Source organism: Paenibacillus melissococcoides, assembly GCA_944800085.1.
Taxonomy (GTDB): domain Bacteria; phylum Bacillota; class Bacilli; order Paenibacillales; family Paenibacillaceae; genus Paenibacillus_B; species Paenibacillus_B melissococcoides.
Map to the genome: position 1 here is coordinate 335,686 of CALYLO010000009.1, position 57,446 is coordinate 393,131.

Consider the following 57,446-nt stretch of genomic DNA (forward strand, 5'->3'; position numbering starts at 1 on the left):
GGAAAATCAAGGGCAGGTGTACCTCTACCAGACTCTGGTCCGCAGCATTCTCTCGGATGAGGGCCGCCAATTCACCGAGGATGGCGACAGCTACGTATTCGATGTGGCAGCCGATTATCAGACCGACTCGCTCGTCCGCCAGAAGATCTGGCTGCACAAGAGCGACTACACGCCGAAGCAGGTACAGGTCACTGATTCGGAGGCACAGGTTGTGGTCGAGATGAAGTTCAATCAATTCGAATTCGGCAAGAAATTCGATAAAGATTCCTTCGACATGCAGCGCAATATGACGGGCATGAATCATGCGATGATTCCGAACGGCGAGCTGGATGAGAACGGGCAGCCGTCATCCCGGGAGACGCTTGCCCCGGCGGACGGAGCCGAAGGTACGGATGCGGCAGGGCAGCAGTCTGATAACGCGCAGGTGGAAGAGGATATGGGGCCGTTCGGCTTTATTGAGCCGTCCTATCTGCCGGAGGGCGTGGCCAAGCTCGATGAGCAAGAGCTTCCGAACAACGGTGATCATCCGGTTATGATGCGGTATACGGGCACGTATTCGTTCACGCTGATCGAATCCCGGCCGAAGGATATGGAAGTCGGGCTTCAGGTCGAAGGCTCGAAGGCGGTAGATCTCGGCTTCACCTATGGGCAAATGACCGGTGAGGAGCAGAAGACGCTCACCTGGACCTATGAAGGAGTGAAGTACCGGATGCTGAGCGGCGATCTGCCGGAGCAAGAAATGGTGAAAATTGCACAATCACTCGTGGATCAGCCTGGAAAATAACGGCTGCAGCACACTTTACCGGTCCGTATTCCGTGGCGCTCCACGGGATACGGGCCTTCTCGCTATCGGCGAACAGCGCGAATCCTTGCACCTCCGGCAATCAACCGACCGCGAGCAGCGGAAATTTCCTTAGTAATGGTTGGTTATTTCCATCTCTCCTTGGTTGACAGTCTCCGCTATGGGCATTAACATAGGTTTGTTACATGGAACGGGATGAACAGACATGAAGAAGGTGACTGACCATGGAGGCGTATTATCGTCCCACGCGAGCGGAGATTTCGCTGGATGCGCTGCATCACAATATGGAAGCTTTTCGCGCCGCGCTTCCGTCTGCCACGAAGCTGAGCGTCAGCGTGAAGGCGAATGCTTACGGACATGGCGCTGTGGAGATCGCGCGCGCCGCGGAACGGTTCGGGGCGGATTATGTGAACGTGGCGTTCCTCGATGAAGCCGTACAATTGCGCCGGGCCGGCGTACAGGTGCCGATATTGGTATTGGGCTATACGCCGCCTGCCGGGATTGAAGCCGCCTTCGAGCATGATATTTCCTTGACGGTATTTACCGAGGAGTGTATCCGCAATTTGGAGGAAAAAGCGCCTGAACTGTCGGCCCGGTTCGGCGGGCGCCTGCTCAAATTGCATGTCAAGACGGATACCGGCATGGGACGGTTGGGTCTCCGCACGCCGGAGGATACGGCCTGCTGCGTCCGCCGCCTGCAATCGATTGCCGGCGTGCTGGTCGAAGGGATGTTTACCCATTTCGCGGGTGCGGATGAGAAGGATCGATCCTACAGCCGCCTCCAGCAGGAACGGTTCCGGGCCGTCATCGATGAGCTGAAAAGACAGGAGCTTACCGTTCCATTGATCCATGCGAGCAACAGCGCCGCGGCAATCGAGCTGCCGGAGTCCGCATTTGATATGGTGCGGGTAGGCATCAGCGCTTACGGGCTGTATCCGTCCGCCGATGTGAACCGCCAGCGAATCCAATTGCGGCCGGTGCTGAGCCTGAAGACGGCCATCGTCCATGTGAAGACGGTTCCCGCCGGCGAGGCGATTAGCTACGGCATGCATTACTATACGAGCGCGGAGGAGCGCATTGCGACCATTCCCGTCGGATATGGGGACGGCTACTCCCGCATGCTGAGCGGGACAGCGCATATGCTGATCCGCGGCCGGCGCGTACCGGTGCTGGGGCGCATCTGCATGGATCAATGCATGGTCTCCCTGGAGCCGCTCGGCGAAGAAGGGCCGCTGCCGGAACCGGGAGAAGAAGCGGTGCTCCTTGGCGAGCAGGGCGAAGAGCGCATTACGGCCGAGGAGATCGCCGAGCATCTGGGCACGAGTCATTATGAAGTCGTCTGCATGGTTGCCCATCGAATGCCGCGCCTCTATATCGAGGGCGGGAAGCCCGTCAAAGTGGTTAATCCGCTGCTGCAAGCGGGGCATACGCCGAAGCTGCAATAAATTGACGGAATTTAGGGGAATGGCACCTTTTACCGAAATCATTTTTACATTTTCGGCAGGATTTTCACGTTGAAGAGAGAATAAGTATCAGGGATTGTCTGTAGGCAGAAGGTCTGCAACATACTCGATATGGATGAAGCATATATATGCTGTTGTATAATTTTTCTACAGAATCGACATAATGGGTACTAGGCAGCAAAGGCTTTGGGGGTGCGAGGACAGGTGGCTAATATTCAGAACACCAAACGAATTATGATCAGCTTGCCCGACCAACTATTGCAAGAAGTGGACGGTATCGTTGCTATGGAAAAATCGAATCGAAGCGAATTCATTCGCCAAGCGATGAAGTTGTATTTACAAGAGCGCAAGAAGCGTCATATCCGTGAATCGATGCAGCGCGGCTATATGGAAATGGCCAAGATTAACTTGACGATGGCATCCGAGGCTTTTTACGCAGAAGTGGAAGCGGATGGCACACTCGACCGCCTGGTAAGCGGGGTGTAGACATTGATTGTAAAGCGCGGCGACGTTTTTTTTTGCGGATTTATCGCCCGTCGTAGGTTCAGAGCAGGGAGGGGTGCGTCCCGTTCTCGTCATTCAGAATGATATCGGGAACCGGTTCAGCCCAACCGTCATCGTGGCGGCAATTACGGCACAGATTCAGAAGGCCAAATTGCCGACCCATGTTGAGATTGACGCGAAGACGCATGGCTTCGACCGCGACTCCGTCATTTTGCTGGAACAGATCCGCACCATCGACAAACAACGGCTCACCGACAAAATCACGCACTTAGATGAAGAGACGATGCGCAAGGTCGATGACGGGCTGCTTATCAGCCTCGGATTGATTGATTTTTAAAAACCGATTACGACCGACTGAACGAGGCCTGCCTCGTTTTTTTGTTGCCACGTAAGAAAAATCCGAACCTTCGGGCGGGGGCTCTCCCCGCCTTTTTTGTTGCCTGTACAAGCGGTGGGCGTCATATGCGCCTCTTACGTTCGATATCCCAGTGAGTCAGAGCAGTCAACGCCAGCTATATGAGCCATTTGTGCCTCTTACGTTCAATATTCCCGTAACTCAGGGCAGCCGACGACAGGGAGAGCGATCAAAAGGATTCAAAACGAGCCGAAAATGACAAGACGCGTCCACACATCGGCTTGCTTGTCGTCGTTGAAGTTTTTATCCGCATTTGTTGCCTGGAGATAATTGAAGGCCGTGTCATAGATGGTCGTGCCGTCGGACCGCTTTTGCAGCAGGCGCGATGGGTTGCCGAAGTGATTCTTGGGGGGCTTGAACCCCGCCGTTCAGGGTGACCGTGACGGCTGTCCCCGGCTTTGGCTTTGTCGGAATCAGATAGACCAGGCCGCCATAAGGGCTTGTGATCGTATTTCTTCCCGGAGATAATGTTTCCCGCTTCGTAATGACGGGGGCGCGCTTCCAGTTGTCCAGCGACAGGCTGTTCAGGTTGTCGGTATGAGCGCCGATCTGGACATCGAGATTCGCGGTCCCTTTCGGGACATCGATCGTGATAGGCTTGCCCGCTTCGGCGTACACGCCGGTGCTGATCCAGTTCTGAGGCACGTAGAATTGTCGCTTGTAAGAGTAGGTGGAATAGTCGAAATCAACCCAGATGCCCTTGCCGGTTGCCGCCGGAGCTCCGTCTTCGGCATTACCCGGGAATGCATCCGCGAAGGGCGATTTGGCGCCGGTCGGATCGCGGAGAAGGCGATCCATCAGCGCTGGCAGCAGAGACGCGCTGTAGGGCTTGGCCGCAGGCTCGACAGGCAGCGGAATGCCGCCCAGCTTGGCCGCATCCTCCTGCAGCTGGGTATACACCGGGCTTGCCGGAGACAGGGAACCGAGCGTCGAGCCCAATGTCGAGGTGATGAACTTCATTTTGGCCTTGTCGTCGGAATCGGGGAACCCGATAGCGGCTTCGCCGATCGTTTTCGTTCCGGCTTCAATCGCTTTGGCTTCGGCCATAATATGGTCCGCGTCGTAGTGAGCGGCTTGGGTCAGATTCAGGAACGGCGCCGAACCATCCCATGTCGTCGCCTGGTTGTTCATGAGCGATAAGCCCGCCGTATTCAGGAGACGCTGCAGCGGGTAATCGGATGCGAGAGATGCGGTGGCATGGTCTGTCTCTTTCGAGACGGATGGGTACTGCTCGAATACCCAGCCCTTGGCGGCGAAGACGAGGCGGCCGCCTTCCCGTATGTAGTCCAGGAGCGGCTGCACTTCCTCTTCCTCCACATAGGTGTAGTCAATAAAGGCGACCGGATGCGCGGCCAGATCAAGCAGAGCCTTGCCTTGTTCATCGGTGGCCGTCCATCGGTCGACATGGGTAATATCGATAGGCAGATCCGGGCTGGCGGCGAAATCCGAAGTTTTCGTGATGATGGCAATACGGCCTTGCCCCGCGCGCGCTTGCTCATAGCTGAGCGGTAAATCTTCCGTAAGCCAGTTCAAAATATTGCGGGCGACGATCGCATTGCCGCTCGTATCGGGCTCGGTCAGCTTGAAGTATGCCTCTCCGCCAATTGCGGCGATGCGGCCCCGGCCGTAGCGGGCTGCGGCCATAATCGAGGTTGAGCGCGGATCGGCAGCGACGGCGAAGGCATGCTCCCCGAATGCGGCCACGCCGCCGTTATAGGAACTGCCGTCCAGAGGAATGCCGGCAAGATCGCGGCTGAGCCATCGAGATCATGTTGGGAGCAGGACGGGGCGGACGCAACTGCGGAAGAAGAGGACTGCTGCGCAGACGAGGCAGGCTCGGCATGGATATGGAGGACAGGCTGAAGCAGGGATACAGCAAGTCACCTTGTTTTTGCTAAGCCGGTTTCTTTACAGGGTTCGATGTTGCGTTTATGCTTTAATGCACGGGAGCGGCGAGACAAGTCGAGATTGTCCGCGAAACATTACGGGCCTCCTTTCATATAGGGCATATTACGCAGGCTGTTCATTATAGTGCACTAGTTGTGTACCATATTGTACATAACCGCAACAATCTTGACAATCATGCGGAACATGATTTGTCTAAAATGCTCCTAACGTCTTAGCCCTAGTTCCAAAAGCCTTGACTCTGCCCCCGGAAGGCTTCACGCTCCCGTCGAATTCGACGCGAGCCGCCGAGGGCTGCCAGGAAGGGAGACGCGAAATGTCGAATCCAGTCCGGCGCGGAGGGCTGCAACGCATCTGGGCCATCGTCCTGTATACGGGAATGCACATCGCAATGAAGAAGAGTGTGGATTTTGCGGCTTGTTTTTGCGACAATAATGAGTAGGCTGTAAAGGGTTGCAGAAACAGGTATGGAAAGGAAGTCATACATGACCGTACGTGAAGAAACGATGGAAGTCCAAGCATTAGACGCTGCAATTGAACAGATGAAAACGAGCGAGCCGGAACGTCTTCTCCATCAGCTAGCCTCGGAGTTGTCTCTTGGACGCGGACAAGTCCAACGGACGATCGAGCTGTTGGATGAAGGGAACACGATCCCGTTCATCGCCCGGTACCGCAAGGAGATGACGGGGGAACTGGATGAGACGCAGCTCCGGACGCTGGACGAGCGGCTCGGTTATTTGCGGGGCCTGGAGGAACGCAAGCGCGAGGTGCTCCGGCTCATCAACGAGCAGGGGAAGCTGACGAAGCCGCTGCTCGAGTCGATTGTCCAGGCCGCGAAGCTGCAGGAAGTGGAGGATCTGTACCGCCCTTACCGGCAGAAGCGCAAGACGCGCGCCAGCGTGGCGAAGGAACGCGGGCTCGAGCCGTTGGCGCAGTGGATTCTCTCCTTGCCGAAGCAGGGCGATCCGCTGCGGGAGGCGTCCGCTTATGTAAATGAAGAGAAAGGCGTTCCTGCCGCCGAGGATGCGCTGCAGGGCGCTCAGGATATTATCGCGGAGATGCTGGGCGACGATCCGGATATACGCGCCTGGGTACGCCGGTATACGATGGATCAGGGCGTTATTCGCACCGAAGCGAAGGATAAAGAGCAGGAATCGGTCTATGAGATGTACTATGAGTATTCGGAGCCGGTCAAGCGGCTGCCGTCCCACCGCATTCTGGCCATGAACCGGGGGGAGAGAGAGGACGTCCTGAAGGTCGCGCTCGATGTTCCCGTGGACAAGATCGTAGCGTATATGAGCAAGCGCACGATTCGGGGCGCTTCGGTCGTGAACGACTTGCTTCAAGCGACGATCGAGGATGCTTATAAGCGCCTGATCGCGCCTTCGATTGAGCGGGAAGTGCGTGGGGAACTGACGGAGAAGGCGGAGGAGCAGGCCATTCAAGTATTCGCGCAAAATCTGCGCAGTCTGCTGCTGCAGCCGCCGGTGCGGGGGCAAACCGTGCTTGGCGTCGACCCGGCCTTCCGGACCGGGTGCAAGCTGGCGGTGGTCGACGAGACAGGCAAGCTGCTGGAGGTAGCGGTCACCTATCCGACCGCCCCGCATCATAAGACGGAGGAAGCCGTCAAGACGTTCAACCGGCTTGCGGGTACTTACCGGGTCGGCCTGGTCGTCATCGGCAACGGCACGGCCTCGCGCGAGACCGAGCAATTCGTCGCCGACTGGATTCAATCCCGTCCGGACTTGAAGCTTCATTACGCGATTGTCAGCGAAGCGGGGGCGAGCGTCTACTCGGCTTCGAAGCTGGCGGCCGAGGAGTTCCCGAGCCTCGATGTCGCGGAGCGGAGCGCCGTGTCGATCGCCCGGCGGCTGCAGGATCCGCTCGCCGAGCTGGTGAAGATCGACCCGAAGGCGATCGGCGTCGGGCAATATCAGCACGATGTCGCGCAGAAGCGCCTGGAGGAGAGTCTGGGCGCCGTCGTGGAGTCTGCGGTCAACCACGTCGGGGTCGACGTCAATACGGCCTCCCCGTCGCTGTTGTCCTATGTATCTGGCATCAATGCGACGCTGGCCAAAAATATCGTCAAGCACCGCGAGGAGAACGGCAAATTCACCGAGCGCAAGCAGCTGTCCAAGGTCGCCCGCCTCGGGCCGAAGGCGTTCCAGCAATGCGTCGGATTTCTTCGCATTCCGGACGGCGCGCATCCGCTGGACAATACGCCGATTCACCCGGAATCGTATCCGGTGGTCGACCGGCTGTTCGCCGAGCTCGGGGTCAGTCCCGACAAGATCGGCACGCCTGAGCTGGCCGAGAAGCTCCGCAAGGTGGACGTGAACGGCTGTGCGGAACGGCTGGAAGTGGGCGTGCCGACCTTGAAGGACATTATCGACAGCTTGCTCCGTCCGGGCCGCGACCCGCGGGAGGAGCTGCCTCCGGTCGTGTTCCGTACGGACGTGCTTCAGATTGAAGATTTGAAGCCGGGCATGGAATTGAAGGGAACGGTCCGCAATGTGATTGACTTCGGCGCCTTCGTCGACATCGGCATCAAAAACGACGGCCTGGTGCATATCTCGCAGCTGAGCGACCGGTATGTGAAGCATCCGCTCGATGTCGTGTCCGTCGGAGACAATGTCACGGTATGGGTGCTGTCCGTCGATGTGAAAAAAGGGCGCGTCGGCTTGACGATGAAGCGCTCCAGCGTCGATAACCTGCAATAAGAATCGCGCGCTTGCAAGCACGCGAACGCAAATAAGCCCCCGCTGCCGTCCGTCGCATAGACGGGCGCCGCGGGGGCTTCATTCGATCGGGTTACGGCTGCCGTTCGGACATGTCCTCAGACGCCTTGGACTTGTGGAAATAGCGCTTGCATTTACGGATGAACGCGCTGCTTCGAACGATAAAAAAACCAGCACTCATTCAACAGCTTAATCTGGCGGCGGTCCTTCTTGTGAAAGGCGCGCATCAACTGGTTGCATAACCATTGCGGCATGAGTATCCCTCCTTCAGCCCGGGGACGAAGATTCTTCGTTGTAACGCTATCTTATGGGCTGCCGCCGCATTTGGTGCAGGTCCGACGCAAAAAACCGGAACGAGGCGGCGGGCTTCGTTCCGGTTAGGATCGGTTGTCGCTTATTCGATTCATCGCTTGCGGGTTGTCCTGCTGACATTCCGCTATTGGATGCCGGCCGCTTCGGCCTCCTCCTCGTACCATTGCTCCATCTGGGCCTGCAGCGCCCGTATCTCCGTCAGCAGCGCGATGAGGGGATAATGCTCCTCTTGAATTCCGGCGAAGGCCTGCTCCAGCCGGTTCATATATTCGAGTCCGTTGACCGTGCGCGCATCCTCCTGAAGCAGGTCCAACCGCTCGCATTCCGCGATCGCCACGGGCAGCTTCGGCACCCGTTCCGCTGTCAGCTTACTGATTTCCTTATGCAAGCGCAGATTCAGCGCGCTCAGTTGGTACGCGTATTCGGCAGGCATCTCGACGAATTCCCAGTCGCTCCCCAGTTGAAACAGAATATAGCGCATCTTCGCCATCCGGCAATCCCTCTCTTCATCCGCAATTCTACTCTTGACAGTGTACTGGACTTCCAGTACAAATTCAAGTAGGGAAGCAGGGTGATACAGATGACCTATACGAACCAATCGCTGCAGCAATGGGTGGAGGAGGTGTCCCTGCGCGACTTCGGCAAGCCGTTCCGGCATCAGGCCCGTTATAACGGGCGGCTCAAGTCGACGGGAGGCCGCTACCTATTAGCCTCGCATCATATCGAGATCAACCCGAAGCAGCTGGAGGTCTTCGGCGAGGAGGAAGTCGAACGGATTATCAAGCATGAGCTGTGTCATTACCATCTTCATCTGGAAGGAAGAGGCTACCGGCACCGCGACCGCGAATTCAAGGAGCTGCTCCAGGCCGTGGGGGGCTCGCGTTACTGCCGTTCCTTGCCCGGAACGGAGGGCAAGCGCGGGCTGCCTTACCGCTATCGCTTGGAATGCGTCGATTGCCGCCACACCTATCTCCGCAAGCGGAGAGTGGATGTGACGAAATATGTGTGCGGCCGCTGCCGGGGCAAGCTCCGGCTCGTGCCGGTCCGCACAGAGACGGGGAGGAAGGATCATGGCTAAGCTGGAAGGGAAAACGATTGTCATCACGGGGCCTCGCAAGGCGGAGGAAATGTCCGCGCTCGTGCGCAAGCAGGGCGGCACGCCTTGGGTGAGGCCGACGCAAGGAACGATGCTCGAGGGCTTCGACCGGCTGGAGGCGGAAGTCGACCGGCTGCTGGAGGCGCCGGTGTCGCTGGCCGTCTGGACGACGGGCATGGGCTTGGACAGGCTGCTGGAAGCGGCCCGCGAAGCAGGCAAGGAGCAGGCGTTCCTGCGCAAGATGGCGGAGATGAAGCACGCGGCGCGCGGATACAAGACGGTGAATGCGCTGAAGCGAATCGGCATCGCGCCCGCCTTCCGGGATGACGACGGCTCGACAGCCGGGCTGCTGCGATCGCTGGACGCGAGCGGGACCGGCTTGGCCGGGCGGCTCGTCTCGCTCCAGCTCCACGGCGATCCGGCCCCGGCGCTGGTTGCGTATTTCAAGCAAGCGGGCGCCGATACGATGGAGCTGATGCCGTATCGCCATACCCCGCCGCCGGAGGACGTTCTGCGCCGGCTTGCGGACGAGCTGCTCGCCGGGGAAGTGGATGCCGTCGCGGTCACCAGCGCCCCGCAGGCGCGCTTCCTGTTCGAGTATGCGAAGCGGAACGGATTGACGGAGCGGCTCCTGGAGGTGTTCGCCAGCCGGACATGGATGGCCGCGGTCGGCAAAGTAACGGCGGCAGCCATCGTTGAGGAAGGGGTCAAGCGGATCATTGTCCCCGAAGAGGAGCGGATGGGCGCGCTTATCGTGGAGCTGGCCAAGCATTTCGGGAAGGAGAGCGGGGAGTAGGCCATGGGAGGGAGATGACAGGGAACACGAAATTCATCTCCCCCTGCTTGACATCTGTTCTATCCTGTGATACATTAATACTTGTCATTCCCCGATAGCTCAGTCGGTAGAGCACTCGGCTGTTAACCGAGTTGTCACAGGTTCGAGTCCTGTTCGGGGAGCCATTTTTATACGGAGAGGTACCCAAGAGGCCGAAGGGGGCGCTTTGCTAAAGCGTTAGGGTGTAACAGCCGCGAGGGTTCGAATCCCTCTCTCTCCGCCACTTATGATTTCAACAACAAGTCCCGCAAGGGATTTTTTTGTTATCTCCGATGTAAGCGTTTACTTATGATGGTTCAAGCAAGGGAGGCCCCTATGATGAATGCCAAGCGATGGTTCTACCGTCTGCTGCTCTCGTATATGCCCGTGTTCATCATCGTCGTCAGCTTCTTGTTCTTCGTCTTCTTCCAGACGCTGAGCGAACAGAGCCGGAATGACGCCATGCACACCAACGCCTCGCTTCTGCTCCAGACGCTGCGCGCGACCGATGCCTCGCTGAAAGCCATCGATCAGACGCTGGTCTCCGAAGTGGTGAACTCGCCGGAACTTGCCCAATTTTTTCAACCAACGGCGGATGACGAGGTTCCGCTCCATTTGCGAATCATGAAGCTGATGCGGCGAATGAGTGCCATCTACCCGCTTATCGACTCGATCTACCTCGTCCGCTTCCAGGACGGCAAAGTGCTCAGCAGCAGCAAGGAATGGAGCCTGGAGCAGTATCTTGACCGGGAATTCATTGAGAAGAACCGGAATCTGAAGAGCACCGACTCTCCCTGGATTGGAGCGCGGCCGTTCAAGGAATTCGACTTCCAGGAACCGAAGCGCGTCATCTCGCTTGTGCGCAGCGTGCCGAATTCAGGCGGAAGCGGCGGGATGGTCGTCGTCAATGTCGCTGCCGCATCGGTTGCCTCGATGATGAAGGACTGGTACGGAACCGAATTGAACAGCATCCGCATTATGGATGGGGAAGCGAATGATCTTCTGTTTGATGATACCGGTAACTCTCCGGGGAAAAACTCCAAGGTCGTCTCGAATTACATGTCTCCCTATACCGGTTGGGTATATGAGAGCGGGTTCCGACAGGATAAGGCCGTGCTGTCCCTCGATCGGTGGTTCAATGTGTGGATGATCGGGGGGATGGCGCTGCTGCTCGCTGCGGCGGCCTGGATCGTCTATGTGACCCACCGCCATTATCAGCCGATCGCGAAGCTGGTGAACCGCGTGAACGAGCTCGCCGCGACTCCGGCCTCGAAGCGGACGGACACGGGCCGCTGGGATGAATTCGCGGTCATCGAATCGGCGCTGGACCGCATGTTCGCGGAGCGGGATGAGTCTGTCGAGCGGGGGAAGAAGGATGCGGTCTTCCTGCGCAACTATACGTTCCGTCAATGGCTGGACGGGACGTACGAGGATCATCCGCTCGGAACGGCCCAGCATATCGATGTGCCGCTCGCGTCCGATCGGCCATGCCTTGTCGCCGTGCTGGAGCTCGACAACTACGCCGCCTTCGTTCAGGCGTATTCGAAGCGGGACAGGTTCCTCCTCCAGTATGCAGCCAAGTCCGCATGCCAGGAGACGGCCGCTCAGCACGGCTGGTCCCTGTGGGCGGACTGGCTGACCGGAGAGCGGCTGGCGATGCTGTGGCAGCCGCCGGAGCGTGGCGAAGGGGAGCCGGCTGCACGCGGCGAGGCCGAACGCCGGCTGGCGGCGATGATGCACGATATGCTGGGGTGGATTAACGGCTACCTGAACTGGACGGCAACGGCAGGCATCGGCGGCACGGCGCCGTCGATCCGGGCGATTCCGCAGGCGCTCGATCAAGCGCTGCGCGCCTTGAGCCGGAAGATGACCTGCGGCTCGAATCAGGTTTTGATCGAGGAGGAGCTGCGCCGGGATCCGCCGGATTTGCAGCCGTTGGCGCGCTTGCTCGCCCACAGTCTGACGGGAACGGCCGCGGATCGCGAGGCCCGCCTGTCGGAATGGGTGGAGCTGCTCCGCGCCGGGCGGCTGACCCGGGAGGAGGTTCGCCATGCCTGCCGCCAATGGGTGCCGGATGTGGCGCGCCGCTTGAAGATCGCGGGGGAAGAAGCGCCGGAAGCGGCCTGGCTGGAGCGGCTGGATGCATGCCTGACGCTGGAGGAGCTGGCGCGGACGCTGCGGGACGGGCTGGAGCGGGCGGCGGAGCGCGTGGCCTGCGCCGATCAGGAGCGCAACGCCCGGCTTATCGGCCGCGTGCAGGCCTATGTGCAGGAGCACTACGCGAATCCGCAAATGTCGCTGAATCTGCTGAGCGAGACGTTCGACATCGCGCCGAAGCTGCTGAGCAAAAGCTTCAAGGAAGTGACGGGCGAGAAATTCATCGATGTCCTGATCGGGTTGCGGCTGGAAGAAGCGAAGCGGCTGCTGCGGCAGACCGACCTGCCGGTGCAGGCGATTGCGGAGCGGATCGGATATGGAGGGGCGGTCTCCTTCAGCCGGGTATTCAAACGAATGGAAGGCATCTCTCCGGGAGAATACCGGAGCAGTCATAGCGCCGCCGCTTCGGCGGATAGGGCGCAATAAATGAATGGGGCGCCGTGGATGCGGCGCCCTTTTGGCGTTCACGGGGAGTGCGAAAGCCTGCAAAAGTGCAGGAATGATCGCCAGCGGAACGGGAACTGGCATAAAAAAGCTGCAGCAGTGCAGTTTTTTTGCCCGAAACGGTCCCGAACCGAGCGAAAACGGAGAGAATTCCTGTATGTTTGCAGGTTTGACTATTCCACGCCCCGGTGGTCCTGAAAAAGATGTGCTTTTACAGTTTTTAGGAGGATATCCGTGCGCGAATCCGAAAATCGGGTGCTCCGGACCAGGCAGGTATTGGTCAGCTAACGGTGTCCTGAACGCAAGGACATTCCCGCCAAGGAAGGGGCGGGCGAAAGTTATCAAGCGAAGGGAAAACGGTCAATTGACCTTTTCCGCAAGGGGAAGCGCGGCGGGAGAAAATGGTTCTTTGCCGGGAAAACGGTTGATTGTGCGGCCGGAATTCCGTCGCCTATAATCAGACTCAACCCGGGAGGCTTTCGGCCCGGTTTACCGAAAGCCGAAACCTAATCTGCTGCTGCGCCATGCGCTTCGTTCGAAGAGGAAGAGCCTGCCATGGGATACGCAGAATTGAAAACGGTAACAATCTGCATTTATGCATCTAAATTATGCTTCGCACAAAGGAGGAATGCCCCATGGCAAACGTCACGCCCGGATCCGCTTCCCGCCGCCTGACATCGCGCTTCGCGTTTGCCCCAGGCACCGGCAAGCGGATCAAGAAGCATTGGCAGTTCTATCTGCTGGTCCTGCTGCCTGTCGCCTACCTGATTATTTTCAAATATGTGCCTATGGGCGGGGTGCTGATTGCATTCAAAGAATATAACGTCGTGCAGGGCATCTGGGACAGCCCGTGGGTCGGACTGAAATATTTCGAGCAGTTCCTCGAGTCCCCCTACTTCTGGAATTACATCCGCAATACGATCGTCGTCAGCCTGTACGGCCTGGCGGTCGGATTCCCGGCTCCCATCCTGTTGGCCTTGCTGCTGAATGAGATTCGGAACGGCTGGTTCAAAAAGACCGTGCAAATGGTGACGTATGCGCCCTATTTCATTTCGACCGTCATTATGGTGTCTATCGTTATCGTTGCCCTGTCCCCGAACGTCGGGATGGTGAACAATGTGCTGCGGCTCTTCGGGCTGGAAGGCATCGACTTCATGGGGCGGCCGGAGCTGTTCAAATCGATTTATGTCTGGTCCGATGTCTGGCAATTTACGGGCTACGGCGCGATTATTTATATCGCCGCGCTGGCCGGCGTCAACCCGGAGCTGTATGAAGCGGCCAAGGTCGACGGCGCGACGCGCTTCCAGAAAATATGGAACATCGATTTGCCGGGCATTTTCCCGGTAATGGTGATTCTGCTTATTCTGAATGTCGGGAGCATGATGAGCGTGGGCTTCGAGAAAATGTATCTGATGCAGAACCCGCTCAATCTGGAGTCGTCGGAAATTATATCGACCTATGTGTACAAGGTGGGGCTGTTGAATGCGAACTTCAGCTTCTCTACGGCGATCGGACTCTTCAACTCCGTCATCAATCTGATCTTGATCGTGACGGTGAACGCGATTGCGCGCCGGCTGTCCGAGTCGAGTCTGTGGTAAAGGGGGCCTCGTTCAATGCGCACAACGACGATTCGGGAATCGCTGCCCGACCGCTTGTTCCTCGCCGGGGTATACGTGTTTTTAACGCTGATTCTCGTAATTATTTTATTTCCGCTGCTTCATATTTTGAGCGCTTCGTTCAGCTCGCCGCAGGCGGTCAATTCGGGGCGGGTCTGGATCTTTCCCGTCGAGTTCACGCTTGCCGGCTACAAGGCCGTCTTCGCCAATTCCAATATATTGACGGGCTATGCGAACTCGATCTTCTACGCCGTCTTCGGCACGCTGGTCAATGTCGTGATGACGGTGCTCATCGCCTACCCGCTGTCGCGCAAGACGTTCTACGGACGGCAGTTGCTCATGATGCTGCTCGTATTCACGATGCTGTTCGACGGCGGTCTCATCCCGAACTATATGGTCGTGAAGTCGCTCGGTCTGATTGATACCCGTTGGGCGATGATCATTCCCGGCGCCTTGGCCGTCTTCCAGGTCATTATCGCCCGCACCTTCTTCCAGTCGTCGATCCCGGAGGAACTGTCGGAGGCGGCGGAGATTGACGGCTGCAGCGATGTCCGCTTCATTACGAGCGTCGTGCTGCCGCTGTCCAAGCCGATACTGGCCGTCATGACGCTGATGTATGCGGTCGGGCACTGGAATTCGTATTTCGGGGCGCTCATTTATTTGAAGTCGCCTGACATGTTCCCGCTGCAAATCGTGCTGCGCAACATTTTGATTCTCAATTCCGTGGACCCGACCATGATGGCCAATGTGGATGACATGCTGCAGCTTCAGGGCATCGCCGAACTGCTCAAGTATTCGCTCATCGTGGTGGCCAGCGCGCCCGTGCTGATGATTTATCCGTTCGTGCAGAAGCATTTTGTGAAGGGCGTCTTGATCGGATCATTAAAAGGGTAACACGGCATGACTTATGCATTTCGCTATGAGATGACATTTACAAGGAGGGTCTAACGATGAGGCAAAAAGGATCTGTCTTGCTCGCGATGCTGCTGAGCATCTCGCTGCTGCTGGCGGCATGCTCCGGAGGAGGGGGCGCGAAGCAGGGAGCGGAAGCAACCGGCCCGGCCGATGCGGCCAAAGCGGAGGAGCTCTTCAATCCGGTCGGGGAATTCCCGATCGCGAAGGAGCCGATGACGCTGAAAATGTTCGCTCCCCAATCGGCGGCGATCGAGAATCTGGAGACGAACGAGTTCACGAAGTTCCTGGAGGAGAAAACCAATATCCAGATCAAATGGGATGTCGTGCCGGAAGGCGCGCTGGAGGAGAAGAAGCAGCTCATGATGGCCAGCGGCGACTACCCGGAAGTGATTCTGGCAGGCTCCTTCAGCAAGGCCGATCAAATGAAGTACGGCCAGCAGGGCGTTTTCATCCCGCTGAATGATCTGATTGAGCAGTATGCGCCGAACATAAAGCAGGCGATGGCGGATATCCCGTACTTGAAGGACGCGATGACGGCGCCGGACGGCCATATTTACGCGATTCCCAAGGTGAACGAGTGCTATCACTGCACCTATGCGTCGAAAATGTGGATCAACCAAACGTGGCTGGATAAGCTCGGGCTGAAGATGCCGGCGACGACGGAAGAGTTTTATGAGACCTTGAAGGCATTCAAGGAGAAAGACCCGAACGGCAACGGCAAGCAGGACGAGATTCCGCTCACGACCGCCGGGAAAAAGGAAATGTGGGGCGGAGGCCTGGATGCGTTTTTGATGAATGCATTCATATATAACGATGCCACGACCTATATGTATCTGGACAACGGGGAATTGAAGTTCTCGCCGAATCAGGAGGCATGGCGGGAAGGGCTGCGCTACATCCATAAGCTGTACGCGGAAGGGCTGATCGACAAAGCGTCCTTCACCCAAAATGCGGACGCCGTGAAGCAGGTCGGGAACCGGCCGGACAATGTGATGGGAGCGGTCGCCACCGCGCTGATCAGCTATGTGTATTCGCCGAATGAACTGACCCCGCGCCACAAGGAATATGTCACGGTTCCGCCGCTGAAGGGGCCGGAAGGCGTCCAGCTTGCAGGCTATTTCGTCGGCGCCGGCAACGGCCAGTTCGCGATTACGAACAAGGCGACGGCCGAACAGCAGATTGCGGCGATCCGGTTTGCGGACTATCTCTACTCGGAGGAAGCGACCCTGTTCAGCAGCATGGGCAGAGAAGGAGATGGGTACCGGAAGGCGGAGGAGGGCGAGAAGACGGCGGACGGAACGCCGGCGCGCTTCAAGCAGACGCCGAAGCCGAACGTGGCCCAGGTGCAGAACGGAACATGGCAGGAGCTCGGCATCATGAAAATGACCAACGAGCTGCGCGACTCCTTCGCCGTGCCGGAAGATATGTATTCGGAAGACGGCTATGGGCTGCGCCTGCGCAACGAATCCAAGAAATACGAGCCGTTCGCCAAGCCGGAAATCGCCTTCCCGTCCGATATCTTCATTGCGGCGGAGGATGCTTCCCTGGCCGCGCAGCTCCAGACCTCGATCAAGGATTACGTCGAATCGAACATGGCGCAATTCATTACCGGCAGCAAAGATGTGGACAAGGATTGGGACGCTTATGTAAAAGGGTTTGACGGGCTGCAATTATCGAAGTATCTTGAAATTTATAGCAAGGCGTTGAACAAATAAGGGGCAGGCTGCCGTCCGAAGCGCTGCGGCGCGGATTCCGGACGGCAGCCTCCTCGTCGCCTGGAGAGCGGGGAACCACCAATCTAATGTTAGAGAGGAGCGGCGGCCGGATGAATCAGAGGCTGGCGGTGCCCACGCCGCAGCAAATGGCGTGGCAGGATTTGGAGTGGGGCATGTTTTTTCACTTCGGCATCAATACGTATTGCGATCAGGAATGGGGAGACGGGACGGATTCCCCGGCATTGTTCAACCCGGCGGAGCTGGATGCGCGGCAGTGGATCCGGACCGCGAAGGAAGCCGGCTTCAACTATGTCATTCTGACGGCGAAGCATCATGACGGCTTCTGTCTGTGGCCGACCAAGACGACCGATTACTCGGTCCGGTCAAGCCCGTGGAAGAACGGGCAGGGCGATGTCGTGCGCGAGGTCGCGGACGCCTGCCGGGAGAAAGGGATGAAGTTCGGCGTATACGTGTCGCCATGGGATCGCAATGCGCCATGCTATGCCGATCCGGCCGCGTATGACGATTTCTATGCGGAGCAGTTGACCGAGCTGCTGACCGGATACGGGCCACTCGTCGAGGTATGGTTCGACGGGGCGGGCTCCGAAGGGCGCGAATATGATTGGAAGCGCATTATCGGCCTCGTGAAGCGGCATCAGCCGGACGCGATGATCTTCAATATGGGCGCTCCGACGATCCGCTGGGTCGGGAATGAGGACGGCGTCGCCCCGTATCCGTGCTGGAACACGGCGGAGAGCGCCCGGGTCAGCATGTTCACGAACGATATGAATACATGGATGGAGGAGACGCCGGGCTGGGTGCCGGCGGAATGCGATGTGCCGATCCGGAAGCGGCATTGGTTCTGGCATCCGAACGATGAGCACAGCCTGCACTCCCTCGCTCATTTAATGGACTTGTACTACCGCTCGGTCGGACATGGAACGACGCTGCTGTTGAATGTCTCTCCGGACAACCGCGGCCTGCTGCCGGAGGCCGACACGAAGCGCGTGCTCGAATTCGGGGCGGAGATCCGCAGCCGGTTCGGACAGCCGCTGGGCTCCGCCTCCGGCACAGGGTCCGAGCTTGAGCTGACGCTGGATGGAGAACCCCTCATCGATCATATCGTGACGATGGAGGATATCGCCTGCGGGGAACGGGTACACGAATACACGATCGAGGCAGAGGTCGGCGGCGAGTGGAAGCCGGTCGCAGCGGGCAGCGCCATCGGCCATAAAAAGATCGACCGTATCGAGCCGACGCGGACGACCCGCATCCGGATCCGCGTCACGGAGGAGGCGGCTGAGCCGCATATTCGCAGCTTGGCCGCCTATGCGGCCGGGGAATAAGGCATAATCGGATTAGCATACGGAGCAACAAGGAGCAAGGAGCGGCCGCAGCGGAAGGAATGCGGTTACTCCTTGCTTTTTTTCATATAATATGAAAGATTTAATAGGTAAAGTTCGCAGGCCGCACAACGTGTCGGTACCGACGGAATGTGTTAATCATATGATGAAGAGATTGGCCTTGGCGCGGCGCCTGGACAACGGAGGGAGAAGTCCTGCGGAACATCATGAAGGAGGTGGCGGAGTGAGCAGACAACACACCAATGACTCGAACGATGCGGGCAGCGGAGGCAGAGAGCCGGAAGATATCGTGGCGGAGGCGATTCAGATTCTGGAGGGAGACGACGAATCGATTCGGCATGCCTTCCGGTACTGGCACCCGTATGACCTCGCTCTCGTCTACCGGGACGCGAAGATGACGCACCGCACCCGCTTGCTGGAGGTGCTCGACTTCGATCAGCTTACGGGCATCATGCGCGAGCTGGATCCGGCGCTGCAGCTGGAGTCATTTCAGATGCTCGGGCGCGAGCGGGCTGCGGAAGTATTGAACCGCATGGATAACGACGACTTGGCCGACACGATGGCGGCCGTCAGCGTGGAAGCGAAGGAATTCCTGCTCTCGCTGATGAAGCGGGAAGAGAGGGATACGGTACGCAAGCTCTTGACCTACGAGCCGGAGACGGCCGGCGGTCTGATGACGAACCGCTACGTCTGGTTCTATGAGCGCTATACGGTGCGGGAAGCCGTCGAGAAGGTGAAGGCCTTCGCCGAATTGACGAAGCATGTGCATTATTTTTATGTCGTAAATGAAGAAAAGCGTCTTGTCGGCACGCTCTCGTACCGCGAGCTGGTGTTGGCCCAGGAGACGGAGACGATTCAAGCCTTGATGAATGAGAAGGTCATCTCGGTTACGGCCGACACGGATCAGGAAGAAGTCGCCCGCCTGTTCGAGCAGTATGACTTCCTCTCGATGCCGGTCGTGGATGAAAATAACCGGCTGATCGGGATCGTGACGGTCGATGACGTCATCGACGTCCTGCGGGAAGAGGCGCATGAGGATTTCAATAAATACTCGGCTACGGACAAGACGATCGATTTCCGCACGAATCCGTTCACGGCGGCGCGGCGGCGTCTGCCCTGGCTGATTATGCTGCTGTTCCTCGGCCTCGTGTCGGGCAGCATCATCAGCCGCTTCGAAGAGACGCTGCAGCAGGTCGTCGCCTTAACCTTCTTCATGCCGATGATCGCCGGCATGACGGGGAACACGGGCACGCAATCGCTGGCGGTCGTCATCCGCGGCCTGGCATCGGAGAAGCTGGATAAGGGCTCCGTCAGCCGGCTGATCGGACGCGAGCTGGTCGTCGGGCTCATTATCGGTACCGTATGCGGCCTCGCGGTCGCCCTCGTCGCGGGCTTCTGGCAGTCCAGCCTTCCGCTCGGGCTGGTCGTCGGCAGCTCCTTGTTCCTGACCGTCATTATCGGAACGATGGCAGGGACCGTCATCCCGCTTATTCTGTACCGCTTGAATGCCGATCCGGCGGTGGCGTCCGGCCCGCTCATTACGACGCTGAACGATATCTTCTCGCTCACGGTTTATTTCGGAACGGCGACGCTGTTCTTGTCCTATATCCTGTGAGAAGCGTGCTGCTGACTGCGGCATTTGGTTCCAAAGATGACCTTGTGTGTAAGCTGAGTTGCGTTCAGTTGAGTGATGTTAAGTTGAAATGTGTTAAACTGCGTTGCGGAATCCGCGCCGGAGGAGCTGGGTATGGGTTGCAGAGTAGATTCACGATACGGTTGATGGGATCTGTCGCGAGGATTGTACTCTGTTGACGGACAAATTGCAAAGAAAGTCCATACAAAGGTGGACATGAAGGGGATATGTTTCGATTAAGGAGGGGAATCTATATATAGCGTTTATGTTGGAGTTTCATTCTATATCTAGTGCATCGGATGTCGAATAGAACATATCTCCTTCCCAGAAAACTGTCCACTATTTGAAAGACATTTCTTTGTATTTTCCACGATTAGTGGACATTGATCGGTGTCGGCATGATGACGACGTCGCTGAAGCGGGCTCCGGCCGGAGGAGAGCGAGCTTGTCCCCCGCACGACTCCCCGGCGGCAACGACCGTCAACCTGACGAGTCTGATCTTTCTTCGGGATGATTTCGGATATTTGGATATTTGGATATTTTCGGAGCGATGCAGACGGATGCTGCGGATGGACCAGCCTGCATGGATCCGCCAAACCGCCCGGAAAAGCACCCTGAAAAGCACATTGAAAAAATACCGAAAAAAAAGCTTGTCAACGGCCATGTCGTTTGTTATACTCTTAATTGTCGCCGCGAGGTGATGAAGTTTTGAAGACGTGGCCCGTTGGTCAAGCGGTTAAGACACCGCCCTTTCACGGCGGTAACACGGGTTCGAATCCCGTACGGGTCACCATCTATCTTATGGATGATATGGCGGACAGCAACGTTCAGTCAGCACGAGCCATTAGCTCAGTTGGTAGAGCACCTGACTTTTAATCAGGGTGTCGAAGGTTCGAGTCCTTCATGGCTCACCAGTTTTCTTTTTACGGTTGCAATGCGGAAGCATCGTTCCCAACATACGTGCGGTAGTGGTGGAATGGCAGACACGCTATCTTGAGGGGGTAGTGGGCGTACGCCCGTGGAGGTTCGAGTCCTCTCTACCGCACCATAATTTTCATGACGAATGAGGGAAGTCTTGGCATACAAGGCTTTTTTTGCTTTTACCGGGATATCGCATTGAACTTGAACCTCGTTACCATTTCCAAGCGCCGGACGGAGCGAAGGAACGTTCCGAATCTGACTCGGCAGCGAACCAAGAGGTGTTGACTATGATTATTATCAAGACGAAAGAACAAATTGCCAAAATGCACGAAGCGGGCAAAATATTGGCGGCCTGCCACAAAGAGATCGCACAAATGATCCGTCCGGGCATCACGACGATGGAGATCGATCGCTTTGTGGAGCGCTTTTTGAAGGAGCATAACGCGACTCCGGAGCAAAAAGGCTATATGGGCTATCCTTATGCGACCTGCGCTTCCGTCAACGATGTGATCTGCCACGGCTTTCCGAGCGAGACTGAGCTGAAGGACGGGGATATCGTCACCATCGATATGGTCGTGAATCTGAACGGCTGGCTGGCCGATTCCGCCTGGTCCTACGCGGTGGGCAATATCTCGGACGAGGCCGCCCATCTGCTGAAGACGACGGAAGAGTCGCTGTACAAGGGTATCGAGCAAGCGGTTATCGGCAACCGCCTCGGCGATATCGCCCATGCGATTCAGACATTGGCTGAAGCCGAAGGCTTCTCGGTCGTGCGTGAATTCGTCGGCCACGGGATCGGGCAGGATATGCACGAGGAGCCGCAGGTGCTCCATTACGGGCCTGCCGGCAAGGGCATGCGCCTGAAGGAAGGCATGGTGATCACGATCGAGCCGATGCTGAATACCGGGGTCTGGCAGAGCAAGCGCGATCCGGACGGCTGGACGGCAAGAACGAAGGATGGCGGCTTGTCCGCGCAGTATGAGCATACGCTCGCCATTACGGCCGACGGCCCGCTAATTTTGACGAAGCAGGACTAAATTGCGGAAAAGGCACAGGTGCACAAACATGCGACCTGTGCCTTTTTTGTTGTGTCCGGTTTGGGGCGATGAACATTCCATCGTCCCGCTGCCTGGCTTGAAGCGGATTTACGCCGGCAGCACTTCCCGAATCCGATCCAGCGCCCAGTCCAGCTCTTCCTTCGTAATGACGAGCGGCGGGGCGAAGCGGATCGTATGGTCGTGGGTTTCCTTGGCGAGCAGGCCGACCTTCTGGAGCTGCTCGCAGTAAGGGCGGGCGGGCTCCGTCAGCTCAAGCCCGATCAGCAGGCCGCGGCCGCGCAATTCCTTGATGCGCGGCGATTGGAGCTTGGCGAGTCCGGCCATGAAGTACTCGCCAAGCTCCCGCGCCCGGCCGTCCAGCCGCTCGCGGACGAGCGTCTCCAGCGCGGCGTTGGCGACGGCGCAGCCGAGCGGATTGCCGCCGAAGGTGGAGCCGTGCGACCCGGGCGTGAACGTGCCGAGCACCTCGGCATCGGCCGCGACGGCGGATACCGGAATGACGCCGCCGCCGAGCGCCTTGCCGAGGATGTACATATCCGGCACGACCTCTTCCCAGTCGCAGGCGAACATTTTGCCGGTGCGGCCGAGCCCGGTCTGGATCTCGTCGGCGACGAACAGGACGTTGTGCCGGCTGCACAACGCGCGGGCCGCCTGCAGGAAGCCCGGCTCCGGCACGATGATGCCGGCTTCTCCTTGAATCGGCTCCACCAGGAAGGCGGCCGTATGCGGGGTGATGGCCCGCTCGAGCGCGCCGATATCGCCGTACGGGATGAGCTTGAACCCGGGCGTGAACGGGCCGAAGCCTGCCTTGTATTCCTCTTCCGACGAGAAGGACGTGATCGTGACCGTCCGGCCGTGGAAGTTGCCGTCGCAGACGATGATCTCGGCCTGGTTGTCCGGGATGCCTTTGCACTCGTAGCCCCAGCGGCGCACGGCCTTGATGGCCGTCTCCACCGCCTCGGCGCCCGTATTCATCGGCAGAATCATCGCTTTGCGCGTCAGGTTGGAGAGGCGCTCATAGAAGGGGCCGAGCTGATCATTATGGAACGCTCTTGAGGTGAGCGTCACTTTATCGGCCTGGTCCTTGAGCGCCTGGATGATGGCCGGATGACGGTGGCCATGGTTCAGGGCGGAATAGGCGCTCAGCATATCCATATAGCGGCGCCCCTCGGGATCCTCGACCCAGACGCCCTCCGCCTTCGAAATGACGATCGGCAGCGGATGATAGTTCCGTGCCCCGTATTGCTCCGTCTGTTCGATAAGTCGCATCGATTGATTCACTCTTGTCTCCTCCTTTTCCAAAATTCAAAAAAATGGTAATCAATCCTGAGCGGACAAGCCGCTTGGTCTGCCTTACTCTGCACCCTTGCTCTGAACCCTTACGATAACAGCATGGTCTCGGATGGCCTGCACCTTGTCGGGTTACAAAATCCGTTCGCCCAGCAGCGAGCCGATCAGGCCAATGGCCAAGCGGACCGTGCGCTTCTGGCTGTCGATCGGCGGGCTGACCTCCACGAATTCGGCGGACGTGATCAGGCCGGATTCATACATCATTTCGAGCGCCAGATGCGCTTCGCGGTAGCTGACTCCGCCCGGAATCGGCGTTCCCGTGCCGGGAGCCTCGGCGGGATCGAGGCTGTCGATGTCGAAGCTGAGATGGACGCCATCGGTTCCGTCGCCGAGGATGCGCAAGGCCTGCTCCATCACATAAGGCATGCCCTTGCGGTCGATATCATGCATCGTGAAGCAGGTAATGCCGGCTTGGCGGATGTACGCCCGCTCGCCTTCATCCAGCGATCTCGCCCCGATAATGACGACCTTCGCCGGATCGATGCGGGACGACTGCCGCCTGATCTGCATGAGCAGCGGATGGCCCTGTCCGAGGTTGACGGCCAGCGACATGCCGTGAATATTGCCGCTCGGGCTCGTGTCCTCGGTATTCAGGTCCCCGTGGGCGTCGAACCAGATAACGCCGAGATGGCGGTAATGTCTTGTCAACCCGGCAATCGTGCCGATGGCGATGCTGTGATCGCCGCCGAGGATGAGCGGAAACCGGCCGCTGGCGGCTACTTCGGCAACGCGGTCGGCCAGCTCGCTGTTGAGAGCGGCGATTTCCTCCAGATGCTTCAGCTTCGCACCGGATCCTGGAGTGCTTCCGTCAGTCGCGGTGGGAGGAAGGACAGCTCCTTCATCAGCCGTCTGCAAGCCCAACTGCGACAAATGCCGGACGAGACCGGCCTTCAGCAGCGCATCCGGTCCTTGCTCCGCTCCTGGCCGCTCCCCTCCCTTGCCGTAAGGGACGCGCAGCAATGCAATCAGATTACGGTCCATAAGCAGACTCCTCACTCGAAAATGTAAGCGTTAACAAAATTAGGAAGGAGGATTCAGGATGTAATGGAACAATCAGGATTAAGCTCTATATATTACGGGAGCTTCGGAAGGAAGTTGCGGGTGGGATCCGGCGTCTTTCGGGGAAAAAGCTTAAAAATTAAGCATTTCGAAACGGGAACGGCTTGCTTATATGCAGCTTTTTTATGCATAAATGCATAAAATCGGTTCGTTTTTCATGTTAGAGAGCGGCATCGGATGCATGAACTGCATACCCGATGAATGGATTTGAATCGGCGTGCATCAATATGAAGGAACAACTTGTTGGAAAAATGATACTTTTTACAATACATTTACAATGGATTGATCTGATGAAAACATAACCCTTTTATGATTGTGGTATCCGGTTGGTTTGATTGCGTTTTGCCTGTATTGTTGCTTGGTTGCTTACAGTCAGTACGAAAGAGGAGGAATCGCGATGGAGCGCATGGCAATCGATATGGATGAGGTGATGGCCGATACGGCCGGCACGCACCGGGAATGGTACAACCGGGATTATGGCGACACGGTTACGGCCGCCGAGCTCCAGGGCAGGACATTGGCGCAGGCCAGGCTCGAGCGGAAGCGGGAGATTGACAGCTACTTCGGGCGCGAGGATTTTTTTCGCCAATTAAAGGTGATGGAACATAGCCAGGAGGTGATTCGCGAGCTCAGCCGCCATTATGAGATTTTCATCACGACCGCGGCAATGGAGGTTCCGCCCTCGTTCCGGGCCAAGTACGAGTGGCTGCAGGAGCCTGGATCCGCCCGGATCAAGTGGACTGGTACCGCCGGGAGGCGCTCCGGCAGCGGCGGCACGGCGCTCTGCCGAGCCTGGCCTTCTTCCATATTCCGGTGCCGTAGTTCAAGGAGGCCTGGGAATCCGGCCAGGCCGCGGGCATTCGGCAGGAAGCCGTATGCTGCCCTCGGCTGAACAGCGGGCTGTTCGCCGCGATGGTGGAGAGCGGCGATATGATCGGCGCCTTCGCCGGCCATGATCATGATAATGATTATGCAGGGAGCTTGCATGGCATCCGGCTCGGGTACGGGCGAGTGAGCGGATACGGCGGTTACGGCAGTCTGCAGCGGGGAGTGGAAGGCGTGGCCGTATCAACCTGGATCAGCCGGGCTGCCGCGATGATCGCTTACTGGATTGTATGCAGCCGGCGGCTGGATCAGCCCGTACGCTTGATGCATCCGCTGCGCATGAGAGGAACTGATCTCCGCCTTATTTTCAAGCGGGGCATTCCGTCTGCCGGGGAGCATGTTTCCTATAATTTGTCCCAGGTCGTCATTACATATCTGGTAGCCATGCTCGGAGCGGCGGCCTTGACGACCAAAATTTATACGCAGAACATCACGTCCTTCGTCTTCGTCTTCTCGATGGCGATCGGCCAAGGCACGCAAATCATCGTGGGCCATTTCATCGGGTCGATGCGCAAGGAGGAAGCCTATCATTCCGGCATCCGCCATCTGAAGCTTGGGGCCGGCGTGACGCTGGGCTTCTCCCTGCTCTTGTACGCCTTGTCCGGGCCGCTGATCGGATTCTTCACCTCCGACCCGCAGATTATCCAGCTTGGCCGGCAGCTGATGCTCTTGTCCGTGCTACTGGAGCCGGCCCGGGCCTGCAACATGGTGCTTATCAGCTCCTTGAATGCGGGGGGGACGTCAAATTCCCGGTGCTTATCGGTCTTGTCTCGATGTGGGGAATCAGCGTGCCCTTGGCCTATCTGTTCGGAATCGTAGTCGGCTTGGGGCTGGCAGGAATCTGGCTCGCCTTCGCCGTTGATGAATGGGTGAGGGCGCTTGTCATGCTGCGCAGATGGAGCAAGCGCGGCTGGGAGCGGGTATTCCGGGAAATGCGGCCGAGGAACAAGTGGCGGGGTAGTGGCGAATCCGCTTCCGTTATCGCTGTGGCTGCGACTGAGGACGGTTCCTTGCTCCAGTAACCGAATAACGCCCAGCGCGGCGTATAATAGACCGGTATCTCTGTCGGAGACCGGTCTATTATTTGCAGGAGAACAATTCCACTTTACATCGGGCTCAAATGATGGTATATTAACTTTGTTGTCCTCTTGTTGAGGAATTCAATGTGCGGTAGTGGTGGAATGGCAGACACGCTATCTTGAGGGGGTAGTGGGCGTACGCCCGTGGAGGTTCGAGTCCTCTCTACCGCACCATAACAGAGCGAATGAAGAAGCCTTGAAGATAGGGCTTTTTTTGTTTTTTGGAACTCTTTTTCTGGACGTATAATTTCCGCTTCTTGTACAAAACATAGACACAACGATAACCGTATATAGGAGCGTGTTTAGGTTGAAAAAAACGGTGCTTGGCGTGCTCGCTCTGGTCAATGCAGGCATGGTGGGTCTCGCCCTATTTCCTCCGGTATGTGAAGCGCGCGCCACTTTTGAGACGAACCATCCATCCCAGCGAGTCATTAGCGAGCAAGAAGCGAAGTCGATTGCTCTTCAGCAGGTGAAGGGGAGAGTTCTTCATGTTGATCTCGATACCGATAACGGGAAGATCAAATACGAAGTGATCATTATGACGGATCAGAACAAGGTGTTTGAAGTAGAAATCGACGCTCAGACCGGCAAAGTGCTGAAGGTCGAGCAGGAAGATTAAAACGCATCGCAGGCAAGAAGGGCTGTTCTCTGTATGGAGGACGGCTTTTTTTGTGTTGGTCGTGTTAAAGGGGGCCGGGAAAGCAAGGTTTGTGTTGGCTGTGCGAAGTGGCGGAGGGAGAGCAGGGGTTGTGTTGGCTGTGTGAGGTTGCGCAGGGAGGGCAGGCTATGGACGGGACTGCACGGGAGGTTGGTTGAACGGGAGGTTGAACGGGAGGTTGAACGGGAGGTTGAAAGGGAAGTTGAGCAGGAGGCTGCACGGGAGGTTGAGCGGGAGGCTGCAAGGAAGGTTGAGCGGGGAGGCTGCACGAGGGTTGCGTGGGAGGCTGCACGGAAGTTGCACTTGAAGGGACGTTAGAAGGGGCGTTGAAGGAGCGTAGCGAGAACCACATGCAATGACCGCGATGCGCGCCGGCTTCTTGTTCCTGTGCTGAGAAGATGAATCCTGCAAATTTACATGATTTATCCGCCCAACAAGGGGATTTCGTCAGAATTCCTGCAGAAATACATCATTTCAGGGGGATAAACGAATTGTTGCCGTAATAGGGGGGAAATTGCTGCACTTTCGCAGGAATTGCGCTGTGAGGCGCGAATGTGTGACAAATGCTGCACTTTCGCAGGAATTGTGCTGTGAGGCGCGAATGCGAGACAAATGCTGCACTTTCGCAGGAATTGCGCTGTGAGGCGCGAATGCGAGACAAATGCTGCACTTTTGCAGAAGTTTCACCTTTGAGGCGCGATTACATCACAAATTCTGTACCTCCCTAAGAATTTTCGCTCCCCGCCTTAATTGCGCCATCACAACGCCATTTTTCCCGGTTTTGCCCTTCGCCACACGCATCCCCCGGCCCAACGCAACGCTAACGCGCAGCGGCATATTCAAGACGCATTTCCCCGAGGCTCAGGAAAGGAGGGGATGGCACGCTCGACAGCGGCGGCACAATGACCATCCTGGCGCTCCTGCCGCGCATTCCGCCTTTGTTTCTCATTGACCGGTCTCGGGAGCTATGCTACTTTAATAAAGCGATACTGATAATCATTATCACACATTAAAGTACAGCCGAGGTGCTTGAGTTGATAACGACAATGATGGACTCCGAACATATTTGCCGCGGCTTGGAGCAATTTTGGTTCAAGCTGCGCGGCGTTGATATTGCGCGCTTCGGGCGTATGGAGCCGCAGTTGCTGAATACGTATGTCCTCGTCCTGTCCAAGCATGGCGAAGGGCGCTTGACCATGGATTACACCGAATACCGGCTGGGGGAGGGAGCCGTTCATGTGGCCGCGCCCGGGCAGACGATCGGCATGACGGCGGAAGAGGGGCAGGAGGCGGAAGCGTATGTGATTCGCTTCGATATCCGCTCCGATGCGGAGCCGGAGGCGGAATTTCCGCTGCGCGGGGAAGTGCCTGTGCACCGGGAAGCGCCGACCCTCGTGCTCTGTGAAATATTGTATGGCAAGAGCCGATCCGAGCTGAGGACGGAACGGCTGCTCGCGCAAGCGGCTTTCCACGAGCTGCTGTGCGGGGTGGCAGCCAATATTCGCCGGCTGCCGGACGATCCGCGGGCGGCATTGGAGCGCACGAAGGCGTATATCGACAATCATTTCAACGAGAATCTGACGATCGGGAAGCTGGCGCGGATGGCCGATATCAGTGCGAAATACTACGTCGATCTTTTCAAAAAAACATACGGTCAAAGCACGATCGACTATATTACGGAAGTAAGAATCCGCCATGCGAAGCGGATGATGCTGCAGGCCGATGCCCGGCTGCGGGAGATTGCCCAGCAGGTCGGATACAGCGATGAATTTTATTTCAGCCGCAAGTTCAAGCAGCAAATCGGCGTCGCCCCGACCGTCTATATGAAAAAACGGCGGCGCAAAATCGTCGCCTATACGCCGGGCATTGCCGGACATATGCTTGCACTCGGGCAATGTCCGTATGCTGCGCCGCTTCATCCCAAATGGACGGCTCATTATTATGACAAGTACCGCTTTGATATCCCCCATCATCTGAGCGCCTATCGCTACAATAAGGATTGGAAAACCAATATCGAAGCGTTATGCGCCGCCAAGCCGGAGCTTATCATTTGCGACTCGGAATATTTGCAGCCGGAGGAGAAGCGCAATCTGGAAAGCGTGGCCGAGGTGAAATATATTTCCGGCCGGGAGCAGAACTGGCGGGAGCAATTCAGCTTGATCGCCCAATATATCGGCGCAGAGACGGAGGCGGAAAGCTGGTTGTCCGCTTACGAGCAGAAGGCGGCTGCCGCCCGGGGGCGTCTGCAGAAGCTGCTGTCCGGCGAGGCGTTTTTTATGATGTGTATTCACAAAGATTGCTGTTATCCTTGCACCTGCCGCGGAATGAATGAAATGCTGTACCAGGAGCTGCAGTTGAACAGAACGCCGTATCCGGTCGGAGATTCCGGCAGACAGGCTATGAGCTTGGAAGAACTGGCGCATCTGAACCCCGATCGGATCTTGCTGAATGTATGTCAGGAGCCGGAATCGCTGCAAGCATGGCAATCTGTACAGGCTTCCCGCTTATGGTCCGATCTGAAGGCCGCGCGCCGCAATCATGTCTATCTTATTTCTTCCGATCCGTGGCGGGAATATTCGGCTTATGCTTGCGAGCGGATGATCGACGATCTGATGAAGCTGCTTGCGCACGAGCTTGGGACGGAGGGATAGTCCGATCTGGATTTTGTCCAAATGAATTCCGGAGATTATCCATGTTCGCTTGGGGGAGAGCAAGTATATAATCTTGATTGAGAATCGTTATCATTAAATTGATAATAATTCTCACATATAATTCATTTAAATCATTGAGAAGGAGAAATATCATGAATAAAAAAGTAGGGGTTCTACTATTATCTGTAGCTATGATGTTCAGTGCTGCGGCATGCGGAACAAAGGATACGCCCGCTGCATCGGCTCCGCAGCAGCAGGAGACACAGACGGAGAGCGCTCCGGCTGCAAATACAGACAGTACGGCCAGCGAGACAAGAACGATTACATATCTTGGACAGGAGTATACCGTCCCAGTGCAGCCGGCCAAGCTGGTCATTACGGGCTCGGTGGAATCGCTGGAAGACGCGCTTGTGCTGGACGTGCACCCTGCAGGGGCGATGACGACCGGCGGCGAGTTCGCGCCGATGTTCGCCAAGATTACGGACCAGGCGGAAGCGATTGGAGAGAAATCTCAGCCGAATCTGGAAGCGATCTTGAAGCTGAAGCCGGATGTCATCCTGGCCAGCACCAAGTTCCCGGCGGAGGCCATTGAGAAGCTCAACAAGATTGCGGTCACCATCCCTGTCTCCCATATCGCGACCGACTGGCAGGAGAATCTGAATCTGCTGGCCGAGCTGTCCGGCAAGCAGGAGCTGGCGAAGCAGGCATTGCAGAATTACAATGACGAGGTCCAAACCTTGAAAGAGCAAATCGGCCCCGTTCTGAAGGACAAAAATGTGTTGATTATCCGGCTGCGCGCAGGCAATTTGTTCATCTATCCGGAAGATGTGTTCTTCAATCCTTCCGTCTATGCCGATCTGGGGGCTTCCGTTCCGGAAGAAGTGAAGAAGGCGGAGGCGCAGCAGTTGGTTACGATCGAGCAGTTGTCTCAGATGAACCCGGACTATCTGTTCGTCCAGTTCGCGGAAGCGGAGAACAAAGATAATCCGAAGGCGTTGGAGGATCTGCAGAAAAATCCGATCTGGGGCAGCATCAATGCCGTGAAGAACGACAATGTGTTCGTCAATCTGGTCGACCCGACCGCCCAGGGAGGCACGGCTTACAGCAAAATTACCTTCCTGGAAGCTCTGAAAAACAGCAAGCTTGTTCAAGCCAAGTGAGCCGGTTCCTATGCGGCTAAAGTCATATGCAACACCGATCATCCTGTGGGGCTCGCCTCTGCTTGCCGTGCTGCTCATTCTATTATCGGTTCAATATGGGGCCAAAGATATCGATACCGGCACGATTTATGAAGCGGTGTTTCACTTTGATCCGGGAAATGTGAATCATCAAATCATTATGCACTCCCGGTTCCCGCGGGTGATCGGGGCTTTGCTCATCGGCGCGTTCCTGGCCATTTCCGGTGCGCTGATGCAGGGGATGACAAGAAATGATCTTGCATCCCCTTCCATTATGGGGGTGCTGGACGGCTCCGTATTTGCCGTTACGGTATGCATGATTTGGCTGCCGGGCTCCTCGTCGCTGGAATTGATCGTTTTTTCGTTTATCGGCTCGGCACTCAGCATCGTTCTCGTATTCGGCATGGCGTCGCTGCTGCCCGGCGGGTTGTCTCCGGTTAGGCTGGCCATCTTGGGCACGATTATCGGCACGTTTCTGAGCAGTATTTCGGCAGCGCTGGCATCCTATTTTCAGATCTCGCAAAATATCAGCTTCTGGTACAATGCCCGGCTTCATCAGATGGATCCGGAGCTGATCAAGATGGCGATCCCGTTCGCGGTAATCGGCATCACGTTGGCGGTCGGACTGTCCCGATCGATATCGGTCCTGTCTTTGGGCGAAGAGGTAGCGGTCGGGCTTGGCCAAAAGACGGCATGGATCAAATTCGGCGCCACCTTCAGCGTCGTCCTGCTGACCGGGATATCGGCCGCGATCGCCGGCAAAATCGGGTTCGTCGGTCTCATTATTCCGCATATCGTCCGGATGCTCGTCGGGGTTGACTATAAATGGATCATCCCGTGCTCGGGGGTGCTCGGAGCGTTGTTCCTTGCGCTCTGCGACCTGCTCAGCCGCTACGTGAATTATCCGTTCGAGATGCCGATTGGCGTCATCACCTCGCTGCTTGGCGTTCCGTTCTTCCTCTATCTTGTGCGGACGAGAGGGGGCGCACAGCATGAATAACATCTCGGGCGCCCGCTTTGCGGCTGTACTGCTCGCCGGAGCTGCCCTGATTGTCAGCCTGACCAACGGCATATTTGATATGAGCGTGAAGGATGTTATCGATACATTGCTGCGCATTCAGCCGCAGGATGACTATGATCTCGTCATTTTCGAGTTCCGGCTGCCGCGGATCGTCATTGCCATCCTGGTCGGGATGGGACTCGGCATCGCCGGCGCGGTCATTCAGAGCATTACGCGCAATGGCTTGGCGGATCCGGGCATTCTCGGGATCAATGCCGGGGCCGGCGCGGCGATGGTTATTTTTATGTTCTTTTTCCAAGGTCAGATCAAGGGGACCGGGCTGCTGTCGATTATGGCGATGCCGTTGTTCGGCTTGTTGGGCGGACTGCTTGCGGCTGCCCTCATCTACCTGTTCGCCTGGAAGGACAGCAGGCTGGAGCCGCAGCGGCTGCTGCTTACGGGGATTGCCGCCGGATCGGGCCTGAGCGCCGTATCGCTGTTTTTGACGCTGAAAATGAATCCGAATGATTTCGAAATGGCCGCGGTATGGAGCTCCGGCAGCATTTACAATGCGAACTGGAAATACATCGTTTCCATCATTCCTTGGCTTCTGCTGTTGCTTCCGGTCATTATTCGAAAGTCCTATATTATGGATATTTTTCAATTGCGAGAGGAAAGTGTCATCAGCGTGGGCGTCTCATCGGAAAAAGAGAAAGCCGTGCTATTGCTGTGCAGCATCGGGATCGTAAGCGCCTGCGTATCCGTATCCGGAGGCATCGGATTTATCGGGCTGATGGCGCCGCACATCGCAAGACGGCTCGTCGGAACCGCGCATCGCCGCATTCTCCCGGTGTGCGGAATCGTCGGCGCGCTGCTCGTGCTCGTGTCCGACTATATCGGCCGCACTGTGTTCGCTCCGGCGGAATTGCCCGCCGGCATCGTCACGGCCATCATCGGCGTTCCCTATTTCATGATGCTGCTGTACCGGGGAAGAAAAAAGCGAGGCTAGACAGTTATTTACGACAGATGAGGAGTGGACATTGATGTCTAACAGCCATTTGGCGCCGCTTGAACCGCTGCTCCCGGATCAGGCGGGCCGAGAAGTCACCGTGCCGCGTTCGGAGCAGTGGGATGTCTGTTCCCGAGGCAGCGGCCGGCCATACCGGATTTTTGTGGCCGTCCCAGTGGAGGAGGCGCCGCCGGCCGGCCATCCGGTCATCTATGTGCTGGACGCGAATTCGACGTTCGGCACATTAGTCGAGACGGTTCGGGCCCAGTCCCGCGCCAAAGCGAAAACCGGCGTCGATCCGGCCGTCGTCGTCGGCATCGGCTATCCGACCGATGCCCCGTTCGATCCGGCGCGGTTCTATGATTTTACGCTGCCGGTTGCGGCCGATGAGCTGCCGCCCCATCCGCATGGAGACACATGGCCGGAGATGGGCGGTGCCGAAGCATTCAGCCGCTTCATTGAAGAAGAACTGAAGCCGGCCGTCGAGCGCAAGTTCAACATCGATCGGAGCAGACAGGCGATCATCGGCCATTCGCTGGGCGGCCTGTGCGTCCTGCAAATGCTGTTCACCCGCCCCGAGGCGTTCCGGACCTATATCGCGGGCAGCCCGTCCATTCATTGGAACAGGCCGTTCATCCGGGAAGCGGGAGAACGTTTCCTGGCTCGCATGCAGCAGGAACCTGCCGATATTCAGGTCATGATTGCGGTAGGGGAACGGGAACAAGGCCATCCTAGCCGCATGACCGAGAATGCGAGAGAGCTGGCCGAACGGCTGGCTCGCGTCTCGCCGTCCGGGCTAAGGACCGAATTCCATGAATTCGCGGGCGAAGGCCATATTTCGCTGCTTCCTGTCTTGATGAGCCATGCCGTCCGCTATGCGTTAACGAGCCCGATCAAGCCGCTGATTATGGACGGAAGGGCCGGACGGGTTCGCCGCCCCGACGAAGGGCGCCCTATCCGCGGCCGCAACGAAGCCCCCTATGCCATCTCCGGCTTAGGGGGCTTGCTGTTGCAGGAAGACCGCCGCTTTACGCAATAGTCCGGCTTCTCTCGTTCCTAGTATCGCTTGTACATTCCTGCCGAGCGGGGGTAGGTGTAATCGAAGCCGAACTGCGCGTATAATTGATCGGCGGGCAGATCCGCAATTAAGCTGACATACGATTGCTTGGGCGCGTTCTCGTCCAGGTAACGGGAAATCTCCGTCATAATCGTTTTTCCCCACCCCTGTCCCTGATGGGAAGGCATCACGCAAATATCGACCACCTGAAAAAAGCAGCCGCCATCTCCGATGATTCGGCCCATCCCAATCAGTTCGCCATTCTGCCGCAGCGTTACCGTGAAGACGGAATTTTGCAGCGCGACGGCGGCTCCTTCCAAGCTTTTGGAACTCAGACCGGCTGCTGTCCGAATGGCAACATACTCTTCCGGGCTGGGAGCCTCATGCAAGATAAGTACATTGGAATTCATAATTCCCTCCATTTCCCCTTAACTGGGGGCGGCTCTATGCTGTCATTCAGGGTTAATGCAACTCCATCTCATTATAAATCAGGCTTGTACTTTTCAAAATACGGGATCAAACATCATCGTTATTCATACAGGGCGTCCTTCAGCTTCGTGGACATGCTTGACCGGCTGCGGGCCGCAGCGAGCGCAGACTTGCGGAGCCGTTCATTCTCGCGCGTCAATTCCTCCATCCGGAGCAGCATCTCGTCGAGCAATTGGCGCGCCTCTTCGCTTAAGCCGCCCTCCAGCGCTTTTTTTCTCTCCGCGAACGCTTGAACGGATGTTTCCTTACTCATTGAATTTGCCTTCTTTCTTTTCATCTCTCTGCATTTGTCTTCTATTCAATCCCCATTCTATTATAGGGCAGATGAGCGGAAGCCAAAAGAATATAAAAAAGATGACCGTAATCATCCTATGTTTGTGATACAATGATGGTTGCCAATTTAATCGCAGAAAATCGCAGAAGGGATCCTATCATCATGAATAGACTTTACGAGAGCCGATTCCATCGATGCTGTATTGCATCACTTTCCATTATCGCGGCGGCGAAGGCGGCAGGACGATGACGACCCGAGCCATCCAAGATGCCATGAATGGGCGCCAGTCGCAAATCCGCGCATGTATCTGTACATGTTTATGATATTTACGCCGGGAGCGGTATTTTCTTCGTTCTTTCCGCTATATTACCGCGATATCGGATACACCGACGCGATGTATGGAATGCAGAACGCGATTATGCCGATTATCGGCGTGGTTGGCAATTATCTGTTTGGGTATGTAAGCGACAAATTCGCGCGGATGAAGCCATTGATTTTAGGGCTGATTCTCGCTTTGATAGCCGTACTGTTCTTTGTCTTCCACGTTACGGATCCTTGGACTGTGATGGGGTTGATATTCCTGTTCCAATTTCTGTGGGTGCCGTTAATGACCTTGACGGATGGCATGGCGATGCTTGCCTCCCGCAGACTTGGAGATTCCTATGCGGTCATTCGCGGCTTCGGCGCGGCCGGGTTCGCGGTGTCTGCGCTTGTTATCGGCTGGCTGCTCGGCCGGCTGCCGGGGCATGCCGCCATGGGATGGATTATGATGGCTCTGCTTGCCGCCACCGGCGGGGTGCTGCTGATGATCCGCGATCCCCGGCGGCCGGAGGCGGACGACCGGGAAGAACCGGCCGAGAGCGGGGCGACATCGCGAACGGAAGCGGCGGACATGTCCGAATTTTGGAAATACGTGTTCACCCGGCGCTTTCTCTTGTTCATCGCGGTGCTCATTACGTACAACATGACCTTAATATTTAACGATCAATATTTTAGCTTTCTTATCCGGGAACTGAACGGAACGTCCTTCCATATCGGACTCGGATGGATGCTGCCGGCAGCTACGGAAGTCATTATTTTCCTGTATCTGGGCCGCGCGGGCAGACAGTTCCGTCCGTTGACGATGCTGGCCTGGTCGGCCGTCATTCTCGGCATTCGGGCGCTCGTCATCTACGTTACCGATTGGCTGCCTCTGATTCTGTTCATGCAGGCGGTCCAGGGAATCGGCATTGCGTTGTTCTTCATCTATCTTGCCGAGTATATGATGGACCTGATACCGGATCGGTTCCGGGCCAGCGGGCAGGCGGTGATGCAGGTAGCGCTCAGCATTGGCGCGACGATGACGGGCAGCATTATCGGGGCGTATATTTACAGCCAATGGGGGAATAAAGCGCTGTTCCTCGTGATGGCGGCGGTGTTGGCGATCGCGGCAGGAGGTTTCGCTGCGGCGGATCGGCTGGAACGGCGGCGGGAACGGACAGAAGCGGCCTCCGTCTAACAACCTGACAAACATAAGAGCGGAAGTCTGGGCATTCAGCCTGGGCTTCCGTTTTTTATGCATCACCAAGATTTTTGTTTGGAAAGGTACCTTGCAATATACAGTAGCATATGTTACGATGTACTCAACTTAAGATGTACTCAAATTCGATGGAATCCATATTGACGTCGAGGGGAGGTTGGCTGGGGCGTGAATACGCAATTCAAGAAAGGCGTGCTCGAATTGTGCGTCCTCGTTCTCACTTATGAGAAGGATCGTTACGGCTATGAACTGGTGAACCGGATCTCGGAGAAATTCCAGGTCGCGGAAGGCACGATGTATCCTTTGCTGCGACGGTTGACTCAGGAAGGGCATTGCTCGACGTACTTGAAGGAATCGTCGGAAGGTCCGCCCCGCAAGTACTATAAGCTCACCGAAACGGGAGAGGCGTATATGCGGGATAAGGTGAAGGAGTGGACTTTGTTCTCGCAAGGCGTAGACGAGATCATTAAGGAGGTTATGAATGGTGAGCGAGCGTAAACATCAGTTTTTGACCCGGCTGGAGCAATTGCTGGGAGCGGTTCCCCAGGCGGAGCGCCGGGAGATTATGTCCGATTTCGAGTCGCATTTTCAGGAGGCCCACGAGGCGGGAAGATCGGAGGAAGAGATATTCCGCTCGCTGGGAAGCGAGCAGGCGATTGCCCGCAAGATATTGGCTCAGTATGGATTGGAGCTTCCTAACGGCCTGGCTGCTTCTGCAGTGGACGAGGAAGCGGAGCCGAATGCCGCTTCGCATTACAATGAATCGGCCCGCAGCGCCTTCGGCGCTCCGTTCGGCTCCAGAACCGCTTCTCAACTCCGGCTTATCCGGCTGGACACGGATGTGGTCGATGTTCATCTCGATACTCATGACGGCGAAGACATATCCTATCATTTTGATTCATTCGACGCCGGCCAATTCGATGTGCGGGAAGCCAGAGAAGGGGATGCCTACCGTCTAACCGTCCAGCTTCGGCGCAGCGGAATGAAGCGCTTTTTTTCTCCGGTTAGCGGTGATCTTCATTTTCGAATCCCGGCCTCGTTCGGGGGAATCGTGGAGCTGGCATGCGGATCCGGCGATGCAGAGGTACGGCAGATTCGGGCAGAGCGCCTGGATGCGGAGCTGAAATCGGGCGATCTCACGATTGCTGACAGCTCATGCGGACATCTAACGGCCCGGATGAAATCGGGCGATGCCGAACTCCATGATTGCACATGCCACAAGGCGGATATGCATACGTTGTCGGGCGATATCAGGATATTTGATCTCCGGGCAGACGAGTTTGCGCTGAAGGCGGCGTCCGGCGATATTGAACTGCATCGGTTGGCGGCTCAAGCGCTGCGTGCCGAACTGCTTGCCGGCGATATGCATATCGTTGATGGCCGTGGCGCCACATGGAAATTTACCGCCGCGTCCGGCGATTTGGAGCTGGCGTCCATCGCCGCCGACGTTCACATTGACGTGGCTTCCGGCAACATCTCGACGAAGAATATACGCGGTTCATTAGCTGTCTTGGCCAAGAGCGGGGAAGTCGAATGCGAGCTGGCTTCCGGAACGAGTCAAGCCACAATCGAGAATTTGGCAGGGGATGTACGGCTTCTGGTCCCTTCCGACATGCAGGAGCTGGAGTTGGAAGCGTCCACCGTGCTTGGGACAGTGTCGGTCCGCCTTCCTCAATTCCCGGAAGGGCATGCCCCAACGAGCCGTTTCCGCGGACAGCTTGGGGAGAACGGTCCCAAAGTTCAATTGGCGACGAAGGTAGGCTCCATTTCCGTAGCGTCGATATGAATTAGTAGAAGGAGGACGAGGAGAAAGTGGATTATTTCAGTTCGTACAAGCAAATGGAGCAGGTACAGCGGCAAGCGGCACGGGAGGCGGAGCAGAGCCGCTTGTGGCGAACCTTTGCGGCGGGAAGATTGACAGGTGAGGAAGTACGGGAAAGAGCGCTCCATGTTCTGAATGACTTGCTGAATTCGGAACGCGATGACGTGAGGCTGCGCGCCGCCGAGATTATTTTGAACGGCTGCCGCCGGCCCCGATGGTTCGCGTTAAGATAATGATATCGTCTGCTATAAGGCCGATTCTTCCCTTGCGGGGCAGGAACCGGCCTTTATTCTATGCCAACGGAGCGACCAGCAGATACAGATTGAGCACGGCGGTGATCGTTCCGGCAATCCACGTGAGCGCCTGCATCCGGCACGGAATGGCGAAGGGGCCACTTGCTCCGGTCTGCGGTAAGACGAATGAGCGGAGAGACGGCGAAAGACTATTGCAGCGACAAGCTCAGCGAGGCCGCATGGCTTCCTGTTTTCCCTGCATAGTATGAGATATTATTGCCCTGACCGGCCGCATTGTATCAGCGAGAGCTATTTTCTGGATGGTTAGGATTCACATTTTGCCAAAAGAGTACTATAATAAAAATTGAAGTATTTACTCTCTTCAAAAAAAATAGCCCCGCTGAAAACTAATCTCATTCTCAATACCATGCTGTTCCCTGACAGGGAACAGCATGTCGCATTTTTAGGGGAATAACAACGATAGTCATTATCAATGAAGAGGGTGTGTTTCGAATGAATAGCAATAGCAAGCAATCATTCACGGAATGGATGGATAAATACGGCGAGGCGCTGGCGGCGGCGGGAAGCGCCTGCTTTATCGCGTTGGCGTTTATCGCCGGTTATGTCTCGGAGACGCTGGCGCTCGCGTTCTTTGCGCTCTCCTATGTAATGGGAGGCTGGCTGAAGCTGAAGGATGGGCTGGTTACGCTCATTCGGGACAAGGATCTGGATGTCAATCTATTAATGATCGCCGCGGCCTTGGGCGCCGCCAGCATCGGGTACTGGTCGGAAGGCGCGATTCTCATCTTCATCTTCGCCTTAAGCGGGGCGCTGGAGACCTTCACGATGAACCGGAGCTCGCGCGACATTTCGGCTCTGATGGAATTGAAGCCGGAGCAAGCCATCGTGCTCCGGGACGGGCAGGAAGTTATCGTTCCGGTGGAGGGGCTCCAAGTCGGCGAGACGGTCTTGGTCAAGCCGGGAGAGCGCATTCCGGCGGACGGGCTCGTGCAGGAAGGAACCTCGGCCGTCGATCAAGCTTCGATTACCGGAGAGAGCGTTCCGGTTGACAAAGGCCCCGGCAATGAAGTATTCGCAGGCACGGTGAACGGCCAAGGCGCGCTCTATATGGAAGTGACTCAATCCAGCGAATCGTCGCTGTTTTCCAAAATTATTCGGCTGGTCCAGGAAGCGCAGAGCGAGATGCCGAAATCGCAGCGCTTCATTGAGAAGTTCGAGCGGATTTATGCGCGGGTCATCATTCTGGTCACGCTGCTGCTGATCTTCTTCCCGCCGCTTCTGCTCGGAGAGACGTGGGAGGCTGCGTTCTACCGGTCGATGGTGTTCCTCGTCGTCGCCTCCCCTTGCGCGCTCGTCGCGTCCATTATGCCGGCCACCTTGTCGGCGATCTCGAACAGCGCCCGCAAAGGCTTGCTGTTCAAGGGCGGCGCTTATCTCGATCACATCTCGCGCGTGCAGGTGATCGCGTTCGACAAGACCGGAACGTTGACGCAGGGGCGATTGACGGTAACCGATCTGGAACCGCGCGGCGGACTGCAGGCCCCGGAGCTGATCAAGGCGGCAGCGGCGCTGGAGTCGTTGTCGACCCACCCGATTGCCAAAGCGATCGTCCTGGAAGCGGAGCGCGCGCGGCCGGACGGCAGCGAAGCCGCCTGGGCCCGGCCGACGGATTTCCAAGCACGGTCGGGACTGGGAATCGAGGCAGAGATGGAAGGAGCGCGCTGGCGCATCGGCAAGCCGTCCTTTATATTGAACGAGGCCGATGCGGAGGTTCTCGCCCGGACGGCCGAGCTTCAGAGCGAAGGCAAGACCGTCATTGCGGTCGAGCGGGACGGCGCCGTCGTCGGCTTGATCGCGCTCCAGGATCGGATTCGCCCGGAGACGCCGGCCATTGTCCGCCAATTGAAGCAGAGCGGCATTCAGGTGGCGATGCTTACGGGGGATCAGGAACGGACGGCGCGGGCCATTGCGGCCGAGGCCGGAATCGACCTCGTCTTTGCCGAATTGATGCCGGAGGACAAATTGACGATCGTCAAAAAGCTGAAGTCGGAGTATGGAGCGGTAGCGATGGTAGGGGACGGCGTCAACGATGCGCCCGCGCTGGCCGCGGCCAATGTCGGCATTGCAATGGGGTCCGCCGGCAGCGATGCGGCGCTGGAGACCGCTGACTTGGTGCTGATGAATGATGATCTGGGCAATATCGAACACGCCATTTCGCTCGGCAGACGCACCCAGACCATCGTGAAGCAGAATATTATTTTTGCCGGCGCCGTAATCGTGGCTCTCATCTCTGCCAACTTCTTGTTCGGAATACCGCTTCCGCTCGGCGTCGTCGGGCATGAAGGCAGCACAATCCTCGTTATCCTGAACGGATTGCGCCTGCTTCGCTCGTAAGAGTTATCCGCAATGATCCGATTCCTATCCATATGATGAAATCGATATTTTTCACATACCATACAGATAGCATGACAAAGAGCCGGAGCTGCAGCAGCAGACTCCGGCTTATTTGCGCTCCCTCCAAATTGGGTATCCTAGTATTGTAGTCGGACAATACCGTGTCAGCGGAGGTGAGCAATATTGTGGACGACCGACACCATTATATTTCTGCTTGGCATTTTGCTGCTGGCCGGAGTCGTCAGCGCCAAGTTTTCGAATCGCTTCAACGTTCCTTCGCTCGTGCTGTTCATCGCCGTCGGCATGATCATGAACCGGTTCATCTACTTCGACAACACGAAGCTGACGCAGTTATTCGGAATATTGGCGCTGATTGTGATTCTGTTCGAAGGCGGGATGCAGACAAACTGGAAGCAAATGCGGCCCGTTGTCGGCGCAGCCGTCTCGCTCGCTACGCTCGGCGTTGTCGTAACCGCCTTGGTGTTCGGCCTGTGCGCGGCCTACATTCTCGATATTTCCTGGAAGGAAGGCCTGCTCATCGGCGCGATTGTCGGCTCCACCGACGCGGCGGCCGTGTTTGCGGTCATGGGGAGCCAGCGGGTGAAGCGCAAGCTGTCCTCGACATTGGAGGCGGAGTCGGGCACGAACGACCCGATGGCGGTCTTTCTCACTGTGTCATTAATTGAGTGGATCCAGACGCCGGATGCGAATCTGTTCTACATGTTTCTGTCGTTCCTGTGGGAAATGGGGTTCGGACTCGTGTTCGGGCTGGGCGTCGGCTGGCTGGCGATTCAGATCGTCAACCGCATTCATCTGGACACCTCCGGGCTGTATCCGGTGCTCTCGATCGGACTGGCCATCGTGACGTACAGCGGAGCCGCGATGCTGCACGGCAGCGGGTTCCTGGCCGTCTACGTCATGGCGCTGGTGCTGGGCAACGCCGATTTGCAGTACCGCTTCACGATTACCCGCTTCAATGAAGGCTTCGCCTGGATGATGCAGATTTTAATGTTCATTCTGCTCGGGCTTCTCGTCTTTCCCGGGGAGCTGGTTGAAGTGATGTGGCAGGCCATCCTGCTGTCGCTGATTTTGATGCTGATGGCCCGTCCGATAGGGGTGGCGGCGAGCTTGCTGTTCGGGCGCTTCTCGCTGCGCGAGCAGACGCTGATTGCCTGGGCGGGATTGAAGGGCGCCGTGCCCATTGTTCTCGCCACCTACCCGATGATTGCGGGGCTGGAGCAGGGCCAATTGTTCTTCAATGTCATCTTCTTTATCGTCCTGACCTCGGCGTTGGTGCAGGGAGCGACCATTTCGCCTCTGGCGAGGAGGCTGGGGTTGGCGGGCGATCCGTCTGCGGGAATATCGCAAGGGCTCGAATTGGTCTCTGTCGGGAAGACGAATCTGGCTATGGTCAAGAAGTCAATCGAACCGGGAACCTGTGTCGAGAACTGCACGCTGCAGCAGTTGGAGCTGCCGGAAGATACGCTGATTACCGCCATCGTGCGCGGGGAAGAAATGCTGGCCCCCCGGGGGCATACCCGCTTGCAGGCGGGCGATGTCGCTTATGTGCTCGTGGCCAAAAAAAATCTGAACACGGTGCGCAGCATGTTCACCGAGCCGGTCAGGGAGGGATGCTGCTCCGACCGGAACCGGGAAGCGGACGGAGAGGTGCCATAGTACGAGATAATATACGTCATGCAGCAATAAAAAAACAACTATAGACCGATATCCGCGGCAAGCTCGTAGGTATACGGTCATTTTTTTGGCAAATTTCCAGGGGCGTGCTACATTCTCAGAGAAATTTTCCCTGTTCCTATTGTGAAATAGGACCTATGATCCGATACTTATATTATGTGCCCTTATTTACCATGACAGTGCTTTGCGCAACCGGATGACAACGAGCGGAACTGCGTGCGGGATGGACAGGCGGCCGCTAACCATATGGTTCGCAGGCACCATAGTCGCAGAGCTTGTCTCGAATGAATATCTGAATATCGCCACGAACGGAGATACCGCTATCGCCGTATTCGGAGCTAAGAACGCAACTGTGACAAGGAGATGAAACAATTGAAGGAGAAGCAACAGAAAGACAAAAAGAGGACATCAGGGCAAAAAGCGCCCAAAGCAAAAGCGGAACATCGGAAAGAACGCGCTTTTGTGAACTCGGTGAAACAGACGGTGAAGATGGTCTCTTCCTCCGTGTTCAAAAGTCCGGCCCGATCGGTGGGGGCGAAGCTGTTCCTGGTGTTCGTTATCAGCATTATTGTGTTCGTCTTCGCCGTCGGGATGTTCTCTTACTCGGTAGCGAAGAATGCGATCGAAGATCGCTCGGCGGAATCCAGCTACCAGACGATGATTCAAGCATCCCAGAAGCTGGATATGCAGCTTACGCAGTTCAACAATATGACGATGCAGATTATGTTCGATCCGAACCTGAAGGCTCAGGTGGCGAAGCTGAAAGGGCTCAAGGACGGCACATATGATATGATCCAGGCGATTGACAGCATCTCGAAGACGCTGCAGACCTATAGCATGAGCAACGATCAGATCGAGAATATATATTTGATTCCGAAGGAAAAGACCGATCTGGTGGTCGCCGCCATGGGCGTGCGCCGCGATCTGGATACAGTGTGGGAGTCCGACTGGTTCCAGGAGGCGAAGAGCAGCAGCGGACAATCGATATGGGTCAGCACGCAACTGGGCGGGTTGAGCGATGCCGCGGAGCCGACATTCGGGATTGCGAGACCGATGCGGGATCTGAACTCGGGCGAGGCGGAATTTATTATTTATTTGGAAATCAAGCAGCGCACGCTGAAAAATTCGTTGCGGGACATTCATATCGGTGACGGATCCAGTATTCAAATTTTGAATTCGAACGGGCAATATATTTACGCTCCGGACGACAAGCTGCTGACGCAGGCCGCTGCCGAATGGCTTCAGCCGGTCAAGGAAGAAGGGCAGAAGGAGCTGAGCGGAAGCTCCGTCGTGTATTCCGATCAGGACGGCAAGATGATGCTCGTCTATGATCAGATCAAGGTGAACGGCTGGACGCTTGTCGGAGCCGTGCCGGTGACGGAGCTGACCAAGGACGCCGGCACGATTCTCCTGGTTACGTTCCTGTCCATGGGCGGAGCCGCCCTGCTAGCCATTATTCTCGGCGGATTGGTCATTCAGTGGGTAGCGACGCCGATGGTAAGGCTGCTCGCTCTGATGAATGAAGGGGCGCAAGGCAATCTGGCCGTTCGGGCCACCGTAAAGACCAAAGACGAAATCGGGCAGCTGTCTGCCGGCTTCAATACGATGATGGAGCAGATTACGTCGCTCGTTCAGAGCACCGAGGCGAGCGCACGCTCCGTATTGGACACGGCGTCTTCTCTATCGGAAGCTTCCCGATCGACCGCAGTCTCGGCCAAAGAGATTGCCGTCGCGACCGAAGAGATCGCCAAGGGCGCGACCTCGCTGGCTGTCGAGGCCGAGCGCGGGCATGATCTGACCCATAATATGGCTTCTCATATGAAGCAAGTCATCGATGCGAATGTGCAAATGGATACATCCGTCCAAGCGGTTGCCCAGTCCAGCGAATTGGGGGCATCCAACATGACATCGCTTCTGACCAGAACGGAATCGACAGGGGATATGATGCGCTCGCTGGCTGAGCGGATCAAGCAATTAAGCGAGAGCACGCAGTCGATTCGCAAAGTATTGGAAATGATCCATAACATGACGAAGCAGACGAATATTTTGTCCTTGAACGCGACCATCGAAGCGGCGCGAGCGGGAGCCGCCGGCAAAGGCTTCATGGTGGTGGCCGACGAGATTCGGAACCTCGCCGATCAATCGCGGCAATCGATCGACGTCGTCGGACAGATTACGGAGCGCATCGAGACGGAGATTACCGAGACGGTAGCCGCGCTGTCCGCCGCGTTCCCGATATTCCAGAAGCAAGCTGAAGCGGTGCAGGAGACGGATGCCATTTTCGGCACGGTTCAGCAGCAGATGGGCGGCATGATCGAGCATCTGGGCAATGTCACCGGTTCGATCGACCGCCTGAACGAGGCGCAGTCGATTCTCGTCGAAGCGATGAGCAACGTAAGCGCCGTTGCCGAAGAAGCTTCGGCTACTTCGGAAGAGGTGGCGTCGCTCAGCACCGAGCAATTGAACATTTCCAACCGCTTGGTCGAGCTGTCCCAGCAGTTGGAGGAGGTATCTACCAACCTGAAGGATACGCTCTCCCAGTTCAAATACTAAATGTACAGGCAGGTGCCGTGCGGACCTGCAGCATGTCCGCATCCTTGCAGTCAGGATGCGGGCATCTTAAAAAAGCCAGTTGCAACGGGATGAAGATTATGGTATGTTAGGAATAACTTCACACGAACGTTGGTACGGAAGCACCGTCATCAAGCAGATGGGACATGCAGCGCATGTCCTGCTTGATGGCGGTGCTTTTTTGCGTTTTGCGGATTCGTACCGGAAGGAGAGGGGAAGAGAGATGAAGACTTGGGATATTGTCGTCGCTCATCCGCACAAGCGAATGCTCGATGCATGGACGGAGTATTGGAAGCAGTCCGATTATGCGGAACAGCTTCATCTCCGGGTGTTCACTCAGGCGGACACGCTGCGCCGTTACCTGGGATTGAAGCCGGGCATCCATATGGTCGTCGCCGACCCGGAAGTGCTGCAGGAGATGAGCGGGGAGGAGATGGATGGAATCTTGATTGCGGCATTGTCGGCGGAGGAGCGGCTCGATGCATTGCCGTTCCCCTGCGCGATAGAGAATCCGTATCAGCCGCTTCCGCAGTTGTTCCAATCCTTGATTGAACGCTGCCGGACGGAATATGAAGGCGCTGCCTTTCGGGCGGATAGCCGCTCCTGCATGCTGCTCGGCGTCAGCTCGCTGGCAGGCGGCGCAGGCAAGACGACGGCAGCCCTTCACCTCGCCCGCTATGCCGCAGCCAAGGGGAAGCGCGTCCTGCTGTTGAATGTTGACCCGGTGCAGGAGTATGCGCTTCTGCATGATCGTCCGGAGCCAGCGGCGATTGCGCCGTTGGCGCAGCTTCTGTATTACCTGCGCAAGGATCAAGCGGAAGGGATCCTGCCGGTGGAACCTTATCTGCTGGGCGTTCCCGATCTGGAAGGCGTGGAGACGTTCGCCCCGGACGATTGGATGAAGGAATGGGAGGGGATCGATGGGCCGCTCATGCGAAGGCTGCTCCGGATTCTTCGGCGGAGCGGCCGATACGACCTCGTTATTGCGGAGGGAGGGTTCTGCCGACCGGCATTCGCTGCCCTGTGGGAAGAAGCGGATCGAATCGTCTGGCTGCTGCAGGATGATCTGCCGCATGTGCATAAGACGGAGCTTCTGTTCCGGCAATGGGAACGCTCCGGCGATGCGGCGGTCCGCACCCGGATTCGCAGAATTGCGCTGCTCGTGAACCGCTCTATGGGCATGATGGCGAATCGGTGGATGCACCGCGATGCGCCGGTTACCGGCTATTTGCCGTATATTCCTAAGGGAGTAAGGAAAGTTTATAATATCAAGGGTTTTTTAAGGGGAAGAAGGGTGTTTACCCACAAGTTACCCACAAACAACCTCCTCGTTATTGCAGAGTGAGAGGGTCTGCCAACCGACGTTCCAGTCCTGTGGGGAGTGGTGGATCGAATGGTCTGGCCACTGTTAATTTAAGCATTCATCAACTTCTCGAATTTGTCAGGGACAAGCCTTTTTTGCCCCTCTGTGACATGTAGGTAGATGCGACGCGTCGTGTCATCGTCTTTATGGCCTAGTCGCTCCTGGATGACAACCAACTGTTCTCCTGCCTCGGCTAGTAATGTTACGTGTGTGTGTCTCAGGCTGTGCGGGGTAAGTGATTGTGGCAGCCCGATAGCTTCTATATACTTTGCAAAGCGATATTCAAGAGAGTCTGCTGAAATCGGATATCCAGGATACACGGTACCCCAAAATAGGAAATCTGCATCATGTATTACTCCACCATCTTTAATCTTTTGAGCCCTCCAGGCTAACTGTGATTTATAAGCTTTAATCACAGTGTCACCGATAGTCACCTTGCGGATCGAAGGTGTGTTTTTTGGAGGACCTAGTTTATAATTTTTAAGACCAGAATCTACTATAAGCGTCTTTGTTATTGAGATGTAACGTTCAGTTTCATTTACGTCTGTTGTTTTAAGTGCCTGTAGTTCGCCTATACGCATGCCGGTATAGGCAAGGATTACAAAAAAATTATAGTCTTGGACACTCCCGCGGAACCGAATGTAATTAAGAAATTGCTTTAATTCACCTTTCTCCATATATTGAGGGAGTTCATTTCCTCCGGCCTCAATTTCCTCCAATGTCATTTTAAATGCTGGTATTTCGGCCTTCGCTGCCGGGTTTTCAGTAATGACCTTTTTTTTGGCTGCATCAGCAAACATTTTGCCTGCAGCTTGGTTGTAGCCAATTAGTGTATTTTTTTTACGCCCCTTCTTTTTTAGGTCGTTTAACCACCGCTGATAATCGTCCAAAGTAACGTCTTTTAATTTGGTATGCTCTCCGAGGTATTTTATTATCGAGTTAAGCCCAGTTCTTTTGGTTTTTGGTGTGTATCCCCGTAGTTCGCGCTCTATGATGTGGTCCTCAAGCCAACGTTTCGCCCATTCTCCCAAAGTAGTATTTTTCTCATCAATTAGCTTCCCCCTCAACTGATCTGCTTTGATTAGTATTCCGGCCTCATACGCTTCCTGAGCCGTTGGATAGGCCTCCGTTTCCTTCTGTTTCCGCTTCTTTTTTCCGTCTACGATGACAGGCACGCTATACCTGTACGTATACCGCCCATCCCGTTCCCGCACACCAGGCGGGAGCTTCTTCTTTTTCTCCTGCTTCTTGTCCTTTGCCATCTCATTCCCTCCAAATAGAATATATGTTCGATAAAGTGTGTATGATAAACAGCCTTGCGGCTGAAATCGCAAAGTTAGTAAAAATCATTGTTCTTTCCGTTTTGATTTCAAAAACTCTTTAAAATGCTCAATTTCCTTCAATTCTTCAGGTGTCCAGTCTTCTTCCTGGCGAGTTTCTTGAACTTCCTCGCCTAGCAACTCGTATACTTTGACATCGAGCGCGGATGCGATCAATTGTAGAGTATCAACGCTCGGATTATATCTATCTCGCTCAACATCCGCGATATATGAGCGAGATAATTTTGTTTTTTCAGCCAAGTCAAACTGAGTCATGCCTTTATTCTTCCGAAAATTCCTAATATTCTTGCCTAAAGTCATTGCTATTATCCCCTCTAAATGACGTGTATTGCCGACGTTCACCATCAGTATATCCGCAAAAAGTCGGAAATACAATGCTCGAAATGACGTAAATACAAGTAAAAATAAGGAAAATGACGTGAATAGGCGATATTATAGGGTTGTTTCTTGAATTTGCTGTTATTTAATAGATTTTCGGCTTTTACTTGGTGACGTGAATACTGTACATTATAGGCAGGAGGTGACGTAAATGCTGGACAAAAGACTACTTGGATTAACCATTAAAAAAGCCAGGAAGAAGAAGAAAATGAGTCAGATTGAATTGTCTACATCGACAGACTTGTCAAGATCGTACATCTCTGATGTCGAGAATGGGCGATATGCACCAAGTCTAGAAACATTAATGAAAATTGCTGTTGTCCTAAATGTATCATTAGACGATCTGGCCTATGGAAAGGTTGCTTAATGACATAAGGAAAAGAGGGTGAAAATCCATGACCAAAAATCATCTTCCACCTGTCCTGACTATTAAGGATTTGGCCGTGTATTTCAGACGTAGCACGAAGACTATAAGACGGCGTATAAAATCCGGGGATATACGCAGTTACAAGGAAGGACGTGAATATCGCATACGTCTCGAATGGGCGTTGGAGTATGAGCAGCAACTTATTGATAAAGGAGAATCAGCATGAACCAATTACAAGTATTCAATTTCACCGGAACTGATATCCGGGTAGTCACGAAAGATGGTCAACCTTGGTGGGTTGCTAAAGATGTTGCAGAGGTTTTGGGATTCGATAGTGCATATCGAGTTATTCGGCTATTAGATGAGGATGAAAAGGATGCCCACAATATGGTCACCCCTGGCGGACCCCAATCATTCGGAATTATTAATGAATCGGGATTGTACAGCGCCATTATGAAGAGTCGGAAGCCGGAAGCACGACAATTTAAGCGGTGGGTGACTCACGAGGTACTGCCGAGCATCCGTAAGCATGGAGCCTATATGACGGATCAAACGTTAGAAAAGGCGCTCACAAGCCCCGACTTCCTGATTGACCTAGCAACACGGCTGAAGGAAGAGCAACAGGCGAGACTTGCAGCAGAAAGTCAAGTAAAGCAGCAGCAGCCACTTGTACAGTTTGCAGAAACCTGCATGAGCAGCAAAAACAGCATTCGGGTGCGGGAGATGGCCAAGCTGGCGAGCAAGAACGGGATCAACATTGGTCAGAATCGGTTATTCGCAAAACTCCGGGAGTGGGGGCTAATCATGCACGGCTCCAATGAACCAATGCAGCGAGCAATTGATGCAGGATGGTTTGAAGTAGTGCAGGGCGTTTACCAAAGAAGCTCAGGCGCCGAAACATATCGGACGCCGCGGGTTACGCCTAAAGGACAAGTCTATATTATTAAGCGTTTGAAGGAGGAAAGCGCATGAAGGTCGATTTAAACCCAGTCATCTGGAATGAAATCATGGATATCTGTATTGACATTGAGAAAGGCCAAATAGACCACATTGACGGGACTGCCAAGATTCAAGAGGCCGTTGAGGGATATTTGAAAGAGGTCACCACAGATGTACCGCCCTCTCAAGTCCTGACACTTGGTATATTCCAACTATTCATAGGTGAACATCCTGCAGCATTAGGTGATTCCATTACTGATCTAATCCGATTCTATGCCACCACAAAAAGCAAGGCAGCATACAAAATTGTTAATCGTTTGACTGGCGAAACCCTATTAACGAACGCTTGGCGATATCAAATTAAGAAAGGAGAATGAACAATTGAAAGCCAAAATTATCGTTTTGGTGAGTGGCGATGTATACGAGGGTGTTGAAATAAAGGAAGTTAGAAAAGGTGTCCTGCCGAAGGAGATGGATTCTATGGTTGAACTTTCATTCGGCAAGACAAGAATTTACATCAATGCTGCCATGATCGTCTCTTTAGAGCCTGATGTACAGTGTACAGGTAAAGGCCTTGTAGTTACTTCTTTTTAGTCTGAGATAGAGCACTCCCCGCGACTTTCTTTGAAGCTGCGCTATATCTATTGTCGCGTAAGATTTTGGAGGCAGTAGAAGCTACTTTTTTCGATGTTTGCTTCTTGTTAGGCATAGTATCACCTCCCTTCAATGGTGTCTGGACAACTCTATTGTAATGGGAGATGAAGGAAGGTTACAGCCAAAATAAGGAAAGGGGTTCGAACATGTTCAAGGGTGGAAAGCGTGAAGGAAACAAATTGTATGTCAAGCGCGGGGATAAATGGATCGAAATCCTGGAGGCCGCAAGGCTAATGGAGGGTGATGACAAGTGAAAACAGATGAGAGCCAATGGATCGCAACGGCGTGTGATGCGGACCGGAATACGTGCCAGCTTACGCGGTATCTCGTCTTCGGAACTGTAGGCGGGGCGCAAACTTGGTACGAAGCATTACGAGAGGAGGTAGAGGAGGCATGACGCAGCAACTGGAAGCGCGGATTGAACAAGCAATCGAGGAATACATGCCGCTCTACGATCGGTATTTAGACGAGCCTGACGAAGCGGCTAGGGCGGAGATGAAGGCTCAAATGGTGGCGATTGGGCGGAAATATGGGTTCGATGGTGGGTTAGCATCATGAGGCCTACATGCGGATGCGGGCGGCCGGCTGAATATCTGGTGTACAAGCACCGGGAACCGCATTGCTTGGATTGTTTGCTTGAAGCAATCGATTGTTCAGGCAAGGAAGTAAGCGTGTTTAAACCAGTGGATTGGGGGCTCAAGTATGGAGCAACTACGGGAAGCAATCGGGAAGTTGGAGAAATTGCAGGATAGTACCAACGGAGTTGCAGTATGGTCCGCCTTAGACGAATTGTCTTGGTTTATGAATCATGAGTTGTCAGACGTGATCACACTGCTGCAGGAAGTTGAAAGCGAAATGGCCGCGGTGGGGGCCGCGAACCATTCCAGTCATCAATAAAAACAGTTACGTGCATTATATCACAAATTTGGGAGGGTGCAACATATGAGTTTCGATGATAATCAGCAAATGGACTATTCCAATTATATGATGCCGACCGAGGCGCCGCCGCTGCCGTCAGTAACGGCTCAGTTGGCGACCACACGACAGACTGAGGAGGTTAAGGCCGCGATCTTCATGGCGAAGCAGTTCCCACGGGATCAACAGTTTGCTTATAACCGAATTATGACGGCATGCCAGCGCAAGAAGCTGGCCGAAGAGGCTGAATATGAGTTCCCACGCGGAGGCAGTAAGGTCAGTGGGCCATCAATCCGGCTCGCCGAGGTGTTAGCACAGAACTGGGGCAACATTGACTACGGCTTGATTGAGTTGGAGCAGCGCCCGGGAGAATCCAAGGTGATGGCCTACGCATGGGACATCGAGACGAACACTCGCCGGCAGATGACATTTACAGCACGGCATGAGAGGAAGGCCAAAGGAAGTATCAATAAACTGGATGATCCTCGCGACATTTACGAATTGGTTGCTAACCTTGGGGCGCGACGGATGCGGGCCTGTATCCTTGGCGTCATACCCGGAGACATTGTTGACGCCGCGTTAGAACAGTGCAAACAAACGCTTATTAATGGCTACAAGGAGCCGCTGCCGGATCGGATAAGGAAAGCCTTTCAGCAATTTCAGGAGAAGTATGGCGTTTCGAAGGAAATGCTTGAGGAATATATCGGCTGCGATCAAGAAGCATTCACCGAGAATGACTATCTACGTCTGGGCAACGTCTGGAAGGCTCTCAGAGACGGTATGGCGAAGCGAGAGGACTATTTCACTATCAAGCCAATTGCGCAGCCTACAAAGGCCGAGGAAGAGTTCCTGAAGCAGCAGGAAGCGAAGGCAGATAAGAAGGTCAAGAAGGATAAGGCTGGAGGCGAAGCCGATGCTGCAGCTGAACAGCAGTAACTATTATTCGGCAGAAGCGAATTGGGAGTATATGAGCAATAGTCAGTATAAGGACTTCCGGGCATGTGAAGCAATGGCAATGGCGAAGTTGGGAGGTTGGCAGGAGCCTCCTTCTGACGCCCTCCTATTAGGCTCATATGTGCATGCCTATTTCGAGGGGGCAGAGGCATTTGAGTCATTTAAGGTTGCTACTCCAGAACTGATATCTAGTAAGGGTCCGACTAAGGGGAAATTGAAATGTCAGTACCGGGACGCTGAGGCCATGATATCGGCACTTGAGAACGATCCTTTATGCATGTTCCTGCTTCAAGGTCAGAAGGAAGTAATTATGTCGGCAGAGTTCACTGGAACATGGTGGAAAATCAAAATGGACAACTATGCTCCCGACCGACTGCGCTTTAGCGACATCAAGACAGTACAAAACATCAGCAAGGAGACGTGGGACCCAGAGAACGGCTATGTATCATTTGTCGAGGCGCAGGGTTATGTGACGCAGATGGCTTTGTACGCAGAGATAGAGCGGCGAAAACTCGGGCGGGACGGCTGGATAGAACCGTACATCGTGGCCGTGTCTAAAGAGGACCCACCGGACAAGGCGGCGATCAGTATTAACGCCTATGATATACAGCGGGCGTTGGATGAGGTTGAAAGGTACATGCCGCGGATCCTAACGGTAAAGTCCGGCCAAGAAGAACCAGAACGTTGTGAGCGCTGCAGGTATTGTCGGGGAACGAAGGTGTTGAACCGGATCATCCACTATTCGGAGTTGATTGCGAGATGACACTATCATTCAATCCGGTGCCGAAGCCGGGGAAGAGCAAGCGCATGAAACTAACGCAGAAGCAGATGGGCGATATAAGCCCGTCTGTGGATGCGGAACTAAAGGAACGGAGCAAGGGCATATGTGAAATTTGTGAGAAGGCATGGGCAACAGAGAGGGCGCACCTGACCGGACGGAAACAGCTTGATTGGAAAACCAAGGTTACGGATCTGCTGCATCTTTGCACAGACTGTCACCGGTGGCTGGACGGCACACAAGAAGGCATACGGTTCAGACGATTGGTAGCGCACATAATCAATACGGTATTAGGGAGAAGGTGAAATACATGCGGGGTCAGATTAGTCCTAAACGACAAGCAATTTTTGAGTTTATTAAAGAACATGTACTTGCAAAAGGGTATCCACCAACAGTGCGAGAGATTGGGCAAAAGGTGGGACTTGCATCCACAAGCACAGTGCAACGTCATATTGATGCCTTAGAAGCACAAGGGAAGATCAGACGCAAGCCAAACAGTCCTCGAACAATAGAAATTATTTTATAAGCAGGTGGGTGGTATGCAAGGCTGGATAAAACTTCATAGAAAGATCCGATACAATGCCATTTTTAACAATCATCAATTGTATCGGCTATGGACAATCTGCTTGCTTACGGCAACCCATAAACGGCGCGAGCAGATTGTCGGGAATCAGACAGTTTTGCTCGAGCCAGGACAATTTGTAACCGGTAGATTTGAGCTTCATTCGGAGTATAACAGCGGTCTAAAGAAGAAGGATCAAGTTTCAGAATATACCGTTTGGAGATGGCTGATGTCGCTCGAAAAAGGCGGATTTTTGAGCATCAAAACGAGCAACAAATTTAGCGTCGTAACCATTGATAACTGGGCACTTTATCAAGGTTCAGACAACGATGATGAGCAACAAAACGAGCAGCAAGTGAGCAACAAACGAGCAACAAATGAGCAACAAATGAGCACAAACAAGAATGTAAAGAATAAAGAGAATGAAAAGAATGATGAGAAAGATAGTTGTTGTTCGGATGATATCGAATCAATCTTTGGACTGAATGAAAAACAGGATCCCGTTCCTGATACTTCAGATACGGACTCTGAACCAATGATTTCAGTTCACGAATATCGACAGAAGGTTGCTTATAAGTATCTTAGTCGCAGAGGCAAAGGCTTCTACCTTACGAAGATAGACGAGGATGAGGTAGATAGTTACATTGTCGAACGCATACCGTTACGAGTAGTGCTGCAAGGCATAGATTATTCCTTTGACAACTTCAAGCCAAAGCACAACCGCGATGAGATTAAAAGCTTGAAATACTGTTCCCCAGTCATATTTTCTCTTTACGCCCAGCAAGGTACCGTTCCCGCTGCAGAGGCGTCGGGTGCCGTCCCGGAGGTGGATGCCGTTCCGCCCGGAGAGAAAGGCAAGGAGAACGTAATAGATTTGCTTGAGCAACTCAAGAAAATGCGAGGTGATACCGGTTGAAAGATATGGGCGCGGTCTTAGGTGAAGCTAAGGTAATCCCGCCGAATTACAAAGAACGTCTGGCGCGTATGGAAGCAGAACTTGAGCATCACCCGGATATAGTTGCGCTCAAGGAAAAGTTTCCTGATTGCGACCTAAAGAAGAGCAAGAAAAGCGAGCTATATAACTATACCCGTAATTGTGATAATTGCCGGGCTTGTACGGGGCTGGATACCTGCCAAAACGAGTTTCCTGGGCATAGGTTGGTGCCAGATTCGGATCCGCCGTACCTGGAACTGCTCAACTTCCGGCTGCTGCCGTGCCATTTACAACAGGCTTTAAACAAGCAGCAGAAAATAAAACACATGATTAAAAGCCATCATATGCCAGCATCAATAACAGAATCATCGTTTGAACAATTGGACGTCGATCCGCAGCGGCAGGCAGCCATAACAGAATGTATGAAATACTGCTTGGATTTTAAAGAGGGTGAAACGGTCAAAGGCCTGTATCTTTACGGGGGCATGGGGATCGGGAAAACGAAAATCATTGGAGCAGTCGCCCATGAGTTGGCTAACCGTAGTGTAGCGGTCGCAATGGTGTATGTCCCGGATTTTCTGGAAGAAGTGAAAGGTGCTATATCGACCAATACAGTCAGCGAGAAGTTGGATGCAATACGAGATGTGGATGTACTGATACTGGACGACATTGGGGCCGAGCCGTTGACGACTTGGACAAGGGATGAAGTGTTAGGGCCAGTACTGCAGCGGCGTATGGAGCAAAAGCCTACGCTATATACTTCGAACCTCACAATGACCGAGCTGGAAAGGCACCTTAGCAACGTGAAGGACTTCGACAAGATGGAACCGCAGCAGCACAAGAAGAAGGCGGCACGGATTATGGAACGGATCGAACCGTGGGTAAAGTTGATTCATGTAAACGGACGGAATAGGAGGAGAAATCCATGAAAACTTGCACTATTTGCGGCGGTAGTAAGGTGGTTATCAAGCGCATAGGGGCAATGACGCAGTTCGGACCGTGCCCCAATTGCAAAGAGGGTTCGAGATGATAGACGGATTCGCGTACAAGTCAGGAAAGAAGCCTGTGCCTCGCAGAGATCCCGAGAGGGACGACAGAGACCGGAAGGCGAGTGACGTTGTAGAGCGGCAAATGACGCCAGAGGAACGGGAGCGGATGGAAAAGATCGGCCCATACCGGGATCGCGATGGTCAGAAGCGCCGGCCCAGCCCGTATCCGGGAAGGTGGTAGAGATGGCATATATCGCATGTGACGACATGGATTTTATGTGGGAACAAAGGGATCTTGAAGTATTCCGGCAGATGTGGAAAGAAGGCTTTTGTGTAACGGATATTGCCCGTGCGTTCGCCCGGGATGCAGACGAAATAGGGCTATTGGTAATGGACCAGAAACGGAAAGGACATATCAGAAACCGCCCAGGAGGAGCATTAGGGAGGAGGATGCCAGATGGAATACGGTAACCGCGGTATGGCGTTTGAAGAGTTAATTGAATATTCTAATCGGTTGTATGAGAGTCAGGGGCTTGCTGTAATCAACAAGCGGCCGACTCCGGTCAAGGTAACCCGCAGCCAGGGGAGCCGGGTAATATCAGGGTTTTTCGAAAAGCAATCAACGGTTGACTTTGACGGCGTATATCGAGGGCGGGCGATAGTGTTCGAGGCGAAATCTACCAAAAATCCTACTAGATTTGACTTGTGCAAGCTTCCCGATCATCAATACGAACATTTGGAAAAGTGTCATAAGAATGGGGCCGTAGCCTTTGTACTTGTCAGTTTTGAAAAACAGAAGAAAGAATATCTACTCCCATACACGGCGCTACGGCCATACTGGACGGAATACAAGAAGCCTGTCGGCAAGCGTAGCATGAGTATTTTGGATTTCGACGTCCATGCGTATGAGGTGGATGCAGGGCGGGTGCCGCTGGATTACCTTGCAGTTGTGGATCAAGTGTGGGAAACATCAATACAGCGTGAGGCGAACGGAACGACCTATTCTAGCGATTATAAAATTAATCTAGTGTAAATCATCATCCAGACATCAAAGAGGCTCTACGAGGCCGTAGAGCGCGCATACGCACATGCATCGAATCGAACATATATTCGTGAAAAGGTGGGGTATTGAATGAGTCGGATAAAAGTAAATGTTCAAAACGGAGCAGCCAGCGGACAGATTGAAATGGAGGACGCGAGCCATGAGCACAAGTCGGCCCTGATTCGCGGGTTCATGCGAATATTCAGCAGCCTAGTGCCAGGGCGAGCGGCCGGGGGAGCGGAGCCAACAACATCAAAGGCGAAGGCAGTCCGGCGGGAACCTGATGTTCTGCTGCAAAAGGCAGAGGCGAAGCCGAGGACAGCGCCGGTTCTAAGGAGCGAACCACAAGAGCCGGCCGGGGATTCGATAGAAGTCAGCAAGCCGCCTCTGCTTCATTCGGAACGCACGCTTAGTGTTTCGATTGGGGAAGCTGTAGCGGCTCCAGCAGACGAGCCAGAATGGTGGAAGACCGGGATCAAGTATAAGAACGGGGTGCCGCACTACCGCTGCCGGTACTGGTGTAAAAATCCGAATTGCCGGGATAAGGGAAGTGATTATATCCGTGGGGGCGAGATAGAGATCCGCTGTCGCAAGTGCGGTCAAAAATTGGCTGTACGGCTTGCTACGGGCGAATATCAGGATATTAAGACGCTGCTCCCGGAGCGGGATCAATGGGGGAACTTCTATATTGCTGATCGCCTAGTGAATGGATAAATTACTCACCACAATTTTGTGGGCAGTGGCGGGGAGGGTTATATTTCGCCCTCCTTGTCAAAAACGACGTGAATTATTCCTGAAATATTCTTGAGTCAAAAGGACGGAGGGAAAGCCAATGGCTAGGGTAGTAGTACCGAAGCAATATAAATGCACACACTGCGGATTTATCAGCAATAAAACCAAGTCGATCAAATTACCAGGGATCACATTTGCAGTTTGTTTTAAGTGTCGGGGCCGATTGACAGAAAACCCAGAGTGGCGGGAGTGGTACCGTGAGTATCACGAACGCGAACGGATAAAGAGGCAACAAGCCGTTGAACCAAAAGAGTGCGAAGGATGCGGAGAGAAGCGGCCGGCAGAAGAAATGAAATCCTTAGAAGGTTTGGACCTGTGCGATCATTGTCAAAAGATGGAGCAGAAAAGTAAACAGTTCGCCTCGTTGGAGGAAGAAGAAGGCCGCATAACTGATGAAATCATGGAACTTGAATCGGACTTGAATTGGGCACAAGAACGAGTGGATGAGATAAAGGCCAGAATCACGGAGGCCCGAAAGAGATACGATGAGAACGAGCTTAGAATGACGAATTTTGATTGGGCTATTGAGGGGAAGGGTGAATAAGATGGGCGCAACAGGAGAGTTAAATTTAGTGCGGATGAGCGGTGAAATGCGGTTTTCCTCGATGACGGATAAGGTCGCA

Annotated in this window: 57 protein-coding genes, 6 tRNA genes and 2 pseudogenes (2 of these 65 only partly in view); 56 read left to right on the forward strand and 9 right to left on the reverse strand. The window is 55.1% G+C overall.

Annotated elements, in window-relative coordinates:
* The 4 genes and pseudogenes from OCY70_RS27870 to OCY70_RS27885 form a co-directional block, all read left to right on the forward strand.
* Nucleotides 1-784: the 3' portion of a DUF4367 domain-containing protein gene (locus OCY70_RS27870; RefSeq protein ID WP_213426440.1), read on the forward strand. It extends 335 nt beyond the left edge of the window; only the last 784 of its 1,119 coding nucleotides appear in the window; its start codon lies off the left edge, out of view; its stop codon occupies nt 782-784.
* Nucleotides 785-1,026: 242 nt separating this feature from the next.
* Nucleotides 1,027-2,247: an alanine racemase gene (alr, locus tag OCY70_RS27875; protein WP_213426441.1), complete on the forward strand. Its 1,221-nt coding sequence runs from the start codon at nt 1,027-1,029 to the stop codon at nt 2,245-2,247.
* A 222-nt stretch (nt 2,248-2,469) separates the two neighbouring features.
* The gene (locus tag OCY70_RS27880) at nt 2,470-2,751 is read left to right on the forward strand and encodes a CopG family ribbon-helix-helix protein (RefSeq protein ID WP_040731899.1); all 282 of its coding nucleotides are present in this window, start codon (nt 2,470-2,472) and stop codon (nt 2,749-2,751) included.
* A gap of 3 nt (nt 2,752-2,754) precedes the next feature.
* Nucleotides 2,755-3,106 (forward strand): annotated as a pseudogene (locus OCY70_RS27885) (type II toxin-antitoxin system PemK/MazF family toxin).
* Between the two features lie 360 nt (nt 3,107-3,466).
* Here OCY70_RS27885 and OCY70_RS27890 read toward each other — a convergent pair.
* Nucleotides 3,467-4,888, reverse strand: a complete 1,422-nt coding sequence (locus OCY70_RS27890) for a M60 family peptidase N-terminal accessory domain-containing protein (protein ID WP_249724503.1) — start codon at nt 4,886-4,888, stop codon at nt 3,467-3,469.
* Nucleotides 4,889-5,574: 686 nt separating this feature from the next.
* Between OCY70_RS27890 and OCY70_RS27895 the strand changes: the two genes are divergently transcribed.
* Nucleotides 5,575-7,809: a Tex family protein gene (locus tag OCY70_RS27895; protein WP_213426442.1), complete on the forward strand. Its 2,235-nt coding sequence runs from the start codon at nt 5,575-5,577 to the stop codon at nt 7,807-7,809.
* Nucleotides 7,810-7,961: 152 nt separating this feature from the next.
* Here OCY70_RS27895 and cmpA read toward each other — a convergent pair whose 3' ends face one another.
* Entirely contained in the window at nt 7,962-8,081 is a 120-nt protein-coding gene (cmpA, locus tag OCY70_RS27900) for a cortex morphogenetic protein CmpA (protein WP_006677697.1), read from the reverse strand.
* 182 nt (nt 8,082-8,263) lie between these two features.
* A complete protein-coding gene (locus OCY70_RS27905; RefSeq protein WP_213426443.1) occupies nt 8,264-8,629 on the reverse strand; it encodes a hydrolase/acyltransferase in 366 nt (121 codons plus the stop codon).
* Between the two features lie 90 nt (nt 8,630-8,719).
* Between OCY70_RS27905 and OCY70_RS27910 the strand changes: the two genes are divergently transcribed.
* From OCY70_RS27910 to map, 15 genes are all read left to right on the forward strand, one after another.
* On the forward strand, nt 8,720-9,217 hold the full coding sequence (locus OCY70_RS27910) for a SprT family protein (RefSeq protein ID WP_213426444.1): 498 nt from the start codon (nt 8,720-8,722) through the stop codon (nt 9,215-9,217).
* Nucleotides 9,210-10,031: a uroporphyrinogen-III synthase gene (locus OCY70_RS27915; protein WP_213426445.1), complete on the forward strand. Its 822-nt coding sequence runs from the start codon at nt 9,210-9,212 to the stop codon at nt 10,029-10,031. Before OCY70_RS27910 ends, OCY70_RS27915 begins: the two co-directional genes overlap by 8 nt.
* Before the next feature lie 88 nt (nt 10,032-10,119).
* Nucleotides 10,120-10,195, forward strand: a tRNA-Asn gene (locus OCY70_RS27920).
* A 9-nt stretch (nt 10,196-10,204) separates the two neighbouring features.
* A tRNA-Ser gene (locus OCY70_RS27925) sits at nt 10,205-10,293 on the forward strand.
* 92 nt (nt 10,294-10,385) lie between these two features.
* Nucleotides 10,386-12,632: a helix-turn-helix domain-containing protein gene (locus OCY70_RS27930; RefSeq protein ID WP_249724507.1), complete on the forward strand. Its 2,247-nt coding sequence runs from the start codon at nt 10,386-10,388 to the stop codon at nt 12,630-12,632.
* A 653-nt stretch (nt 12,633-13,285) separates the two neighbouring features.
* Nucleotides 13,286-14,248, forward strand: coding sequence for an ABC transporter permease (locus OCY70_RS27935; protein WP_213426446.1), 963 nt, complete (start codon nt 13,286-13,288; stop codon nt 14,246-14,248).
* 15 nt (nt 14,249-14,263) lie between these two features.
* Entirely contained in the window at nt 14,264-15,160 is an 897-nt protein-coding gene (locus OCY70_RS27940) for a carbohydrate ABC transporter permease (RefSeq protein WP_213426447.1), read from the forward strand.
* Between the two features lie 56 nt (nt 15,161-15,216).
* Nucleotides 15,217-16,896 (forward strand): ABC transporter substrate-binding protein, encoded by a 1,680-nt coding sequence (locus OCY70_RS27945; RefSeq protein WP_213426448.1) that lies wholly within the window; start codon nt 15,217-15,219, stop codon nt 16,894-16,896.
* Nucleotides 16,897-17,006: 110 nt separating this feature from the next.
* Complete coding sequence (locus tag OCY70_RS27950; RefSeq protein WP_213426449.1) at nt 17,007-18,242, forward strand: alpha-L-fucosidase; 1,236 nt, start codon at nt 17,007-17,009, stop codon at nt 18,240-18,242.
* A 241-nt stretch (nt 18,243-18,483) separates the two neighbouring features.
* A complete protein-coding gene (gene mgtE, locus OCY70_RS27955) occupies nt 18,484-19,875 on the forward strand; it encodes a magnesium transporter (protein ID WP_213426450.1) in 1,392 nt (463 codons plus the stop codon).
* A 550-nt stretch (nt 19,876-20,425) separates the two neighbouring features.
* Nucleotides 20,426-20,605 carry a hypothetical protein gene (locus tag OCY70_RS27960; protein WP_213426451.1) on the forward strand — a complete coding sequence of 60 codons (180 nt, stop codon included), beginning with the start codon at nt 20,426-20,428 and terminating at the stop codon, nt 20,603-20,605.
* A gap of 6 nt (nt 20,606-20,611) precedes the next feature.
* Nucleotides 20,612-20,686: transfer RNA gene (locus OCY70_RS27965), tRNA-Glu, on the forward strand.
* Nucleotides 20,687-20,731: 45 nt separating this feature from the next.
* Nucleotides 20,732-20,807, forward strand: a tRNA-Lys gene (locus OCY70_RS27970).
* Between the two features lie 48 nt (nt 20,808-20,855).
* Nucleotides 20,856-20,941: transfer RNA gene (locus tag OCY70_RS27975), tRNA-Leu, on the forward strand.
* A gap of 160 nt (nt 20,942-21,101) precedes the next feature.
* A complete protein-coding gene (gene map / locus OCY70_RS27980; RefSeq protein ID WP_213426452.1) occupies nt 21,102-21,851 on the forward strand; it encodes a type I methionyl aminopeptidase in 750 nt (249 codons plus the stop codon).
* 108 nt (nt 21,852-21,959) lie between these two features.
* Here map and OCY70_RS27985 read toward each other — a convergent pair whose 3' ends face one another.
* The gene (locus tag OCY70_RS27985) at nt 21,960-23,141 is read right to left on the reverse strand and encodes an ornithine--oxo-acid transaminase (RefSeq protein WP_373871411.1); all 1,182 of its coding nucleotides are present in this window, start codon (nt 23,139-23,141) and stop codon (nt 21,960-21,962) included.
* 153 nt (nt 23,142-23,294) lie between these two features.
* Nucleotides 23,295-24,203, reverse strand: coding sequence for an arginase (gene rocF / locus OCY70_RS27990; RefSeq protein ID WP_213426454.1), 909 nt, complete (start codon nt 24,201-24,203; stop codon nt 23,295-23,297).
* Nucleotides 24,204-24,678: 475 nt separating this feature from the next.
* Here rocF and OCY70_RS27995 point away from each other — a divergent pair, with 475 nt between their 5' ends.
* From OCY70_RS27995 to OCY70_RS28040, 10 genes are all read left to right on the forward strand, one after another.
* Complete coding sequence (locus OCY70_RS27995) at nt 24,679-25,173, forward strand: 5' nucleotidase, NT5C type (RefSeq protein ID WP_249724510.1); 495 nt, start codon at nt 24,679-24,681, stop codon at nt 25,171-25,173.
* A gap of 20 nt (nt 25,174-25,193) precedes the next feature.
* Nucleotides 25,194-25,985, forward strand: coding sequence for an MATE family efflux transporter (locus OCY70_RS28000; RefSeq protein WP_249724512.1), 792 nt, complete (start codon nt 25,194-25,196; stop codon nt 25,983-25,985).
* Nucleotides 25,955-26,188: a hypothetical protein gene (locus OCY70_RS28005; protein ID WP_249724514.1), complete on the forward strand. Its 234-nt coding sequence runs from the start codon at nt 25,955-25,957 to the stop codon at nt 26,186-26,188. The genes OCY70_RS28000 and OCY70_RS28005 overlap by 31 nt, the downstream gene beginning before the upstream one ends.
* A gap of 145 nt (nt 26,189-26,333) precedes the next feature.
* Nucleotides 26,334-26,419: transfer RNA gene (locus OCY70_RS28010), tRNA-Leu, on the forward strand.
* A gap of 124 nt (nt 26,420-26,543) precedes the next feature.
* Nucleotides 26,544-26,864 carry a PepSY domain-containing protein gene (locus OCY70_RS28015; protein ID WP_249724516.1) on the forward strand — a complete coding sequence of 107 codons (321 nt, stop codon included), beginning with the start codon at nt 26,544-26,546 and terminating at the stop codon, nt 26,862-26,864.
* Nucleotides 26,865-27,928: 1,064 nt separating this feature from the next.
* Nucleotides 27,929-29,554 carry an AraC family transcriptional regulator gene (locus OCY70_RS28020; protein WP_213426455.1) on the forward strand — a complete coding sequence of 542 codons (1,626 nt, stop codon included), beginning with the start codon at nt 27,929-27,931 and terminating at the stop codon, nt 29,552-29,554.
* 152 nt (nt 29,555-29,706) lie between these two features.
* Complete coding sequence (locus OCY70_RS28025; RefSeq protein ID WP_213426456.1) at nt 29,707-30,714, forward strand: ABC transporter substrate-binding protein; 1,008 nt, start codon at nt 29,707-29,709, stop codon at nt 30,712-30,714.
* 10 nt (nt 30,715-30,724) lie between these two features.
* Nucleotides 30,725-31,732, forward strand: coding sequence for a FecCD family ABC transporter permease (locus tag OCY70_RS28030; RefSeq protein WP_213426457.1), 1,008 nt, complete (start codon nt 30,725-30,727; stop codon nt 31,730-31,732).
* Nucleotides 31,725-32,741 carry a FecCD family ABC transporter permease gene (locus tag OCY70_RS28035; RefSeq protein WP_249724519.1) on the forward strand — a complete coding sequence of 339 codons (1,017 nt, stop codon included), beginning with the start codon at nt 31,725-31,727 and terminating at the stop codon, nt 32,739-32,741. The genes OCY70_RS28030 and OCY70_RS28035 overlap by 8 nt, the downstream gene beginning before the upstream one ends.
* Before the next feature lie 34 nt (nt 32,742-32,775).
* Complete coding sequence (locus OCY70_RS28040; RefSeq protein ID WP_306433904.1) at nt 32,776-33,780, forward strand: alpha/beta hydrolase; 1,005 nt, start codon at nt 32,776-32,778, stop codon at nt 33,778-33,780.
* 17 nt (nt 33,781-33,797) lie between these two features.
* Here OCY70_RS28040 and OCY70_RS28045 read toward each other — a convergent pair whose 3' ends face one another.
* The gene (locus OCY70_RS28045; protein ID WP_213426458.1) at nt 33,798-34,208 is read right to left on the reverse strand and encodes a GNAT family N-acetyltransferase; all 411 of its coding nucleotides are present in this window, start codon (nt 34,206-34,208) and stop codon (nt 33,798-33,800) included.
* Nucleotides 34,209-34,327: 119 nt separating this feature from the next.
* Nucleotides 34,328-34,540, reverse strand: a complete 213-nt coding sequence (locus OCY70_RS28050) for a Ni2+-binding GTPase (protein ID WP_213426459.1) — start codon at nt 34,538-34,540, stop codon at nt 34,328-34,330.
* A 334-nt stretch (nt 34,541-34,874) separates the two neighbouring features.
* Between OCY70_RS28050 and OCY70_RS28055 the strand changes: the two genes are divergently transcribed.
* From OCY70_RS28055 to OCY70_RS28090, 8 genes are all read left to right on the forward strand, one after another.
* The gene (locus OCY70_RS28055; RefSeq protein WP_249724521.1) at nt 34,875-36,059 is read left to right on the forward strand and encodes an MFS transporter; all 1,185 of its coding nucleotides are present in this window, start codon (nt 34,875-34,877) and stop codon (nt 36,057-36,059) included.
* A 189-nt stretch (nt 36,060-36,248) separates the two neighbouring features.
* Entirely contained in the window at nt 36,249-36,578 is a 330-nt protein-coding gene (locus tag OCY70_RS28060; RefSeq protein ID WP_213426460.1) for a PadR family transcriptional regulator, read from the forward strand.
* Nucleotides 36,565-37,866 (forward strand): DUF4097 family beta strand repeat-containing protein, encoded by a 1,302-nt coding sequence (locus tag OCY70_RS28065; protein WP_213426461.1) that lies wholly within the window; start codon nt 36,565-36,567, stop codon nt 37,864-37,866. Before OCY70_RS28060 ends, OCY70_RS28065 begins: the two co-directional genes overlap by 14 nt.
* Nucleotides 37,867-37,892: 26 nt before the next feature.
* The gene (locus OCY70_RS28070) at nt 37,893-38,135 is read left to right on the forward strand and encodes a hypothetical protein (RefSeq protein WP_213426462.1); all 243 of its coding nucleotides are present in this window, start codon (nt 37,893-37,895) and stop codon (nt 38,133-38,135) included.
* Nucleotides 38,136-38,648: 513 nt separating this feature from the next.
* Entirely contained in the window at nt 38,649-40,550 is a 1,902-nt protein-coding gene (locus tag OCY70_RS28075; RefSeq protein WP_213426463.1) for a heavy metal translocating P-type ATPase, read from the forward strand.
* A gap of 180 nt (nt 40,551-40,730) precedes the next feature.
* Entirely contained in the window at nt 40,731-42,227 is a 1,497-nt protein-coding gene (locus OCY70_RS28080) for a potassium/proton antiporter (protein WP_213426472.1), read from the forward strand.
* Nucleotides 42,228-42,608: 381 nt separating this feature from the next.
* Nucleotides 42,609-44,798 (forward strand): methyl-accepting chemotaxis protein, encoded by a 2,190-nt coding sequence (locus tag OCY70_RS28085; protein WP_261948818.1) that lies wholly within the window; start codon nt 42,609-42,611, stop codon nt 44,796-44,798.
* A 241-nt stretch (nt 44,799-45,039) separates the two neighbouring features.
* Complete coding sequence (locus OCY70_RS28090) at nt 45,040-46,161, forward strand: nucleotide-binding protein (RefSeq protein ID WP_261945242.1); 1,122 nt, start codon at nt 45,040-45,042, stop codon at nt 46,159-46,161.
* A 68-nt stretch (nt 46,162-46,229) separates the two neighbouring features.
* On the opposite strand, the gene OCY70_RS28095 is transcribed toward OCY70_RS28090, so the two are convergent.
* Complete coding sequence (locus OCY70_RS28095; RefSeq protein WP_213426465.1) at nt 46,230-47,441, reverse strand: tyrosine-type recombinase/integrase; 1,212 nt, start codon at nt 47,439-47,441, stop codon at nt 46,230-46,232.
* An 84-nt stretch (nt 47,442-47,525) separates the two neighbouring features.
* A complete protein-coding gene (locus OCY70_RS28100) occupies nt 47,526-47,819 on the reverse strand; it encodes a helix-turn-helix domain-containing protein (protein ID WP_213426466.1) in 294 nt (97 codons plus the stop codon).
* Nucleotides 47,820-48,048: 229 nt separating this feature from the next.
* On the opposite strand from OCY70_RS28100, the gene OCY70_RS28105 reads away from it, so the two are divergent.
* The 18 genes and pseudogenes from OCY70_RS28105 to OCY70_RS28190 form a co-directional block, all read left to right on the forward strand.
* The gene (locus OCY70_RS28105) at nt 48,049-48,264 is read left to right on the forward strand and encodes a helix-turn-helix transcriptional regulator (RefSeq protein WP_213426467.1); all 216 of its coding nucleotides are present in this window, start codon (nt 48,049-48,051) and stop codon (nt 48,262-48,264) included.
* A 28-nt stretch (nt 48,265-48,292) separates the two neighbouring features.
* Nucleotides 48,293-48,490, forward strand: coding sequence for a helix-turn-helix domain-containing protein (locus OCY70_RS28110; protein WP_213426468.1), 198 nt, complete (start codon nt 48,293-48,295; stop codon nt 48,488-48,490).
* Entirely contained in the window at nt 48,487-49,236 is a 750-nt protein-coding gene (locus OCY70_RS28115; RefSeq protein ID WP_261945243.1) for a phage antirepressor, read from the forward strand. Before OCY70_RS28110 ends, OCY70_RS28115 begins: the two co-directional genes overlap by 4 nt.
* Entirely contained in the window at nt 49,233-49,580 is a 348-nt protein-coding gene (locus tag OCY70_RS28120; RefSeq protein WP_213426301.1) for a hypothetical protein, read from the forward strand. The genes OCY70_RS28115 and OCY70_RS28120 overlap by 4 nt, the downstream gene beginning before the upstream one ends.
* A gap of 4 nt (nt 49,581-49,584) precedes the next feature.
* Nucleotides 49,585-49,797 (forward strand): hypothetical protein, encoded by a 213-nt coding sequence (locus OCY70_RS28125; protein WP_213426302.1) that lies wholly within the window; start codon nt 49,585-49,587, stop codon nt 49,795-49,797.
* A 453-nt stretch (nt 49,798-50,250) separates the two neighbouring features.
* Nucleotides 50,251-50,415 carry a hypothetical protein gene (locus OCY70_RS28130; protein WP_213426303.1) on the forward strand — a complete coding sequence of 55 codons (165 nt, stop codon included), beginning with the start codon at nt 50,251-50,253 and terminating at the stop codon, nt 50,413-50,415.
* Nucleotides 50,416-50,559: 144 nt separating this feature from the next.
* Nucleotides 50,560-50,754, forward strand: a complete 195-nt coding sequence (locus OCY70_RS28135) for a hypothetical protein (RefSeq protein WP_213426304.1) — start codon at nt 50,560-50,562, stop codon at nt 50,752-50,754.
* Nucleotides 50,755-50,799: 45 nt separating this feature from the next.
* The gene (locus OCY70_RS28140) at nt 50,800-51,708 is read left to right on the forward strand and encodes a hypothetical protein (protein WP_213426305.1); all 909 of its coding nucleotides are present in this window, start codon (nt 50,800-50,802) and stop codon (nt 51,706-51,708) included.
* Nucleotides 51,686-52,489, forward strand: coding sequence for a PD-(D/E)XK nuclease-like domain-containing protein (locus tag OCY70_RS28145; protein WP_283776700.1), 804 nt, complete (start codon nt 51,686-51,688; stop codon nt 52,487-52,489). Before OCY70_RS28140 ends, OCY70_RS28145 begins: the two co-directional genes overlap by 23 nt.
* Nucleotides 52,486-52,809, forward strand: coding sequence for a hypothetical protein (locus OCY70_RS28150; RefSeq protein WP_261944913.1), 324 nt, complete (start codon nt 52,486-52,488; stop codon nt 52,807-52,809). The genes OCY70_RS28145 and OCY70_RS28150 overlap by 4 nt, the downstream gene beginning before the upstream one ends.
* 5 nt (nt 52,810-52,814) lie before the next feature.
* Nucleotides 52,815-53,024, forward strand: a pseudogene (locus tag OCY70_RS28155) (LexA family protein); the annotation flags it as partial.
* A 19-nt stretch (nt 53,025-53,043) separates the two neighbouring features.
* On the forward strand, nt 53,044-53,982 hold the full coding sequence (locus OCY70_RS28160; RefSeq protein WP_261944914.1) for a hypothetical protein: 939 nt from the start codon (nt 53,044-53,046) through the stop codon (nt 53,980-53,982).
* Between the two features lie 5 nt (nt 53,983-53,987).
* Nucleotides 53,988-54,929 (forward strand): primosomal protein DnaI, encoded by a 942-nt coding sequence (gene dnaI / locus OCY70_RS28165; RefSeq protein ID WP_306433993.1) that lies wholly within the window; start codon nt 53,988-53,990, stop codon nt 54,927-54,929.
* Nucleotides 54,930-55,026: 97 nt separating this feature from the next.
* Nucleotides 55,027-55,230, forward strand: a complete 204-nt coding sequence (locus tag OCY70_RS28170; RefSeq protein WP_213431442.1) for a hypothetical protein — start codon at nt 55,027-55,029, stop codon at nt 55,228-55,230.
* Between the two features lie 216 nt (nt 55,231-55,446).
* Nucleotides 55,447-56,022: a Holliday junction resolvase RecU gene (locus OCY70_RS28175; RefSeq protein ID WP_213431441.1), complete on the forward strand. Its 576-nt coding sequence runs from the start codon at nt 55,447-55,449 to the stop codon at nt 56,020-56,022.
* 99 nt (nt 56,023-56,121) lie between these two features.
* On the forward strand, nt 56,122-56,745 hold the full coding sequence (locus tag OCY70_RS28180; RefSeq protein ID WP_213431289.1) for a hypothetical protein: 624 nt from the start codon (nt 56,122-56,124) through the stop codon (nt 56,743-56,745).
* A 118-nt stretch (nt 56,746-56,863) separates the two neighbouring features.
* A complete protein-coding gene (locus OCY70_RS28185) occupies nt 56,864-57,367 on the forward strand; it encodes a hypothetical protein (RefSeq protein WP_213431290.1) in 504 nt (167 codons plus the stop codon).
* Nucleotide 57,368: 1 nt separating this feature from the next.
* Nucleotides 57,369-57,446, forward strand: partial view of a hypothetical protein gene (locus tag OCY70_RS28190; RefSeq protein ID WP_213431291.1) — the 5' end (the start) only. It continues 243 nt past the right edge of the window; the window shows 78 of its 321 coding nt (coding positions 1-78); its start codon is at nt 57,369-57,371; the stop codon falls past the right edge of the window.

Bases quoted from the DNA above. Each gene is read 5' to 3' on its own strand.
- OCY70_RS28075 (WP_213426463.1), top strand. From the start codon at position 38,649: ATGAATAGCAATAGCAAGCAATCATTCACGGAATGGATGGATAAATAC.
- OCY70_RS28050 (WP_213426459.1), bottom strand. From the start codon at position 34,540: ATGAGTAAGGAAACATCCGTTCAAGCGTTCGCGGAGAGAAAAAAAGCG.
- OCY70_RS28105 (WP_213426467.1), top strand. From the start codon at position 48,049: ATGCTGGACAAAAGACTACTTGGATTAACCATTAAAAAAGCCAGGAAG.
- OCY70_RS28055 (WP_249724521.1), top strand. From the start codon at position 34,875: ATGTTTATGATATTTACGCCGGGAGCGGTATTTTCTTCGTTCTTTCCG.
- OCY70_RS28150 (WP_261944913.1), top strand. From the start codon at position 52,486: ATGACACTATCATTCAATCCGGTGCCGAAGCCGGGGAAGAGCAAGCGC.
- alr (WP_213426441.1), top strand. From the start codon at position 1,027: ATGGAGGCGTATTATCGTCCCACGCGAGCGGAGATTTCGCTGGATGCG.
- OCY70_RS28095 (WP_213426465.1), bottom strand. From the start codon at position 47,441: ATGGCAAAGGACAAGAAGCAGGAGAAAAAGAAGAAGCTCCCGCCTGGT.
- OCY70_RS28115 (WP_261945243.1), top strand. From the start codon at position 48,487: ATGAACCAATTACAAGTATTCAATTTCACCGGAACTGATATCCGGGTA.
- OCY70_RS28040 (WP_306433904.1), top strand. From the start codon at position 32,776: ATGTCTAACAGCCATTTGGCGCCGCTTGAACCGCTGCTCCCGGATCAG.
- cmpA (WP_006677697.1), bottom strand. From the start codon at position 8,081: ATGCCGCAATGGTTATGCAACCAGTTGATGCGCGCCTTTCACAAGAAG.
- OCY70_RS28025 (WP_213426456.1), top strand. From the start codon at position 29,707: ATGAATAAAAAAGTAGGGGTTCTACTATTATCTGTAGCTATGATGTTC.
- OCY70_RS28085 (WP_261948818.1), top strand. From the start codon at position 42,609: ATGAAACAATTGAAGGAGAAGCAACAGAAAGACAAAAAGAGGACATCA.
- OCY70_RS28090 (WP_261945242.1), top strand. From the start codon at position 45,040: ATGAAGACTTGGGATATTGTCGTCGCTCATCCGCACAAGCGAATGCTC.
- OCY70_RS28035 (WP_249724519.1), top strand. From the start codon at position 31,725: ATGAATAACATCTCGGGCGCCCGCTTTGCGGCTGTACTGCTCGCCGGA.
- OCY70_RS28140 (WP_213426305.1), top strand. From the start codon at position 50,800: ATGAGTTTCGATGATAATCAGCAAATGGACTATTCCAATTATATGATG.
- OCY70_RS28135 (WP_213426304.1), top strand. From the start codon at position 50,560: ATGGAGCAACTACGGGAAGCAATCGGGAAGTTGGAGAAATTGCAGGAT.
- OCY70_RS27915 (WP_213426445.1), top strand. From the start codon at position 9,210: ATGGCTAAGCTGGAAGGGAAAACGATTGTCATCACGGGGCCTCGCAAG.
- OCY70_RS27995 (WP_249724510.1), top strand. From the start codon at position 24,679: ATGGAGCGCATGGCAATCGATATGGATGAGGTGATGGCCGATACGGCC.
- OCY70_RS28000 (WP_249724512.1), top strand. From the start codon at position 25,194: ATGGTGGAGAGCGGCGATATGATCGGCGCCTTCGCCGGCCATGATCAT.
- OCY70_RS28170 (WP_213431442.1), top strand. From the start codon at position 55,027: ATGATAGACGGATTCGCGTACAAGTCAGGAAAGAAGCCTGTGCCTCGC.
- OCY70_RS27905 (WP_213426443.1), bottom strand. From the start codon at position 8,629: ATGGCGAAGATGCGCTATATTCTGTTTCAACTGGGGAGCGACTGGGAA.
- OCY70_RS28130 (WP_213426303.1), top strand. From the start codon at position 50,251: ATGACGCAGCAACTGGAAGCGCGGATTGAACAAGCAATCGAGGAATAC.
- OCY70_RS28185 (WP_213431290.1), top strand. From the start codon at position 56,864: ATGGCTAGGGTAGTAGTACCGAAGCAATATAAATGCACACACTGCGGA.
- dnaI (WP_306433993.1), top strand. From the start codon at position 53,988: ATGGGCGCGGTCTTAGGTGAAGCTAAGGTAATCCCGCCGAATTACAAA.
- OCY70_RS28145 (WP_283776700.1), top strand. From the start codon at position 51,686: ATGCTGCAGCTGAACAGCAGTAACTATTATTCGGCAGAAGCGAATTGG.
- OCY70_RS27940 (WP_213426447.1), top strand. From the start codon at position 14,264: ATGCGCACAACGACGATTCGGGAATCGCTGCCCGACCGCTTGTTCCTC.
- OCY70_RS28045 (WP_213426458.1), bottom strand. From the start codon at position 34,208: ATGAATTCCAATGTACTTATCTTGCATGAGGCTCCCAGCCCGGAAGAG.
- OCY70_RS27945 (WP_213426448.1), top strand. From the start codon at position 15,217: ATGAGGCAAAAAGGATCTGTCTTGCTCGCGATGCTGCTGAGCATCTCG.
- OCY70_RS28180 (WP_213431289.1), top strand. From the start codon at position 56,122: ATGAGTCGGATAAAAGTAAATGTTCAAAACGGAGCAGCCAGCGGACAG.
- OCY70_RS27930 (WP_249724507.1), top strand. From the start codon at position 10,386: ATGATGAATGCCAAGCGATGGTTCTACCGTCTGCTGCTCTCGTATATG.
- OCY70_RS27935 (WP_213426446.1), top strand. From the start codon at position 13,286: ATGGCAAACGTCACGCCCGGATCCGCTTCCCGCCGCCTGACATCGCGC.
- OCY70_RS27985 (WP_373871411.1), bottom strand. From the start codon at position 23,141: ATGCGACTTATCGAACAGACGGAGCAATACGGGGCACGGAACTATCAT.
- OCY70_RS27950 (WP_213426449.1), top strand. From the start codon at position 17,007: ATGAATCAGAGGCTGGCGGTGCCCACGCCGCAGCAAATGGCGTGGCAG.
- rocF (WP_213426454.1), bottom strand. From the start codon at position 24,203: ATGGACCGTAATCTGATTGCATTGCTGCGCGTCCCTTACGGCAAGGGA.
- OCY70_RS28160 (WP_261944914.1), top strand. From the start codon at position 53,044: ATGCAAGGCTGGATAAAACTTCATAGAAAGATCCGATACAATGCCATT.
- OCY70_RS28030 (WP_213426457.1), top strand. From the start codon at position 30,725: ATGCGGCTAAAGTCATATGCAACACCGATCATCCTGTGGGGCTCGCCT.
- OCY70_RS28175 (WP_213431441.1), top strand. From the start codon at position 55,447: ATGGAATACGGTAACCGCGGTATGGCGTTTGAAGAGTTAATTGAATAT.
- OCY70_RS28100 (WP_213426466.1), bottom strand. From the start codon at position 47,819: ATGACTTTAGGCAAGAATATTAGGAATTTTCGGAAGAATAAAGGCATG.
- OCY70_RS28120 (WP_213426301.1), top strand. From the start codon at position 49,233: ATGAAGGTCGATTTAAACCCAGTCATCTGGAATGAAATCATGGATATC.
- OCY70_RS27895 (WP_213426442.1), top strand. From the start codon at position 5,575: ATGACCGTACGTGAAGAAACGATGGAAGTCCAAGCATTAGACGCTGCA.
- OCY70_RS28110 (WP_213426468.1), top strand. From the start codon at position 48,293: ATGACCAAAAATCATCTTCCACCTGTCCTGACTATTAAGGATTTGGCC.
- map (WP_213426452.1), top strand. From the start codon at position 21,102: ATGATTATTATCAAGACGAAAGAACAAATTGCCAAAATGCACGAAGCG.
- OCY70_RS27910 (WP_213426444.1), top strand. From the start codon at position 8,720: ATGACCTATACGAACCAATCGCTGCAGCAATGGGTGGAGGAGGTGTCC.